Annotated in this window: 41 protein-coding genes and 4 tRNA genes (1 of these 45 only partly in view); 16 read left to right on the top strand and 29 right to left on the bottom strand. The window is 60.1% G+C overall.

Going from position 1 to position 50,347, the window contains the following annotated elements; translation table 11 throughout:
• From AAA021_RS03125 to AAA021_RS03095, 7 genes are all read right to left on the bottom strand, one after another.
• Positions 1–261: hypothetical protein (locus AAA021_RS03125; protein ID WP_349087931.1), on the bottom strand; the 261-nt coding region annotated here is incomplete at its 3' end.
• A 697-nt stretch (positions 262–958) separates the two neighbouring features.
• Positions 959–2,062 carry an ATP-binding protein gene (locus AAA021_RS03120; protein WP_349087930.1) on the bottom strand — a complete coding sequence of 368 codons (1,104 nt, stop codon included), beginning with the start codon at positions 2,060–2,062 and terminating at the stop codon, positions 959–961.
• A gap of 208 nt (positions 2,063–2,270) precedes the next feature.
• A complete protein-coding gene (locus tag AAA021_RS03115) occupies positions 2,271–4,757 on the bottom strand; it encodes a glycosyltransferase family 2 protein (protein WP_349087929.1) in 2,487 nt (828 codons plus the stop codon).
• Positions 4,758–5,825, bottom strand: a complete 1,068-nt coding sequence (locus tag AAA021_RS03110; RefSeq protein ID WP_349087928.1) for a glycosyltransferase — start codon at positions 5,823–5,825, stop codon at positions 4,758–4,760.
• A 12-nt stretch (positions 5,826–5,837) separates the two neighbouring features.
• Positions 5,838–6,956 (bottom strand): glycosyltransferase family 2 protein, encoded by a 1,119-nt coding sequence (locus AAA021_RS03105; protein WP_349087927.1) that lies wholly within the window; start codon positions 6,954–6,956, stop codon positions 5,838–5,840.
• Positions 6,957–7,030: 74 nt separating this feature from the next.
• Complete coding sequence (locus tag AAA021_RS03100; RefSeq protein ID WP_349087925.1) at positions 7,031–8,071, bottom strand: glycosyltransferase; 1,041 nt, start codon at positions 8,069–8,071, stop codon at positions 7,031–7,033.
• Positions 8,072–8,077: 6 nt separating this feature from the next.
• Complete coding sequence (locus tag AAA021_RS03095; RefSeq protein ID WP_349087923.1) at positions 8,078–9,181, bottom strand: glycosyltransferase; 1,104 nt, start codon at positions 9,179–9,181, stop codon at positions 8,078–8,080.
• Between the two features lie 257 nt (positions 9,182–9,438).
• On the opposite strand from AAA021_RS03095, the gene AAA021_RS03090 reads away from it, so the two are divergent.
• On the top strand, positions 9,439–10,458 hold the full coding sequence (locus AAA021_RS03090) for a glycosyltransferase (RefSeq protein ID WP_161145066.1): 1,020 nt from the start codon (positions 9,439–9,441) through the stop codon (positions 10,456–10,458).
• A 24-nt stretch (positions 10,459–10,482) separates the two neighbouring features.
• Here AAA021_RS03090 and AAA021_RS03085 read toward each other — a convergent pair whose 3' ends face one another.
• From AAA021_RS03085 to AAA021_RS03065, 5 genes are all read right to left on the bottom strand, one after another.
• Positions 10,483–12,279 carry an AAA family ATPase gene (locus AAA021_RS03085; protein WP_349087921.1) on the bottom strand — a complete coding sequence of 599 codons (1,797 nt, stop codon included), beginning with the start codon at positions 12,277–12,279 and terminating at the stop codon, positions 10,483–10,485.
• Between the two features lie 202 nt (positions 12,280–12,481).
• A complete protein-coding gene (locus AAA021_RS03080; RefSeq protein WP_349087920.1) occupies positions 12,482–14,260 on the bottom strand; it encodes a hypothetical protein in 1,779 nt (592 codons plus the stop codon).
• Positions 14,261–14,388: 128 nt separating this feature from the next.
• Entirely contained in the window at positions 14,389–14,808 is a 420-nt protein-coding gene (locus AAA021_RS03075; protein WP_117746665.1) for an HI0074 family nucleotidyltransferase substrate-binding subunit, read from the bottom strand.
• Positions 14,795–15,082, bottom strand: a complete 288-nt coding sequence (locus tag AAA021_RS03070; RefSeq protein ID WP_055286556.1) for a nucleotidyltransferase domain-containing protein — start codon at positions 15,080–15,082, stop codon at positions 14,795–14,797. The genes AAA021_RS03075 and AAA021_RS03070 overlap by 14 nt, the downstream gene beginning before the upstream one ends.
• A gap of 8 nt (positions 15,083–15,090) precedes the next feature.
• Complete coding sequence (locus AAA021_RS03065) at positions 15,091–15,522, bottom strand: Rrf2 family transcriptional regulator (protein WP_349087917.1); 432 nt, start codon at positions 15,520–15,522, stop codon at positions 15,091–15,093.
• Positions 15,523–15,745: 223 nt separating this feature from the next.
• On the opposite strand from AAA021_RS03065, the gene sufC reads away from it, so the two are divergent.
• The 5 genes from sufC to sufU are packed head-to-tail and all read left to right on the top strand — an operon-like array spanning position 15,746 to position 20,991.
• Complete coding sequence (gene sufC / locus AAA021_RS03060) at positions 15,746–16,546, top strand: Fe-S cluster assembly ATPase SufC (RefSeq protein WP_349087916.1); 801 nt, start codon at positions 15,746–15,748, stop codon at positions 16,544–16,546.
• Between the two features lie 12 nt (positions 16,547–16,558).
• Positions 16,559–17,971 (top strand): Fe-S cluster assembly protein SufB, encoded by a 1,413-nt coding sequence (gene sufB, locus AAA021_RS03055; protein WP_117854891.1) that lies wholly within the window; start codon positions 16,559–16,561, stop codon positions 17,969–17,971.
• A complete protein-coding gene (locus AAA021_RS03050) occupies positions 17,971–19,242 on the top strand; it encodes a SufD family Fe-S cluster assembly protein (RefSeq protein ID WP_349087914.1) in 1,272 nt (423 codons plus the stop codon). The genes sufB and AAA021_RS03050 overlap by 1 nt, the downstream gene beginning before the upstream one ends.
• Positions 19,239–20,564: a SufS family cysteine desulfurase gene (locus tag AAA021_RS03045; protein ID WP_349087912.1), complete on the top strand. Its 1,326-nt coding sequence runs from the start codon at positions 19,239–19,241 to the stop codon at positions 20,562–20,564. Before AAA021_RS03050 ends, AAA021_RS03045 begins: the two co-directional genes overlap by 4 nt.
• The gene (gene sufU, locus AAA021_RS03040; RefSeq protein ID WP_349087911.1) at positions 20,557–20,991 is read left to right on the top strand and encodes a Fe-S cluster assembly sulfur transfer protein SufU; all 435 of its coding nucleotides are present in this window, start codon (positions 20,557–20,559) and stop codon (positions 20,989–20,991) included. Before AAA021_RS03045 ends, sufU begins: the two co-directional genes overlap by 8 nt.
• Positions 20,992–21,650: 659 nt before the next feature.
• Here the strand turns inward: sufU and AAA021_RS03035 are convergent.
• Positions 21,651–22,463, bottom strand: coding sequence for a transposase (locus AAA021_RS03035; RefSeq protein ID WP_349087909.1), 813 nt, complete (start codon positions 22,461–22,463; stop codon positions 21,651–21,653).
• Positions 22,464–22,866: 403 nt separating this feature from the next.
• On the opposite strand from AAA021_RS03035, the gene AAA021_RS03030 reads away from it, so the two are divergent.
• The 3 genes from AAA021_RS03030 (at position 22,867) to AAA021_RS03020 (ending at position 26,407) form a co-directional block, all read left to right on the top strand.
• On the top strand, positions 22,867–23,601 hold the full coding sequence (locus tag AAA021_RS03030) for a nitrogen-fixing protein NifU (RefSeq protein ID WP_006235554.1): 735 nt from the start codon (positions 22,867–22,869) through the stop codon (positions 23,599–23,601).
• An 18-nt stretch (positions 23,602–23,619) separates the two neighbouring features.
• Entirely contained in the window at positions 23,620–24,624 is a 1,005-nt protein-coding gene (locus AAA021_RS03025) for a GGGtGRT protein (RefSeq protein ID WP_349087908.1), read from the top strand.
• A gap of 256 nt (positions 24,625–24,880) precedes the next feature.
• Positions 24,881–26,407: an FAD-binding protein gene (locus AAA021_RS03020; RefSeq protein ID WP_349087906.1), complete on the top strand. Its 1,527-nt coding sequence runs from the start codon at positions 24,881–24,883 to the stop codon at positions 26,405–26,407.
• Between the two features lie 214 nt (positions 26,408–26,621).
• Here AAA021_RS03020 and AAA021_RS03015 read toward each other — a convergent pair.
• The 3 genes from AAA021_RS03015 to AAA021_RS03005 all read right to left on the bottom strand — a co-directional run bounded on the left by AAA021_RS03015 (position 26,622) and on the right by AAA021_RS03005 (position 26,915).
• A tRNA-Lys gene (locus AAA021_RS03015) sits at positions 26,622–26,697 on the bottom strand.
• Between the two features lie 43 nt (positions 26,698–26,740).
• Positions 26,741–26,816 (bottom strand) — tRNA-Lys (locus AAA021_RS03010).
• Between the two features lie 22 nt (positions 26,817–26,838).
• Positions 26,839–26,915 (bottom strand) — tRNA-His (locus tag AAA021_RS03005).
• A gap of 166 nt (positions 26,916–27,081) precedes the next feature.
• Between AAA021_RS03005 and AAA021_RS03000 the strand changes: the two genes are divergently transcribed.
• Together AAA021_RS03000 and AAA021_RS02995 are read left to right on the top strand one after the other, a co-directional pair.
• Positions 27,082–28,263: an aminotransferase class I/II-fold pyridoxal phosphate-dependent enzyme gene (locus tag AAA021_RS03000; RefSeq protein WP_349087905.1), complete on the top strand. Its 1,182-nt coding sequence runs from the start codon at positions 27,082–27,084 to the stop codon at positions 28,261–28,263.
• A gap of 140 nt (positions 28,264–28,403) precedes the next feature.
• Complete coding sequence (locus AAA021_RS02995; protein ID WP_349087904.1) at positions 28,404–29,366, top strand: ROK family protein; 963 nt, start codon at positions 28,404–28,406, stop codon at positions 29,364–29,366.
• Between the two features lie 42 nt (positions 29,367–29,408).
• On the opposite strand, the gene AAA021_RS02990 is transcribed toward AAA021_RS02995, so the two are convergent.
• The 4 genes from AAA021_RS02990 to argS form a co-directional block, all read right to left on the bottom strand.
• Positions 29,409–29,858, bottom strand: a complete 450-nt coding sequence (locus AAA021_RS02990; RefSeq protein WP_349087903.1) for a VanZ family protein — start codon at positions 29,856–29,858, stop codon at positions 29,409–29,411.
• Positions 29,859–29,865: 7 nt separating this feature from the next.
• Positions 29,866–31,266, bottom strand: coding sequence for a hypothetical protein (locus AAA021_RS02985; RefSeq protein ID WP_349087902.1), 1,401 nt, complete (start codon positions 31,264–31,266; stop codon positions 29,866–29,868).
• 311 nt (positions 31,267–31,577) lie between these two features.
• On the bottom strand, positions 31,578–34,133 hold the full coding sequence (gene rho / locus AAA021_RS02980; RefSeq protein WP_349087901.1) for a transcription termination factor Rho: 2,556 nt from the start codon (positions 34,131–34,133) through the stop codon (positions 31,578–31,580).
• A gap of 528 nt (positions 34,134–34,661) precedes the next feature.
• Positions 34,662–36,515 (bottom strand): arginine--tRNA ligase, encoded by a 1,854-nt coding sequence (gene argS, locus AAA021_RS02975; RefSeq protein WP_055286535.1) that lies wholly within the window; start codon positions 36,513–36,515, stop codon positions 34,662–34,664.
• A 342-nt stretch (positions 36,516–36,857) separates the two neighbouring features.
• On the opposite strand from argS, the gene AAA021_RS02970 reads away from it, so the two are divergent.
• Together AAA021_RS02970 and AAA021_RS02965 are read left to right on the top strand one after the other, a co-directional pair.
• Positions 36,858–37,343 (top strand): CarD family transcriptional regulator, encoded by a 486-nt coding sequence (locus AAA021_RS02970; protein WP_349087899.1) that lies wholly within the window; start codon positions 36,858–36,860, stop codon positions 37,341–37,343.
• A gap of 108 nt (positions 37,344–37,451) precedes the next feature.
• A complete protein-coding gene (locus AAA021_RS02965) occupies positions 37,452–38,051 on the top strand; it encodes an HD domain-containing protein (protein WP_161145052.1) in 600 nt (199 codons plus the stop codon).
• Positions 38,052–38,121: 70 nt separating this feature from the next.
• Here AAA021_RS02965 and AAA021_RS02960 read toward each other — a convergent pair whose 3' ends face one another.
• Complete coding sequence (locus tag AAA021_RS02960) at positions 38,122–39,408, bottom strand: glutamate-5-semialdehyde dehydrogenase (RefSeq protein ID WP_349087898.1); 1,287 nt, start codon at positions 39,406–39,408, stop codon at positions 38,122–38,124.
• A 112-nt stretch (positions 39,409–39,520) separates the two neighbouring features.
• Between AAA021_RS02960 and AAA021_RS02955 the strand changes: the two genes are divergently transcribed.
• Positions 39,521–40,939, top strand: a complete 1,419-nt coding sequence (locus tag AAA021_RS02955) for an alpha/beta fold hydrolase (protein ID WP_349087897.1) — start codon at positions 39,521–39,523, stop codon at positions 40,937–40,939.
• A gap of 198 nt (positions 40,940–41,137) precedes the next feature.
• Here the strand turns inward: AAA021_RS02955 and proB are convergent, their stop codons facing one another.
• The 5 genes from proB to AAA021_RS02930 form a co-directional block, all read right to left on the bottom strand.
• Entirely contained in the window at positions 41,138–42,265 is a 1,128-nt protein-coding gene (gene proB, locus AAA021_RS02950) for a glutamate 5-kinase (protein ID WP_349075169.1), read from the bottom strand.
• A gap of 80 nt (positions 42,266–42,345) precedes the next feature.
• Positions 42,346–43,851, bottom strand: a complete 1,506-nt coding sequence (locus AAA021_RS02945; protein WP_349087895.1) for a nicotinate phosphoribosyltransferase — start codon at positions 43,849–43,851, stop codon at positions 42,346–42,348.
• 84 nt (positions 43,852–43,935) lie between these two features.
• The gene (locus AAA021_RS02940; protein WP_349087894.1) at positions 43,936–44,394 is read right to left on the bottom strand and encodes a hypothetical protein; all 459 of its coding nucleotides are present in this window, start codon (positions 44,392–44,394) and stop codon (positions 43,936–43,938) included.
• Between the two features lie 63 nt (positions 44,395–44,457).
• Positions 44,458–44,530, bottom strand: a tRNA-Ala gene (locus AAA021_RS02935).
• Positions 44,531–44,680: 150 nt separating this feature from the next.
• Positions 44,681–45,619 (bottom strand): radical SAM protein, encoded by a 939-nt coding sequence (locus AAA021_RS02930; RefSeq protein ID WP_349087893.1) that lies wholly within the window; start codon positions 45,617–45,619, stop codon positions 44,681–44,683.
• A 525-nt stretch (positions 45,620–46,144) separates the two neighbouring features.
• On the opposite strand from AAA021_RS02930, the gene AAA021_RS02925 reads away from it, so the two are divergent.
• Together AAA021_RS02925 and trpS are read left to right on the top strand one after the other, a co-directional pair.
• On the top strand, positions 46,145–47,344 hold the full coding sequence (locus AAA021_RS02925) for an MraY family glycosyltransferase (RefSeq protein WP_349087892.1): 1,200 nt from the start codon (positions 46,145–46,147) through the stop codon (positions 47,342–47,344).
• A gap of 170 nt (positions 47,345–47,514) precedes the next feature.
• Entirely contained in the window at positions 47,515–48,564 is a 1,050-nt protein-coding gene (gene trpS, locus AAA021_RS02920) for a tryptophan--tRNA ligase (protein ID WP_349087891.1), read from the top strand.
• A gap of 393 nt (positions 48,565–48,957) precedes the next feature.
• On the opposite strand, the gene AAA021_RS02915 is transcribed toward trpS, so the two are convergent.
• The 3 genes from AAA021_RS02915 to AAA021_RS02905 form a co-directional block, all read right to left on the bottom strand.
• Positions 48,958–49,278, bottom strand: a complete 321-nt coding sequence (locus AAA021_RS02915; protein WP_217107928.1) for an MGMT family protein — start codon at positions 49,276–49,278, stop codon at positions 48,958–48,960.
• An 80-nt stretch (positions 49,279–49,358) separates the two neighbouring features.
• A complete protein-coding gene (locus AAA021_RS02910) occupies positions 49,359–50,213 on the bottom strand; it encodes a DegV family protein (protein WP_349087890.1) in 855 nt (284 codons plus the stop codon).
• A gap of 119 nt (positions 50,214–50,332) precedes the next feature.
• Positions 50,333–50,347: the end of a MarR family transcriptional regulator gene (locus AAA021_RS02905; RefSeq protein ID WP_035137250.1), read on the bottom strand. The gene runs 435 nt beyond the window's last position; the window shows 15 of its 450 coding nt (coding positions 436–450); its start codon lies beyond the right edge, outside the window; the stop codon is at positions 50,333–50,335.

The following is a 50,347-nucleotide window of genomic DNA, read 5'->3' as shown; positions in this document are numbered from 1 at the left end:
GGTGGCGTAGGTGCCGTTGGAGAAGGCCTCCGCAACGGCGTAGCGCTCGGCGCCCTCGACGGGCTCCCAGGTCAGGGTGACCTCGCCGTCGCCGGTCGCCTCCGCCCTGGGGGCGGGCGCCGACGGGCCAGCAGAGACGGTGCATGAAATTGATTCAGCCTGCGACAGCGCGGCATCTGCTGGGCTAGCAGCAATAGCCGTGGAGCATACACACAGAGACAGCGCGACCGCAAGAGATAAAGTAATTGAAAGACGCTTCATACAATCCTCCACAATTAATAACTGTCTTTATGTTATCGGAAGCCGGCATTTAATCAGTGCTCGCTCGGGCCAATGGACGATATTTACGCCAGACGGCGTTCGTGCAAAGCTAATTCAATAGCGATGCCATTCCCAGAATCACAAATCATCAAACTCACTCTCGCTGCTAAGATTGGCATCCCTTCACGGATCGCCCGTCAAGGAAGAACTCCGGCCAGCGCTGCATGAACAGCGCCTGCTCGCGCTTCCAGCGGCGCAGTTTTTCCTCGTTGGCCTCTTCCCTGCCGCGCGAGGTGAACTCGCAGTGGTACAGCTCGGCATAGGGCGTAAAGATGGCGCAGTACCCCGCCCCCCCACACGCGCAGGCAGAAGTCTACGTCGTTAAACCCGACGGCGGATTCCTCGTTATAGCCTCCGACCTGCTCAAATAAGTCGTGTCGGACCATCTGGCAGGCGCCCGTTACGGCACTGAAGTTACCGGGGCGCACAGCGCGGGCAAGAAAGCCCTCACTCTCCGTGAATGGTATCTTTGCTGTGGCAAATTAAAACACGCAATGCTATAGATAGACGAAATCTGATTGGCAGGCGATAAGGAGCGCCACATCTTATTATCACGGGGATTATCGCCCCAGAAAAACCCGATGTGGCAATCGACGCTGGCGGCAGTTTTAAAGATGGTGACGTCGCCTCTCTCGATTTAGAACCGTTCGAGAATCTCCTCGGCATTCTCTCGCAGATAGATATCTAGGTCCGGCACGGCAAACTGCACGTAGCCCCTCTGTGGTGCCTGAATAACCTCTCTTTGTAGCAATTTGGCCCTAATAGAGCTGATCTCATTAGTCTTTTTGCCCATGCGCTTAGCAATCTCGGCTGATTTAGACTGTTGTTTATCCTCGCACATGGCCAAAAGGTATTTGATATCGTTGAGCCCCAGTCCAGAAATCGCGGGCTCGTGAACAACATCGTGAAAACGAGCTTCTGCCAGCGCAATGCCTTCGGTAACGTCGCGCTCGCTCACGATGGCACTTTTGGCACGATGCAAGTTGGCGCGCTGCCAAATGGAGTAACCGACCAGTTGCACCAGATAGGCATAGCCCTTAGTGGCCTTAGCGGCTCTCGACAGAAGATCGTCCTCTATGGTCAAGCCAGTCGCGACAAAGCTGTCGCCCATAGAGAGCGCCACCTCCACCTGGTTGATAGGCGCCAGGTCTTCGGGGAGGGCACGACGCAAGAACGTAAGCGCCTTGCCGTTAATAAGATCCATAACACCAGCGGGTAAACCGGCAAAGGCAAGTGCGATATCTACTCTTTCCCCTATCAAAAGCTGAACCGTAGACGCAATGTCGCGCATATCGTCAATCGGGGCGTCCTGAACTTCATCGATGGCAATAAAAAGACCCTTGGATGACTTCGCTGCCGAACTCAGCAACTTTCTAAGGCTCGGTTCTTTGGGCGCAACGTCAACTTTCGCGGAAACAAAGCCGGCGTTTACGCCGACCGAAGCATTGGCCGCAAGGGAAGAATCAGCAACCTGATCCCTCAAGTCCAGCAATAGGTTAGGGCCAGCAGAAACAATAGCGGTCTTCCAACCAAGCTCTCGCGCACGATCCCTAAGGTCGCAGAGCAAAACAGTTTTTCCGGAGCCCCTCGGTCCAGCAATGCGCATGAGCCTCGCAGGTGCACCAATTCCCGCATTCAAACTCTCGGTAAACTCAAGAGCGATATCATCGCGACCAATTATGCGCGGAGGCTCAGCGCCGGCAGTGGGACGAAACGGGTTATGGAATGCTGTGACGCTCACCTGTTCTCCTTTCTGGGGGTCTATTGACAGTCAATCATTGCTTAAGTATTTATCGTAGACTATATCGGATAGTATCGAGTTATATAAGACTGTATAAACTTATCGCGGAAGTATCAAACTTTCGTAATTTGTCTTAGCAGGTAGTCCAACGTTGCTTCTTCCAAGCTCATAGCGAAAGAAAGTTAAGGACTTCCTAAAAACCATTGCCTTAGACAGAGAAATACTCGCTCTCAGCGGATAAGTTCGGCCCCAGCCACGGATCGCCCGTCAAGAAGAACTCCGGCCAGCGCTGCATGAACAGCGCCTGCTCGCGTTTCCATCTGCGCAGCTTTTCCTCGTTGGCCTCTTCCCTGCCGCGCGAGGTGAACTCGTAGTGATACAGCTCAGCATAGGGCGTAAAGACGGTGCGGTAGCCAGCCTCCCACACGCGCAGGCAAAAGTCTGCGTCGTTAAAGCCGACGGCGAATTCCTCGTTGTAGCCTCCGACTTGCTCAAATACGTCGCGTCGGACCATCTGACAGGCACCCGTTACGGCACTAAAGTTGCCCGGTCGTACGGCACGGGCAAGATAGCCTTCGCGCTTTGCCGAGAAATCCTGGTTGGCATGGGCAAGTGCGCCACGCACGCCAACCAATATGCCAGCGTGTTGCACCAGATGGTCGGCAAAGTAGAGCTTAGCACCCACCACGCCCGCATCGGGGCGTTGCAGATAACCCATCATCTCTTCGATAAAGTCGGCGCTTATGACCTCGGTATCGTTGTTCAGCAGCAACAGGTAGTCGCCCTTGGCATGCTCCACACCAAAATTGATGATCTGAGAGTAATTGAACTCCCCCGGCCAGTACACAACGCGTGCGGCACCCTTGCCGCCAGATGCAGCCGCCACGCGCTCCGGCAGGGTTTCGTAATACGCAAAGGTCTCCGGATCTTCGCTGTTGTTCTCCACCAAGACAATCTCGTAATTGGTATACGTGGCCTTCTGGGCGATCGACATCACACAGGCATCGAGCGTCTCAATGTGATCCTTGGTGGGAATCACAATACTCACCAGCGACGCAGGCTCCGGCAGCGCATAACGCATGCGATAGACAAACGGCGTCTCGGTCTCCTCGACCGTTCCGCGAACGCCCAGCGACTCAAAGTGGCGCTGCAGCGCCAAACGACCGGCTTCAATGGCATACGGCTTGCTATCTGCAGAGCCATCGGCGGTGGAACCGGGGTGCACACGCCAGTGATACAACACGTGGGCAATATGCTCAAAGCGTGCGCCCGATGCAAGGCAGCGAAGCGTCAGATCATAATCCTGGGCGCCAGCGACGTCTTCCGGCGACATGCCAATGCGATCGATAAGTGCCTTCTCCACCATCAGAAAATGCGTCACGCAGTTATGGCTATAGAGCAGGTCGACGTTGAGTTTGGTCTTAAAGACCGGTTGACCCCACTCCCCCGTTTTCTGGAACATGTCCTCGTCACAGAACAGGACCTGCGGACGCTCACCCTCTGCCGCCTTGTTCAACGCGGCGACATAGTGGAACAACGCGTCCGGTTCCAGAATGTCGTCATGGTCCAAGAACGCGATGTAGTCGCCCGTCGCTTGCTCGATACCTGCGTTGGTGTTGACCACAATGCCGCCGTTGCCGGGAAGCTCGATGCGACGGACGCGCTCGTCGTTGGCACCTGCCGCAAGGGTGGCCACCGCGTCCCATTCGGGCGAGGCGTCCATAAGCAGCAATTCCCAGTTGTCATAGCTCTGGGATAGCACAGAGTCCAACAACTCACGCAGGCAAACCCGATCGGTCTTATAGCACGGCACCACAATGCTCACGAGCGGCCTATAGGCAAATGCCGCCGAAGCGACACGCTGGCGTGCCAAATCACCCGGCTTTGCGCGATGCTGCTCAAACCAACGTCGATAAGCGGCGTCGTCCGCGCGTGCATCCTTCATGCGATTCCAACTGTCATCGACCATGCCGTTGTACAAACGACCATCCATGGCGCAAAACCCGCTCTGGATTTGGCCCGTGGGATCAGCCGCAATCGCGACAAAATCGCGTATATCCTGAGGCATCTCCACGCTTAGATACGTTTTATTGACACGACATCCGTTTTGCTGGAGAACATCGACCTGCGACTCAAACACATGCACGGTGGCCTCAATCGCGTTCATATGCGTATCGAAGATCTGGAGCTCAGGGGCGCACTGGGGATCTCCCGCCCACTTGACCTCATAGCGCCAGACGGCGCCCTCATCTGCCGGTAAATAACGAACGGCATCGATCTCGTAGCGACCGCAGCACTCGCCGCGTTGCGCATCGCGAACGAGCGCACACATCGCAGGCTTTGCTTTGTAGTTAATCTTAGATTCCAGCTTGGCAATACGACTATCAAGGCGAATAGAGCCCAGCCTTTTGCCGCCGGACGCAAATGAGACGTCAATTGTTGAGCCGTCCATAAACGGAAGCACCAAGACAACGAGCTCGCGCTCATAATCGGCAACGGAGGGACAAAGCGCGAGCACGCGGCCATGATCGACCGACAGTGCCAAAGACGGCACGCAAGCGTCATTGGTCGTCGCGTGAGCAAAGGATTGGGAACCATCCTGCTCAATAAGCCCCGCGATATCCTGGCCGACAAAGCGAAGCAACACAAACAGGCGGCCCTGACTGCGGCAAAGCGCCAAACGCTTGATACTCATCTACACCTCTCGCTTTCCCAGAGCATTCGCGGCCATGCGCTTGCACGCGCCCAGGCGCCCAAACCTCAAGACGTCGTAATCGAACATGAGCTTTTTGCACGAACGAGCAGCAGGCACCTTACCGACAAGTGCCGCACGCACCATAGCGGCAACAGAAGGAGTACATCGTGCGAGCGCAGCATCACTGCCCACGGCAGAACCGTCAAGCGCCGCGGCGACGGCAGCAAACACCTTGCCGCAGCCCGAACTCAGCAACCTGAGCGCATCGTACAGCACCAGATCACACAGGAAGTACGCCAGGTCATCGGCATGCTGGGCATCGAGCCCATCACGGCGCCAATCGGCCAGCACCGCGGAGTAAATCTTCACGTGTTCCAGCAAGCGCGTCTCGTCGTCATAGCGCATGGTGTCCATGAGCGAGCCCTTGCGCGCCACGCGGTAGTCATACAGCTTGTTCGAGATAAGCGCAGTCTTGCGCGAACGACCGTACACGGCAAAATCGAAGACCTGGTCCTCGCCATACTTAACGGTTTCGTCGAACACGATCCCGTTGCCCAGCAAGAAGTCACGCTTGCAGGCGGTGCGCCATGCAAAGGGGCGAGATGCTTCCTTAAACAGCAGGTCGGAGCTATAGCCCTCAAACGACGCATCGCGCGGGCTCAGCACATAGTTAAGCCACGGATACCCCGCCTCCAACGGATACGGGTTTGCGCCAAAGGTCAAAACGTCGCAATCCTCACGCTCAAAGGCATCAACGATTACGCGGCACGCATCAGACGTAAACCGGTCGTCGGAATCCAAAAACGCAACGACAGGCGCCGTGGACGCAGCGATTCCCGCATTGCGGGCGCTCGACAAACCACCGTTGGGTTTATCAACCAGCGTAAAGCGCGCATCCTTTTCGCAATAGGCAGCTGCAATATCGCGCGAACCATCCGGCGAGCCATCGTTAACCAGCACACCTTCCCAATCGGGCATATCCTGCGCGAGTAGGGAGTCCAGGCACCATGCCAGGCACTCCTCCACCTTGTAGATGGGAACGACGACGGAAATCTTAGGGGTAGCCATAATCACGCGCTCCTACTGTGCCGCCAGCACGTCATCGGGATGCGGGTTATCGCCGTAGGTGCGCTGATACGTCAGCACGCGCCAAACCAGCAGCAGGCCACCGATCTTAAAGTAATGCTTAAACGTGTTGAGCTTGCCCGGCTTCTTAAAGTCAAAGCGCGAATCGATATAGGCGCGGGGCGACTTGATCATTAGGCGCAAGTCGGTCTCGCCGCGCGGATCAAACAGCGACAGGTCAAAGCGACCGGCATCCCAATCGGCCTTGAGCTCGGGAGATGCCTTCTCCCAAAACTGCTCGCGCAGCTCATCGACCAGGCGCTCATCATTCCAACGGTACGTATCGACCTTCATGCGCATTAAAATGCCCTGGAGCTGAGCCTTGAGCTCGGGACGCTCGTCCAAAAAACGTTGCATCTCGGCATATTCGTCACACACGCAAAACACCTTGTTGGGCGAATTAACAGAGCTCTTCTCGTTATCCTGGCGATAGCACAAAATGGGGTCCGTAATAAACGCGGCACGCTCGGCGCAAGCCCAAACCTTAAAGTTAAAGCCTGCGTCCTGATACGATGCACCCGGCGTGGGAAGGAACCGGATCTGGTTGGCGTTGAGAAACTCGCGCCGATAGATGGCCGACCAAATGGAAGGTTTGCGGTAGAAGATACCCGGGCGATCGACGGGACGATACGCGGCGCCCGTCATATACTCGTCGATGATCCCAAACAGTTCACGGCGCTCGCTGGGCGTGGACCAATACAGATAGAAATCGCCTTTGACCACATCGGCATGCTCGGCATCTGCCTTGGCAACCAGCTTTTGAAGCGAGTCCTCAAACATAAAGTCATCGGACTCCAAAATGCCCACGTACTCGCCACGCGCCATCTCCAGGCCGCGGTTCATCGAATCGCCGTAGCCGCTGTTGGCCTTGTCGATCATCTTTACACGGGGGTCGTGCTCCATGTACTCGCGGATGATATCCGGCGAGCTATCGGTGGAGCCGTCGTTGATGCAGATGATCTCGATGTCATTGAGCGTCTGCGCCACGGCGGAATCGAGGCACTCGCGCAGATAGCGCTCGACATTGCAAATGGGAACAAGCAGCGAAACTTTAGGGGTATCAGAGTTCTGCAAGAGAACCTCCTGTTGAATAGCGTGTAACAGGGTTATTTTAGCAGCCGAGTTGCGGCGGGCGGCAGCGCTTGGAATTATAGAAAGCGCTCCAGGCAGGCTTTGAGACCGCGAGTCGAAAGATAGAACAGCGTGGCGTCTGCCATCGAAACGCCCGAGGTCGCCGCAACGAGCTTGTGGGCAACACGGCGAACGGCACCCTTAGCAGGCATATCCGCCCACTCCGTTCCCAAAAACGTCGTGAGGTCCACGTTGACGCGAGCCGCCACGCGATGGAAGTCATCGGCATCCAAGCGCGCCAGATCGAACACAATTAGGTCCAAAAACCAAGTTATCAGCTCGCCGGGACACAGGTCCAAAAGACCATAGGCCGCCCAGTCTTCCAAGACCTCCTCGAGCATCTTCATGTGGGCGTCAAGCTTTTTGGCGCGCGCCTCGGCACTGTTGAACTCGTGCGTCGCCGATTCGCTCTCCATCACGTAGTGGTAGAACTTGTCAGGCATGACGACGGTCCTGCGGGCAAGCGCATAAGCCGCAAATTGGAAGACGACGTCCTCGCCCAAAGCCAAACCGGGGGCGAAGCGAATACCTTCGCGATTGAGCAGCTCGCGCGAAAAAGCCGCGCGGCATGCATAGGGCTGTGCGTTTGCGTGGAACAGCAACTGGGGATCTCGTGCGCCAAAGGTGCCCGCTTTGGGGCTCATGAGTTGTTGGACGCGTTTAGGTGCGGCGTCGGACGGCTCGCAAACGCCACCGAATACGGCGGCCTCGGCATCCGCAGACTCCATGGCATGCAGCACGCGCTCGACCGTCTGGGCATCGATGTAATCGTCGGCGTCCACAAAAAAGACGGTCTCGCCCTCGGCAGCATCGATACCGGCATTTCGAGCGCACGAGACGCCCGCGTTTTCCTGGTCAATCACCAGTACACGATCGTCGGCCTGCGCGATCTGGCGCAACGCGTTCAACGAATCATCAGTCGAACCGTCGTTGACGCAGACAACCTGAATCGAGCGCTCGGACTGGGCCAACAGCGAATCGAGGCATCGCTGAATCGAGCGCGCAGAGTTGTAAACGGGGACGACAATGGTAGCTTTAGGACACGAGGCCTCTCCCATGCCGACCTACCCCCTCAGCGATTCGATGAGGAAGGCAGCAACCACGCCTGGGCCTCCAACCGAGGCGTAATACTTAGCACGCCCCAAGGCACCATCCGTCGCAAAACTCGGGTGCTCGTCAACCCAGCCCTCAGGATCTTTGAGGATGGCAGCGAGATTCGCGCGCTTCCACGGCTTAAAGTCGTCAAGCGAAAACTCCCCCGCGTCCAAGGCCGCCTGAAATTCCTTGGCCATCTGCACCAGGAACTCCTTATAGAACTTAGGCGCCAGCCGCACGTAGTTCCACATATAGGAATCGTACTTAATGAGCTGATTGAACTTGAGCATGCGCGCGACGTCATCACTTGCATGATCACGGGCATAATCCTCTCGAATCCAACGCTCAATCTCGGCATACTCGGTATTGACGCAAAAGACCTTAGCCGAAGAATTGACCGAGGAATTCTCGTTGTCCTGGCGATACGACAACACGGCATCATGCAGGTAAACAGCCTTATCGGCACACGCGATCACCTTAAAGGCAAATGACGTGTCCTGAAAGGATGCCCCCGGAGTCGGCAGGAACGTAATGCCGTTGTGCTCAAGAAAATCGCGACGGTACACGGCCGACCAAATCGACGGCTTTTGCTTAAAGAACTGCGTCGTATCGCTCGGGTGCACTGGCTTGCCGCAGTCCTTGGCTTTAAACATCTCGTGCAGCGAACGGCGCTCCTCGGGCTTAGACCAGTAGAAATCAAAGTTCGCCTTCGCAAAGTCGGCATTATTGCTATCGGCGGCCGAGACAAGCTTTTCGAGTGCGTCGGGCGCCATAAAGTCATCGGACTCCAAGATGCCAATGTACTTGCCGCGCGCCATCTCCAGGCCGCGGTTCATCGAGTCGCCGTAGCCGCTGTTGGCCTTGTCGATCATCTTGACGCGCCCATCGCGCTCCATATACTCGCGGATAATCGCCGGCGAGTTGTCGGTCGACCCGTCGTTAATGCAGATGATCTCAATATCCTTGAGCGTCTGCGCCAGGGCGGAATCGAGGCACTCGCGCAGGTAGCGCTGAACATTGTAAATGGGAATAAGCAGCGACAGAACAGGGCTGCCAGAGGCGTTAGTAGACAAATGTGCTCCTTAGGAAATACCTGTCGTTTCATGGTATCAAAGGGCCAGCGCGCCGGCGGGCGTTTATATAATCTATGGAGCCTCTTGCGGGCAAAGCAGCCCCCACGTCATGCGGCGGGCCCATGGCAGGTTCCTGCGTTTTATTCAAAGCTTGCCGCCAAGGTGCGCCGAGCCTTTACAATAGGACAGTCCCAAGGACGTATTCGATAGCTTCCGCGCAGCACTCGCCCGCCGCGCGTGAAAGGATATATTGCCCCATGCCTTCAACCCTTCCCGCTCCCATCGATAAGCTCGCCATTGTCGTCGTTACGTACAAGCGCCAGGAACTCCTGGCCAACTTGTTCGACTCCATGACCGAGCTTACGGCAGCGCCCTGGCGCATCGTGATCGTCGATAACGAGAATTCGCGTGAGACCGAGGCCATGTGCACCGCATTCAACGAGCGCCTGGCCAACCTGTGGGGCACCGACATCGAACAGCCCGACGCGAAGGGCGGCACCGACCGCGTCATCTACGCACCACAGCTCGAAAACGGCGGCGGTGCAGGTGGCTTCTCCGCCGGCACCAAATGCGCCTACGACCTGGGCGCCCAGTGGTTCTGGGTGATGGACGACGACGTGCTCGTCATCCCCGAAGGCATCGAGCGTCTTGCCAAGTGGACCGACCGCTACGATGTCATCCAGGGTTCGCGCCTGGACTTTGACGGCGGCGCCTTCTTTTGGCAGTACCAGCTCATCCTTTCGCTTGGTATCCCCAACCCCATCGCTAAGTGGGACCTGGGCCCCAAGGGCTACCGCGCCATGAACCAGTTGTGCTTTGAAGGCGGCCTGTTCTCGCGCCGCGTGGTCGACAAGATCGGCCTGCCGGATGCGCGATTCTTCATCTACGGCGACGATGCCTGCTACGGCTACGTGGCCAGCCAGCACTTCCCCGCCGCCGTTGTTGCCGACGTGGTGCTCAAGCGTGCCCGCGCTGTCTCTAACTGGGATATCGCCGGCAAGCGCCAGCTCAACTCTACGAGCGACACCAACCGCTACTACATCATGCGCAACCGCGGTTATCTGGCCCGCTACATGCAGATTTACGGCGACTATCACCCCGCGCTGTTCCGTCTGGGCAACGTCGCGACCTTCTGCAAGGAGTTCATTCGCCTGGCTGCCGTTGACAAGTGCTTTAAGACCGGTATTCCGGCGCTGCGCCGAGGCATGAAGGACGCCCGCAAGATCGTCAAGGATCCCAACTGGAAGCCCATGCCGCCCATGAAGGACACCGAGTAACGGAAGCCGGAAACACCTCGGCGCTTAAAGCCGCTGGCACACCGTAGCCACATGCTGCCCATCAAAACCGAACCCCCAGCGCATGCGACCCACGCCGGGGCGCGGCACACGGATTTCGTCGATGCCGTCGCGCTCTATGTCGAGCAGCGCCTGCACGGCCAGCAATTCCAGGCCCAGCGCATCCACACCGGGGTCATACATCATGTTGATCGTTATCAGCGGACGTTCATCGAGCATACCGATCGTATCGGCTATGTCGAACACGGCGCCCGTAGGAAAAACCTGGATGTCGCAGCGACCCGCGCCACACTTTCGCCTCGAGGCAGGATTGGCATAGCCCGGCAAGCCAAAGCAGAGCCCCTGCAAGAGCAGATGATATGGCAGTGGCGCATCTGGGTCGGTCGCACCGATTCCCGCATCTCCTAAGATGCGGCTTAGCGCCCGCCTCACGGTATCCTCGTTCCCATGGCACAGCCCGTCGCGAAACGCATCGACGTCTCGAATGTCTTCTGCAGCGCACTCAAACCACTCAATAATCACTAGACGCAAGGTCTGGCGAAGCTCGTTATTGGGCAATCGCAAAGCACGGAGGCGATCGCCATGCTCCGGCTCCTCAGTCATATCCGTCGTGAGAAAACCGGACAGATACAGCGCTGTCCACATGCCATCGTCAGGCGAGACATCTGGCTCTGCAGTGCCCAAACAAAGCGGGACCTCAGCGCACCCATGGGCCTCGAGCAAATCAAACAAGACCGAAAGGCGGTCGAGATTCCACCCGGCAACTACCCTACTCAGACAATCGGCATATCCATACAGATCGGCACGCACAGGCGCCGTGCAGCCTCGGCCCAGAAAACCGATCACACGCTCTGGACTCGAGCAATAGGCCCTGCCAAACCGATATCCCTCGAGCCATTCACGCGCATCATCCAGGTATTCCTCGCGCCCAGTATGATTCAATAGAGCCTCGACCTCGGCATCCAAAAAACCGAAACATCGGTCACACCACGCCGACAGCGGCGTCGTCAGACAATACGAGCAGCCGCGCGAAGAAAGCGCCACTTCGGCAGGACTGGGACGCTCCCCCATCAGACACGTCAGCCGCAACGAATCACGCGCAGTGGCAATGGCGTCGAACAACACACGGTCAAGTAGTTCTGCCGGATCGGCGTCGGAAGCGTCCCTCGCGCTCGCACGGCGAGACCACGCCGCATCGTACCCATCAACGAGCAATACAACCTGCTCATCGCAGGCAATCTCCAGCAGCTCTATGAGCACACCGAGCACCGAGTCAACCTCGTCCGCGCTCGCCACGCCACGCGCGACACGTTCGATGTGACGCACCTTATCTCGAGCTAAATCCGGAGCCTCCAAGAGCGCCAACAAGCGAGCGCACTCGCCCGAAAGGGCATCGCGCACGACGCCGGCAACAGCGGGGCCACACCTCGCAGCGCCAGAAAAGTCCAGCGATATCACCGGATAGCAAGCATACTCATCCCGATAGCGCCCGCCGTTCGCATCCCAAATCTGAGCATCGGCAAACGAGATCCGACCGGCGCGACCGACCGCCGGACGCTCCAGAAAAGCCCTGAGCATCGACAAGTTCATGCTCTTGCCAAAACCCTCGGGTCGACAGCACACCACAACGGACGCGTCGCAGTCCAACACATCAGCAATAAACATGGTCTTGTCAACCAGCATGCAGCAACCAAGGGCCTCCGCATAGTCGTGCATGCCAATGGGCAAAACCGCATCGTCGGCACAGCCGATCAAGCGCACGCCAAAGCCAGCAGCACAATCAACATTTGCCTGTTCAGACACCAAAACGTTCCCCCTAAATCGCAGCACGATGCCAATTGTAATGACCGCATCGCATGTACCGATGACGCCGCGCAAACATATCGGGCAACGGTAGCAACAAGAGGTGTGAGGGGGCACAACTAATCGTTGCACAACAAAACGGGGCCCGACGCATTCGCACCGGACCCCGTCCCAACTCTTTAGTTATCTAGCAACCAAGAGGCTACTCCTCCGAGCCGTCCTCCCCAGAAGCTTTCTTCTGCTGATCGAGCTTATGCTTACCACTTACGATAGACGTAGCGCCCAGTGTGGCCAAGCTTGCACTGGCAAGGCTCGCCATAACGATAAGGTCGCCCGTCTTGGGCATGTTACCGCCAGATGACTTGGTCGTTGTAGTCGTCGTGGTTGTAGTGGTCACCGTCTTGGAGTCATTTTGCTCTTGGACCTGGTTGTCAGCACCGCTCTTGTCGTCGTCTTCGGGCTGTTTCTTTTCGCCCTCGGTCTTGCTCTCGTCCTTCTTCTGAACGGATTTGTCGTCCTTCTCCTCAGAGCTAGAACCCTTATCAGATTCGGTCTTCTCGGAAGCCTTGTCCTTGGAGTCGCCCTTTGCGGCCTCGGTCTTTTCCGTGGAAACCTGATCAGAATTGTCCTTGTTCTGGGTCGAGCCATTATTGACGCCAGCCATCAGCGAAGAGCCCAGCGTAGAACCAAGCTGCACGGAGAAAGAAGGCTTCTTGTCCGGCGAAGCAACGGGAGCGTCCGGCGCCTTATTCGAGTCGTCCTTGGAAGCGTCGGAATCAGGGGTTGCGTCAGAGCCGGAGCCGTTGTTAGAGCCGGTGTCAACGGACGAATCGCTCGAGCCGGTGGATGAGTTAGAGGTGCCAGCGTCGGTCGAACCAGAAGCGTCGCTGTCCGTATTGCCGGCAGAGCTTGAAGACGAATCGCCCGCAGCAGAGCCGTTCGAATCGGAGCCGTTCGAGGTAGAGCCGTCGTTGGTAGTGCCACCAGCAGAGCCATTACCGTCAGCATCGGTCGAGGGCGCATCCATCCTGTCATCGTTGGCATCGTCACTCGAGTCGTCATTCGAATCAGGTGTCGGCGAGGGCGCCGGCGTAGGCTCGGGCTGCACGGGCGTCGCAGCGGCTGCCTCGTCCTCAGCGATATAAACCAAGCAGTCCTTTAGCTCGTTGCGGTAGCGGTTCTTCCAGCCCTCATGATACTGGGGCTGGCTCGAATACTTGGTCGCCACGTTATTGACCACGCTGTTGGAGAGCGCCGTCACAAACTCGCGGTCGGACATATCGTTGGAAAGATTCGCCCAGCGGAAGAAGTCTCTGCAGCCACCGGTACCGCACATGTTGGTGATGCTCCACACCATGCCCTTGACGCAATCGGCGCGGCCCGAAATATCAATGGCCAGGCCGCTCTTGAGCCACGCCTCGGTCACCGCATAGTACGAGTTGTACGCATAGGCATCTTGAAGTGCTGAGAACTCAACAGGATCGGTGTTGTACGCACCTTGAAAGGCATCCTGAGCGATATGGCCCAACTCGGTGAGCTGACCGTTCTCGTACATGGCATTGCTCGTGTTGGAAATCTCGCTGCCGCGATCAATCGCATCCTTGAGCATGCAGTATTTTTCGGGGTTGTAGTTGTAGGCCTGCTTCATAAACGGGATGAGCGACCAACGACGGTCGAACTGGTAATAGCCCAGCGCGTTATAACCGTCGCCATACGAAAAGCCCTGGTTGTAATTACCATGGCTCTCGTACTTGGTAAAGTACTTCATCTCGGGAGTCACGTTGACAAACGAAACGCCCTGGACCGACCTCAGCACGCCCGAGAAAGACTGCTGGGTGTAGAGACCTTTGTCGATATCGGTGGCATCCGAGGCAACGCCCGGCGTGGGCTCCTCGGCAGCGGCGGGTGCCGGCGCGGAAACGGCGCCAAACGAAAGCGCCAGCGTCAGGCCCGCGACAATAGCAGAATGCTTGGGCTGCATAAGATCCTCCCTGCATTGGTATAGTTAAAGTGCAGTTTGCAAAGATAGAAATAAGTATTGCAGCTCGCCCGTTGTTGCACAACAACCCCTCGGTAAACGGCAACAACCCTCCGCGAAATCTTAAGGAATTAGACAAACTGGTCGTCGGGCGCCAACAGAAGCTCGCCGTAACGTTTCGTCAGCCCGTCTCTCAACTGACAGAAAGCGGGAATATAGACGTTCAAGATGCGCTGAATCAAATCTTGAGCGAGCTTGTTGTCGTAGATATGGACGTTCGTATTGCGGTCTCTGAGCATATCCAGCCAGGCTGCCTCATCAATAAAGTCGTAGAATCGGTAGGACTCCTTCAAGATGGCACGAGGAGACCCCGACGCGGCAAGCGTGGCGCCCTCATACTCGAGCAGACGCTTAAGGAGCTTCCAGCTCAGTTCAAATTGAAGATTGAACTTATTAATCAATCCACTCTGAACAAAATCATTGTTGAGATCCTGATTGGGCGCATCCTCAAGATTCGCCAAGGCGCTAACAAAGTTCTCATATTTTTTCATACAGAATCACACCATCCTTGGCAATCTCATCGAGCAATTGCTGCGATAGGGACTCGTCGAGATTGACGACATCTACATCTAAAAGAGTATCAAGATGTTCCTCGATCAAATATGAGAAACGGCCGAAATCCCGGCAACCTGCTACGGCGATGTCAATATCGCTCTTGGGCAAGTTGTCGCCTCGAGCACGAGAACCAAACAACACGACCTTCTCGGCGTCACATTCCCGAGCAAAAACTTCGATTTGCTTGTACACCTTGTCGAGAGATGCCATTTGCACCCCTACAGCTTAATGTCAAAGTTGATCTCGGGGACGGCGGCTAGGTCGGCCAGCGTCACGCCGTCAACGTACTTTTCGATGACCTCGTCCAGGCCGCGCCAGAACTTGACCGTTGAACACAGATCACTACGGGTGCAGCTGTTGTCGATGCCGTCGCACGCCACCGGAGCCGTGCTGCCCTCGACGGCGCGCAGGATGTCACCCGCACGTACCTCGGAGGGATCCTTGGCCATCATGTAGCCGCCGCCCTTGCCGCGCACGCTCTTAAGCAAGCCCGCCTTCATAAGCGGACGGACCAGCTGTTCCAGATACTTTTGCGAGATATGCTCGCGGTCGGCAACCTCGCGCAGGGCAATCTTGCCCTCGGCGTCGCCCAGCGCCGCGATATAGATCATCAGCCGGAGGGCATAGCGGCCCTTGGAAGAAATGAGCATACCTACCCTCCCATCGTTGCTGGGACAAAATACAAGGAGTGTTTGTCCCAAATCTTATGCACGCGGGGCAAACAAACCTGATTATTATGTCCCACATCTAGAAAAGTCGAGTGGATTAGTCGGGTTTTCCCTTGACTAACGCCGAACCCATAGTAACTTTATTCCGAGAAGATTCCTAGGGTTTAGTACACCTATGAGTACACCATATACAGAGAGGGACAGCATGAGCGCAAATCCGCTGCTTTCCATCGAAGGTCTGACCGCCTCCGTGGACGAAAAGACCATCCTCCACAACGTCAACCTCAACGTCGCCGCCGGCGAGACCCACGTGCTGATGGGACCCAACGGCGCCGGCAAATCCACCCTGGGCCACCTAGTCATGGGCGACCCCGTCTACACGGTCAACGACGGCCGTATCGTCTTTGACGGCCAGGACATCACCAAGCTCACCACCGACAAGCGCTCGCGCGCCGGCCTGTTCCTGAGCTTCCAGGCACCGGTCGAGATCCCCGGCGTGCCGCTGTCGAGCTTTTTGCGCGCCAGCATCGCCGGCCGCCCCGGCCTGGAGATGAAGGGTAAGGAGTTCCGCCGCCGCGTCAAGGAGCTCGCGGCCGAGCTCAACATGGATACCGCCTACCTCAACCGCGAGCTGGGCGTGGGCTTCTCGGGCGGCGAGAAGAAGAAGGTCGAAATGCTCCAACTTCTGCTGCTGCAGCCCAAGCTCGCTATCCTGGACGAGACCGACTCCGGCCTGGACGTCGACGCCCTTTCCACCGTCAGCCACGGCATGGACGCCTACCGCAGGAGCTGCGACGGCTCCATGCTCATCATCACGCACAACACGCGCATCCTGGAGCACCTGGATGTCGACCGCGTCCACGTTATGGTCAAGGGCCACATCGTGCGCGAGGACGACGCCTCGCTCATCCCCTGGATCGACAAGAACGGTTTTGAGACCTTCGAGCGCGAGGCCGCCGAGCAGCGCGCCCAGGCCGAGGCCGCCGCTGCCGAGCAGCAGGCGTAAAGGGGCGACGCAATGACCAAGAACCGCACCGAGGTCGCGGACATCGACCGCAGCCTCTACGACTTCACCTATGGCGAGGAGGGATTCGAGCGCCTCGACGCCGGCATCACGCCCGACATCGTGCGCGAGATCAGCGCCAAGAAAGACGAGCCGCAGTGGATGCTCGACCTGCGCTTAAAGTCCCTCGAGATCTTCAACCGTTTTCCCGACCCGACGTGGGGCCCCTCCATCGAGGGCCTGGACATGGACAACATCGTCACCTACGTCAAGCCCAACACCGACCAAAAGCACGACTGGGAGTCGGTGCCCGACGACATCAAGAACACCTTTGAGCGCCTGGGCATCCCCGAGGCCGAGCGCAGCTACCTGGCAGGCGTCGGCGCGCAGTACGACTCCGAACTCGTCTACCACAACATGCAGGACACCGCGTCCAAGATGGGCATCGTCTACTCCGGCATCGAGGAGGCCCTGCACGATCCGCAGTGGGAGCCGCTCATCCACGAGAAGTTTATGACGCTCATCCCGCCCACCGACCACAAGTTTGCGGCCCTGCACGGCGCCGTGTGGTCGGGCGGCTCTTTTGTCTACGTGCCCAAGGGCACCAAGCTCGATTTTCCGCTGCAGAGCTACTTCCGCCTCAACGCCAAGGGCGCCGGCCAGTTTGAGCACACGCTCATCATTGTCGAAGACGACGCCGACCTGCACTTTATCGAGGGCTGCTCCGCGCCCAAGTACAACGTGGCCAACCTCCACGCCGGCGCCGTCGAACTCTTTGTGGGCAAGCGTGCGCACCTGCGCTACTCGACCATCGAAAACTGGTCCAAGAACATGTACAACCTCAACACCAAGCGTGCGCGCGTGGACGAGGACGGCGACATCGAGTGGATCAGCGGCTCCTTCGGCAGCCACGTGGGCTACCTCTACCCCATGAGCGTGCTCAACGGACGCCGCGCCCGCTCGAGCTTTACCGGCATTACCTTTGCCGGCGCCGGCCAGAACCTAGATACCGGCTGCAAGGTCGTGCTCAACGCGCCCGATACCTCGGCAACCGTCGAGACCAAGGGCATCTCCAAGAGCGGCGGCATCCAGACCTTCCGCAGCTCCATCGTGGCCACGCCCAAGGCCGAGGGTTCCAAGGCAACCGTGAGCTGCCAGTCGCTCATGCTCGACGACCAGAGCCGCTCCGACACCATCCCCGCCATGGACATCCGCGCCAAGAACGTCGACATCGGCCACGAGGCCACCATCGGCCGCATCGGCGACGATAAGGTGTTCTACCTGATGAGCCGCGGTATCTCGGAGGAAGAAGCCCGTACCATGATCGTCAACGGCTTTGCCAACCCGGTCTCCAAGGAGCTGCCGCTGGAGTACGCCGTCGAGATGAACAACCTGATCAAGCTCGAGATGGAAGGAGCGATCGGATAATGAAACAGACCACGAACACCGCTGCTACCACCCTTGAGCAGGTCAATGCGATGCCGGCTGCCACATGGGGCTGGCTGAAGATGAACCAGACCAAGCTCGAGCTCTCTGACGAGCTTGCCGCCGCTCCCGCCGAGACCGTTAAGGTTGAGGGCTTGGACGAGCAGTTTGCTGGCGTGGCAGACGCGTTCGACGCCGCCATGGACGCCATGGCCGAGCGCTTCCCCGAGCGCCGCGCCTCCGCCCCTGGCGATGCCGCCGACCGCGCCCGCATCACGCCCGAGACCGAGCTCGACGTGCCCGCCACCTCCGTCTACCAGGCCGGTGCTATTAAGCTGGAGGAGGAGCTCTCCCCCGCTGAGGCCTTCGAGACTGGCATGGGCGAGGCTGCCTACACCTACCTGGCCGACCACGCCACCAAGCGCGTCGTCATCGATGTGCCCGCATACAAGCACGCCACGGTTACCGTGCGTGTGAGCGGTGTCGATGCCGCCGCGGCCATCGCCGCCATCGACGTCGTCGTCCGTCCCCAGTCGACGCTCGACCTGCAGATCGCCCTGGACTCCCCCGTTGCCGGCGAGGGAGTCGTGGGATCCGTGCTGTGCGTGTGCGCCCACGAGTACGCCACCGTCAACGTGGCCTGCACGCAGACGCTCGACGATTGCTGGATCGCACTCGACGACACCGGCCTGTTCCTGGACGAGGGCGCGCGCGTCAACGTGCAACACACCGTCCTGGGTGCCGGTGCCAGCGCCACCGGCCTTGCCGGCGACCTGCTGGGCGATACCGCCAAGGTCACCATCGATACTGACTACCTGGGCGCCCGCGAGCAGGTGCGCGACTTTAACTACGAGCTGCGCCACCGCGGTCGCAAGACCGAGTGCGAGATCGACGCCAACGGCGTACTGACCGGCACGTCCAAGAAGGTCTACCGCGGCACCATCGACCTCGTGCACGGCTGCAAGGGTGCCGTCGGCACCGAGCGCGAAACCGTGCTGTTGGCCAACAAGGGCGTCGACAACAAGACCGTCCCCGTCATTCTCTGCGACGAGGACGACGTTGCCGGCAACCACGGCGCCACCATCGGTCACGTCCGCGACGAGCAACTGTTCTACCTCGCCTGCCGAGGCCTTGACCAAAACGCCGCCGAGGACCTGTTCATCCGCGCCAAGCTGGAGGACGCCGCGCTTTCCGCGACCGACGAGCGCACCCGCGCCGCCGTCGTCCGCCTGGGCAACAACCTGATCGACAACTTTGAAGAGGAGCTCGCATGATCGACACCGAGCACGTTAAATGCGACACCTGTACCGCACCGGAGCCTATGGAGCTCGACGCCAGCGACGAGGCCTCGCGCGGCTGGCCTACCGTCGACATCGAGACCAATCCCTACAAGGCACAATTCCCGCTTTTCCAGCAGCACCCCGAGATCGCCTTCCTCGATAGCGCCGCCACCGCGCAGCGCCCCGCCTGCGTGCTTGACGCCGAACGCGACTTCTACCAGCGCATGAACGCCAACCCCCTGCGCGGCCTGTACTCGCTGTCCGTCGAGGCAACCGACGCCATCGCGAAGGTCCGCCAGCAGATCGCCGACCTCATCGGCGCCTCACAGGCCAACGAGGTCGTCTTCACCCGCAACACGAGCGAGTCGCTCAACCTGGTCGCCAAGAGCTTTGCGCCCACAGTGCTCAAACCGGGCGACGAGGTCGTCATCACCATCATGGAGCACCACTCCAACCTGATTCCGTGGCAGCAGGTCTGCCGCGAGACCGGCGCCAAGCTCGTCTACCTCTACCCCACCAAGACCGGTCAACTCACCACCGAGGAGGTTCTGTCCAAGGTGGGCCCCAAGACCAAGATTCTGGCCGTGGGTCAGGTTTCTAACGTGCTGGGCGTCGAGAACCCGGTCAAGAACCTCGGCAAGCTCGTCCACAAGTACGGCGGCTATCTGGTCGTCGACGGCGCGCAGTCGCTGCCGCACATGCCGGTCGATGTGGCCGACCTGGGAGCCGACTTCTTTGCCTTTAGCGCGCACAAGGCCATGGGCCCCATGGGCATCGGCGTGCTGTGGGGCAAGATGGACCTGCTCAACGCCATGCCGCCCATGCTCACCGGCGGCGAGATGATCGATTCGGTCACCGAGCAGGACGCCGTCTGGGCGCCCGTTCCCGAGAAATTCGAGGCCGGCACGCAGGACGCCGCCGGCATCTTCGCCACGGGCGCCGCCCTTGATTACCTGGTCAACACGGTGGGTTACGAGAACATCCAGGCCCGCGAGCAGGCACTCGTCCACTACCTGATGGGCGAGCTCATGCAGCTTGACTTTGTCCAGATCATCGGCTCCATCTATTGGGACAACCACCACGGAGTTGTGAGCTTTAACGTCAAGGGCATCCACCCGCACGACGTCGCGAGCATCATGGACATGGACGGCGTCTGCATCCGCGCCGGCCACCACTGCGCGCAGCCGCTGCTTACCTGGCTGGGTGTCGAAAACCTTGCCTGCTGCCGCGCCAGCGTGGCCTTCTACAACGACAAGGCCGATATCGACAAGTTCATCGCCGGCCTGCATCACGTTTGGAGCACGTTCAATGGGTAATCTGTACACCTCCACCACATTTATGGAGCACAACTCGCACCCCGACTATAAGTACGAGATGGATGCTCCCACGCACGAGCACGACGGCATCAACCCCAGCTGCGGCGACGAGCTCACCTTGCAGCTGCGTGTCGAGAAGGGCGTGATCGAGGAGGCCTCCTTTACCGGTCATGGCTGCGCCATCAGCCAGGCCAGCGCCGACATCATGGCCGACCTCATCACCGGCGAGACCGTCGAGGAAGCTCACCGCTTGGCAGAGCTCTTCCTCGCCATGATCCGCGGCGAGAAGCTCTCCGAGGACGACCTGGAAGACCTGGACGAAGCCGCCCAGCTCCAGGACATCTCGCACATGCCCGCCCGCGTCAAATGCGCCGAGCTCGCCTGGCGCACCCTCGACGGCATGCTCGAGGGGCAAACAAACCAGTAGCTTATGCCCCGAATCCAAGGGTTTTGATTGCCGAGCCGCCCGATACGGGCGGCTCTGTTTTTACCTAATGAGCGCGGTGGCACAAAGTCCGCGCGTCCGGCGCCCCGTCTGACATTTGCCACACAGCCAGACGCGAACACGGGCGTTTTCCACAGCACCAAAGGCCTGCGACAGGGCCCCGGGCCCGCCAAGCAATGCGCCAAGCCCCGTTCTGCGAAGCTCCGACTCGCTTCGTGCCTGCCGCAGACGGGTCCCATAGGGAGCGGCGTGCATTTTTGCGAGTATTCAGCACGCCAAGCTGTGTGTATACGCATCGAAAGCGTTAATCAACATCTTCAGGCGCATATATATTGTGTTTAGAACAAGCATCGCGGTCTGACGGGACGCAGACACGTGCTTCGGGGGCGCAACGGCAGGGATCAATAGCTTCGGGGTCCGCATGTTGCAAGATTGCGTCGGTGCCGACAGCACCACGATGCTGAAAACTCCGTTTTTTGCACGGCGCAGACGGGGGTAGGCACGGGCAAACCCGGACTGAGCCGTTATTTTATGCAAGATGGCGATTGTTCTATGCATATTAAGAAGTGCAGTTACCTCACCAAGCTTTTGAACGCTGGTTGCGGCGTATGGACGACCCCAGCTGCGGTGAAAAGGCGACCTTACATCACGTTTCCGCCAGCCCGCATCGCCGTTCGCGCGCGGGCGCGCACGATACGAGAGACGGTACTTTTGCCAATCCCGGTATACCGCTCAATCTGGCGCACCGTAAAGCCGGCATTGTTCAATCCAACAATAACAGTATCGCGCTGCGCCGGCGGTGCAGTTTTAACCCCGTTGAGCGGAACCCCGAGACTCTTCGCCAACTTGCCGGCAAAGGCATTGCGTTCCCACTCTGTCTCTTTCATATCGCACAGCGCTGGCTTGCTGCCGTCGGGCGTCGAAAGCGAATAGGCAATAAAGCCCTCGGCAGAACCAAAAAGCTCAAGCACGCAAGAAGGATCAGAAAATCCCCTCGCGACATCAGCCGCGTCACCGTCGTAAGCGCACAAATGCTCCGCAAAGCTACTCCAGGGATAACGCTCGATTAGGCTAACGCCCGCCTCCTGCGGATCGCCGTGTACGGAGCGAATAGCCTCCATCACCTGCCAGTCGGTATCGAGCGAGCGCCGGTCAAAACGGTTCTGGAACAGATGGCCTGTGCGCCTCGTGCGTTTATTGAACCGCCGCGCGTACGTCAAAAGCAGCCGGTGCATCGCCGCGCTCATCCTGTCCTCGTAATCTGCAAGCACCAAATGCACGTGATTGCCCATAAGGCACCAAGCGATAACCGTCACACCCTCCTCGCGGCAGCACTCGCGCATCAGCTCCAAAAACTCCCACCGGTCCTCATCGCCCTCAAAGATGAGCTGCTTGCCCGTACCGCGGGCACAGACATGGTAAAAGCCGGTAACCGTTCTCCAAACGCGCTGCATGGCGCTCCCTTCGCCGGGATCTGTTTGCCATCCAATACAGCACGATTGAAGCGTGCCATCAAAACATTCACGCAAAACAATACACTCGCGCGGCCAAAGGCAGTAATCAGGCAGCGAACGGCATCGTTGCAACAGGTCAACCCCCGCAATGCTTACAAGAGCTGACCAATAGCTTGCCCAAGACGGACCCCCTCTACGGAAGTTCACGACCACAGAACATAGAGTTAAACCGTTTCAATTAAAACTTCCGGACTTCTCGCTACGAAAACTGAGCCGTTCGCCGAATATTCCGTGCATTTCGCGGTATTATAGGGGCTGCATGTCATGTCCCTTTCGAAGGGTCGCCCGGCAATCGCCAGCCACGGCCCCCAGACGGGACGCCAACACGATAGAGAGGAGAGGCATGCAGTACTCACAGGAAGTGGAGAACATGTGCCCCGTTGCCAAGGGTGCATACCACGGCCCCGCACCCATCCCCGAGGAGGGCAAGTGGGTCCAGGCTAAGGAGATTTCCGACATCTCCGGTCTTACGCACGGTGTGGGTTGGTGCGCACCTCAGCAGGGCGCCTGCAAGCTCACGCTGAACGTCAAGGACGGCATCATCGAGGAGGCCCTCGTTGAGACCATCGGCTGCTCGGGCATGACCCACTCTGCCGCCATGGCTTCCGAGATCCTTCCCGGTAAGACCATCCTCGAGGCCCTCAACACCGACCTCGTCTGCGACGCCATCAACGTTGCTATGCGCGAGATCTTCCTGCAGATCGTTTACGGCCGCAGCCAGACCGCGTTCTCCGAGGGCGGCCTGCCCGTGGGCGCCTCCCTCGACGACCTCGGCAAGGGCCTTCGCTCTCAGGTCGGCACCATGTTCGGCACCAAGGCCAAGGGCGCTCGTTACCTCGAGCTCGCTCAGGGCTACGTCACCCGCATGGCTCTCAACGACAAGAACGAGATCATCGCATTCGAGTTCCTGAACCTCGGCAAGTTCACCGACGCCGTCAAGGCCGGCAAGACCCCCGAGGAGGCCATCGCTGGCGCTATGGGCCACTATGGTCAGTGGGAGAACGCTGCCAAGTACATCGACCCGCGCACCGACGAGGAGACTCACTCCGTCGCCAGCGTGTTTCCGGTTCACGAGTAGAAAGGGAGGGAAATAACTATGACTGTTACGTTCGAAGGTTACGAGCGCCGCGCTGACAAGATCAACAAGTGCCTCGCCGACAACGGCATCGCCTCCCTCGAGGAAGCTCTGCAGATCTGCACCGACAAGGGCTTCAACCCGCGTGAGATCGTCAACAACACCCAGTCCATCGCCTTCCAGAACGCTGAGTGGGCCTACACCCTCGGCTGCGCTCTCGCTGTCAAGCGCGAGGCCAAGACCGCTTCTGAGGCTGCCGCCATCATCGGCGAGGGCATCCAGGCCTTCACCGTTCCCGGCTCCGTCGCCGAGGACCGCAAGGTCGGTCTGGGCCACGGCAACCTGGGCGCCATGCTGCTCTCCGACGACACCGAGTGCTTCGCCTTCCTGGCCGGCCACGAGTCCTTCGCTGCCGCTGAGGGTGCTATCGGCCTGGCTCTGAACGCCAACAAGGCTCGCAAGAAGCCGCTGCGCGTCATCCTCAACGGTCTGGGCAAGGACGCTGCTCAGATCATCGCCCGCATCAACGGCTTCACCTATGTGAAGACCCAGTTCGACTACTACACGGGCGAGCTCAAGGTCGTCGAGACCATCCCCTACTCCGATGGTCCCCGCGCTGCCGTTAACTGCTACGGCTCCGACGACGTCCGCGAGGGCGTTGCCATCATGTGGCACGAGAACGTCGACATCTCGATCACCGGTAACTCCACCAACCCCACGCGCTTCCAGCACCCCGTCGCTGGCACCTACAAGAAGGAGCGCCTCGAGGCTGGCAAGAAGTACTTCTCCGTCGCTTCTGGTGGCGGCACTGGCCGTACCCTGCACCCGGACAACATGGGCGCCGGCCCTGCCTCTTACGGCATGACCGACACCATGGGCCGTATGCACTCCGACGCCCAGTTCGCCGGTTCTTCCTCCGTGCCTGCGCACGTCGACATGATGGGTCTCATCGGCATGGGCAACAACCCCATGGTCGGTGCCACCGTCGCCTGCGCTGTCGCCGTCGAGGAGGCCCTCAAGGCCTAATCGCGCCCGCGCGATGCTCATATAGTTGAGCTTTGGAGCCGCTACCTTTCGAGGTAGCGGCTCTTTTTGTTTGCGCTGGCGCAGGGTAGCTAATGCCGGTATATCAGCTGGGGCGAAATACGAGATGTGAAGAGATGGAGCGTCAGAGCGTCCATGACGCCCACCTGCCATATTTACCCTTTACCGATTTGCCGGGTCTTTGCGGCCCCATTGCCGATCACCCGTGCGACAATGCGCCGGACGAGAAAGGAATCCGATGGAATCGACTGATGTACTGGTAATTGGATCTGGCATTGCGGGCCTTTGTGCCGCCATCGAAGCGGCACGCACGGACGCAACCGTCGCTGTGGCAAGCGCCGGCAAGACTATGAGTGGATCGAGCTTCTTCCCCGGAACCTGGGGCCTGGGGCTTATCGGACCCGTTAACCAAGACGACGAACAAGACCTCATCGACACCATCCAGACCGTCGGTGGCGGCGTCGCCGACCCCGAGCTTGTCCAGACGTTTGTCCACGGCATTCCCCAGGCAATTGAATGGCTCGAGCAAGACCTGGGCGTTGAGCTCCAGCGTCCGCAAAGCGCTGAGAGCGCTCAGCAAAAGCAGTTTATCCCCTGCTTTGACCACAAGACGCGCATGTGGCGCGGCCTCACCCGCAAGCCGCTTGAGGACGCTCTGACGACCCGGATCGAGTCGCTCGGTATTCGCCTGCTCCCCCGCCATGAGCTTATCGACCTTGTTGAGGACACGAACGGCAGAATCATCGGAACCGTGCTCTACGACCTCACCGAAGATCGAATCGTGCCCTTTGCTGCCAAGGCCACGATCATCGCAGCCGGTGGCACAGGCGGCCTGTTCGAGCGCAGCCTTACGTCGGCTGATGTGCTCAGCTCCTCGCAGGCCATCGCACTGGCGCACGGCGCATCGCTTACCAATATAGAGTTCATGCAAATGATGCCCGGCTTCATCGAGCCCAAGCGCAACCTGGTCTTCAACGAGAAAACCTGGCGCTATGTCAAGTTCGACCAGCCGGCAGATATTGCCGATGACAAGCTAGACGACCTGCTCGAGCAACGCTCTGGATATGGTCCCTTCACGTCACGCTTAGCCTCCCGGGCTATCGATCTCGTCATCGATCAGGCTGGTGCCGAAGGCCTGGCACTCCACTACGACTTCCCCCGCGAGGATGTCCCAGAGTTTGTGCAGACCTTTGCCACCTGGCTGCAAGACGAGCACGGCATCGCCCCGACTGACGAGATGCGCGTTGCGATGTATGCCCACGCCGCTAACGGAGGCATCAAGATCGATAAGACCGCGCACACGGGCGTTGAGGGCCTCTACGCTTGCGGCGAGGCGACAGGCGGCATGCACGGCGCCGACCGCATTGGTGGCTTGTCAAGCGCCAACGGCATCGTATTCGGACGCATCGCGGGCGCATCGGCAGCCCTTGCAGCGCAGAAAGAGCCTGAGGCGGCCCTGAAGGCGGATATCACCCTCCCCCAGTACGGCATTGCCACAACAGACGCCGAACACCTGACACGCAGCCTTAAACACACGATGAGCACCTATTGCATGATCAACCGCACCGAGACGGGCCTATCCGAGGCACTACACGAGCTTGAGGGCTTGAAGACAGAGGCAACGACCTTGAGCACACAGAAAGCCCAGGACAGCGAAGTCGCAGCCCTCGCCCGCCTGCAATCGCAGATTCAACTAGCACAGGAAATGGTCAAAGCCATGCGTAAGCGAACCGAAAGTCTCGGATCGCACTATCGAGCAGACTAAATCGATTCTCACTTTGAGTTTGATCACAACTTCTCAACATGCATCGAGCCCCGTGAGCATAATTCTCATAAGGAGAGCACGTTTATGGGGCTTTAGCCGTGTTTCCCTAAGGGAATCACGGTGCAGATTACTCAGCTCCGCGCCCTTTCGGGTTCGACCCCATGCAAGGTCAACAAAAAAACGACCAGCCGAAGCCAGTCGCTTTACAATGCTTTGGTGGGCCGTCAGGGGGTCGAACCCTGGACCTTGGGATTAAGAGTCCCCTGCTCTACCAACTGAGCTAACGACCCAAAGCTAAAGTCCGTTGTGACGGACTTTAGAGGAGATATCGTGTGGTGGGCCGTCAGGGGGTCGAACCCTGGACCTTGGGATTAAGAGTCCCCTGCTCTACCAACTGAGCTAACGACCCGATATCAACACGAAGCAAGAACTGGGGTGGGTAAAGGGACTCGAACCCTCGACCTACGGGACCACAACCCGTCGCTCTAGCCAACTGAGCTACACCCACCGTGTCCTGTGCGCTTCGCGCTCGACTATTATTGCAAGGAACGCCACGCGATGCAAGCCCCAATTTTCAAGAATTTTGAAAAGAGTTTTTCGAGACCATTTCGAGCAAATCCCACCGGTTTCATAGGAGTAAACTTGCCCCACTGCAAATCCTCGAAAGGACCGTCATGAAAGAACTCTCCAACCGCACGGCAAGATTTACCGATTCGGTCATCCGCCGCATGACACGCATCTCCAATAAGTACGGCGCTGTCAATCTCTCGCAGGGCTTCCCTGACTTCGATCCCCCGGCGCAGCTGCTCAACAGCCTGAGCACCATCGCCGCCGATCCCAAGCCGCTCTATCACCAGTACTCCATCACCTGGGGCTCCCAGGCCATGCGCGAGGCGCTCGCCGCCAAACAGGAGCACTTTATGGGCATGCCGGTGAACCCCAACGAGAATATCGTAGTCACCTGCGGCTCTACCGAGGCCATGATGGCCGCCATGATGACGGTCACCAACCCCGGCGACAAGGTCGTCATCTTCTCGCCGTTCTACGAGAACTACGGCGCCGACACGATCCTTTCGGGTGCCGAGCCCATCTACGTGCCGCTCAACCCGCCCACATTCGACTTTGACCGCGAGACACTCGAGGCGGCCTTCCGCGACAACGACCCCAAGGCCATCGTCCTGTGCAACCCTTCCAACCCCTGCGGCAAGGTCTTTACACGCGATGAGCTCACCTTTATCGCCGACCTCTGCAAAAAGTACGACACCTACTGCATCACCGACGAGGTCTACGAGCACATCGTCTACGCGCCCCACGAGCACGTCTATATGGCCACGCTGCCCGGCATGTTTGAGCGCACCATCAGCTGCAGCTCGCTGTCCAAGACCTACTCCATCACCGGCTGGCGTCTGGGCTACACTATCGCCCCTGCCGAAATCACCGAGCGCATCAAAAAGGTCCACGACTTCCTCACCGTGGGCGCCGCCGCTCCCCTGCAGGAAGCCGTCGTCACCGCCCTCAATTTCGACGACAGCTATTACGATGAGGTCCTCGACCTCTATACCGCCAAACGCGACCTGTTCTGTCAGGGACTCGACAGCATCGGTCTTGAGCATAACGTGCCGCAGGGCGCCTACTACGTCATGATGGACATCTCTGAGTTTGGCTATGACAGCGACCTCGAGTTCTGTGAAGACCTCGCGTCTAAAGTGGGTGTGGGCGCCGTGCCCGGCTCGAGCTTCTTCCGCGAGCCCGTCAACCATCTGATTCGTTTCCACTTTGCCAAGCGAGACGAGACGCTTAACGCGGCGCTGGAGAACCTCAAGTCGCTACGTGATAAAATCAAGCCGCGCGGGTAAGGACGGCCCGGCAACTAAAGCAACCAAAGAAGCCTCGCACCGCCCGCTGCGTTGCGAGGCTTCTTTCTATAGCGCTTTCTTAAATGGTTAGAGCTCTATACTTTAGTCACGGAGCAACTCGTCCCAGAGAGAGGAATACTATGGCAGAGCAGCAGCTTATCGGAGCGCTCGAGGCCGGTGGCACCAAGATGGTCTGCGCCACGGGCTATGCGGACGGTACGGTCCTAGAGCGCGAGCAGATCGCGACCACGACCCCGCAGGAGACCGTTGAGGCCGTCAACGCATGGTTTGCCGACAAGGGCATCTCCGCGCTGGGCATCGGCGCATTTGGCCCCACCGCAGTCAACCCCGCTTCGCCCCAATACGGCAAGATCTTGGAGACGCCCAAAACGGCATGGCGCTACTTTGACCTGCTGGGCACTATCCAAAACGAGCTCAATATCCCCTGCGGCTACGATACCGACGTCAACGTCGCCTGCCTGGGCGAGGTCACCTTTGGTTGCGCCAAGGGCCTCACCGACGTGGTCTACCTGACCATCGGTACCGGCGTGGGCGCCGGCGTGCTCTCGGGTGGTAAGCTCGTGCACGGCATGATGCATCCCGAGGCCGGCCACATCCTGGTCACGCGCGACCCGCGCGACACCATTGGCGAGCACAGCGCCTGCCCCTTCCACGACAACTGCCTAGAGGGCCTCATCGCCGGCCCCGGCGTTAAAAAGCGCTGGGATGGCAAGAGCGCCGGAGACATGGCCGATGACCCGGAGGCCATGGACCTGCTCGCCGGCTATCTGGCACAGGCACTCATGACCTACACGCTGTGCTACGCGCCGCAAAAGATTATCATCGGCGGCGGCGTGGCCGACCACACCCCCATCGTGCCGCTCGCACGCAAGAAGTGCGCCGAGATGCTCAACGGCTATATCGTCACGCCCGAGGTCAACGACATCGATAACTACATCGTCAACAACAGCCTCGAGGGCAAGCAGGGCATCATGGGCTGCCTGGCCCTGGGCGCACAGGCGCTTCAGCAGCAGACGCACCCACAGGGCGTGGCGCGCTCGGCAAATCCAACCTACGGAACGACGCCACCACGCCCCATATAAGCCCTCAAATAAAAAAGGCCGCCTAGGACCAAACAATACGTCCTAGGCGGCTTTTTTTTCGTACATCAGCGACCGTAAGAGATATCGGAGCACAACGCCCGTTGCCGCTCCACAGCAGTCGATCATCACATCGGTGATCATGCCGGCGCGTCCCGGCACAAAGAGCTGAATCGTCTCGTCGATGGAGGGAATCAGCAGCAGGAACACCGCCGTGGGCAGCAGCACGTCAAAGGTGCGCCGGCCCTCAAAATCAAAGGCGTGCGTTGCCAGAATGCCAAGCACCATATACTCGGTAAAATGTGCACACTTGCGAACAACAAAGTTGGTCACCCATTCATATGGAAGTCCCACGCCGTGCAGGAAACCGCGGATAGTTTCCATGACCGTTAGGCTCAGCGAGCCCGACCCCGAGCCGGGAACCAGCGAATTGCCCCAGATCAAGAGCGCCATCAGGCAGGTTACAACCGCCCATTTTCGATTGATCTTAACCATGCAGAAGTTATGCCTCCGCGCGGAGCGGCGCGAAGCTGGCGGTACCGCCCTCGATTACGCTCAGATAGGCACGACCCGTACGCTTGGCGGTAGAGGACTGCAGGCGCTCGATCTCTTCCTCGAGGATCTGATTGACGCGCTCGTGACGACGATTTTCCATAATGCCGGCGGCAATAGCCTCGGCTCGCTCGATGCTCTCGCGCGAGATACGGGCGGTATCCTCGGGGAACACAGCGCTGTGACGGCCGACATAGGCGGGGGCAGCAGGCTGAGGGGCAGCGACGGGAGTGGGGACTGCAACAGGAGCAGGCTCGTCAATCTCATCCAGAATCGCGGTGGCGGCGGCCCACATGTCCTCGTGGCCCGAGTAATCGGCCATGGGAACATCAACCTCGAGCGAGGCGTCCGGAAGGTCGCCGGTGTCGATGCGATCTTGGGCATCAATCGATGCGGTGATGGCTGCAGGCTCATCGAGGTCATCGAGATCGATGTCCACGGCACCGGAGATGATAGGCATGCTGGCGAGGTTTGCATTGTACGGCGCAGCCTCAGCCGCCTGCTGCTGGGCAGGAGCGCCCCAAAGCGAGCTTTCGGCGGCACGGCGGGCGGCAACGGCCTCCTCGTCCGCAGTCATGGCTTCATCAACGTACGAATTGTCGGCAGAAGCGTTCGCGTCCGCCGAGGTAGCGTTGTAGGCGTTATTGGCTGCCGCGTTGGCAACGAGTGCCACGAAAGCCGCCGTGCTGCCCGCAGGGGCGGCCTGGGAACCAGACACGGCGCGTGCCGCGGCGGCGATGTCGTCGCGATTGAAGGAGCCGGTCTGCCCGCCGTTGGTGAGCTCGTCGATGGCGACTTGATAGACGTCGCGCGAGTGTGCAGGGTCGCAGCTCACCGGCGAATCGTCGTCGAGCATACTGTCGATCATGGACCAAGCCTCGGCCTCGTCCATAGCATCTGCGGCTCGAGCGATGGTAGGAACACCATCATCGGCATGACGGCGCTGGAACGCACCGGTCAGGCCGGAAAGGAATGCCGAGGTAGACTGCTCCGACTGAGTCTGAGAAGCAGAAGCCGCAGTGTAAGGAGTCGCATCCTGCTGCTGGGCTGGAATCGAGGCGGTCTTGAACTCGCTTTGATGTTGATTGAGATTGGCGGCACCGCCCATGGCATCGGGCTGGAACAGACGCTCTTCACGCTGCGCACGGTACTCGGAGATACCCAGCGAAGCGGCATAGATACCCACGCCCGCCACCGCGCCCACGGCGAAGGGAACCGCACCCGCCACGACCGTCTCATTCACCGACGAAAACGGCAGCGTCGCGGCATACATAACCACGGGAGCGGCAAGGCCGATCCCGCACGAAAGTCCGGCAAGGACTGCTCGTTGTGTTGCATCAGAAGAAGCCATGAGCTCTCCCCATCTTCCAGCACCCAAATCGCATCATTCAGTTGGCTGCGCGAGAGAAGATGAAGCGGGGCTATGCCCCAAAGCAACGGTATATGGTTCGTTTCATCTGCGTTTTCCGTCGCGAAGCTTAAAAGCTATTATGCGAAACCGCCCAGTCTATTGCAAGCGACGATGTCGGATTGAAACGGGAAACCTGCTGCTTGCCAGTCTTATGGTCAAAAAAGCGCGGAGCGGCTATATAGAAAAGGGCCGAGGCTCAAAGCCCCGACCCTTTATTGCATTGATGACTATCGCTGCGTGTAGATGACAACCTAGAACGTCTGCTCGTAGTCGCTGTGTTTTTTGGCCGAACGCACCAGGAACTCCTGGTTGGTGTTGGTGCCCTTAAGACCCTTGATAAACGACGCAGCTGCGCGCTCGGTGTTGTTCATGCCGGCAAGAATGCGACGCAGGCCAAAGACAAACGGACGCATCTGCTCGTCAACCAACAGGTCCTCGTTACGCGTACCGGAGGCAACGGGGTCGATAGCCGGGAAGATGCGGCGGTCGGCCAGGTCGCGGTCGAGCTTGAGCTCCATGTTGCCGGTGCCCTTGAACTCCTCAAAGATGACCTCGTCCATCTTGGAGCCGGTGTCGATGAGGGCAGAGGCCAGGATGGTGAGCGAGCCACCGTTCTCGATATTGCGGGCTGCGCCCAGGAAGCGCTTGGGCGGATACAGTGCCGCCGAATCGACGCCGCCTGAAAGGATGCGGCCTGAGGCGGGCGCCGCCAAGTTGTAGGCGCGGGCAAGACGCGTGATGGAGTCGAGCACCACCACGACATCGCCGCCCAGCTCCACGATGCGCTTGGCGCGCTCGATGACGAGCTCTGCCACACGAGTGTGGTTGTCGGCGGGCATATCGAAGGTCGACGCCACAACCTCGCCCTTGATGGAACGCCGCATATCGGTAACCTCTTCGGGGCGCTCGTCGACGAGCAGGCAGATGAGGTGCACCTCGGGGTTGTTAATCGAGATAGACTGGCAGATCTTCTTGAGGATTGTGGTCTTGCCGGCCTTGGGCGGGGACACGATCAAGCCACGCTGACCCTTGCCGATCGGCGACACGATGTCGATGGCGCGACCGGTAATGGAGTCCTTGCCATGCTCCATGCGCAGCGGCTCGTTGGGATAGACCGGGGTGAGGTCACCGAACTTGGGGCGGTTGCGAATCTGCTCGGGGTCTAGACCGTTGACGGTCGTGATTTTGGCGAGGCCGGCGCGCTTGTCGCCGCCGCGCGAAGGACGAAGCGAGCCCTCGATGACGTCGCCCGTGCGCAGACGCGCGGAGCGGATGAGGTAGGCGGGCACGAAGGCGTCGTCGTTGGACTTCATGTAGCCATGGGCATGGATGATACCGGAGCTGTCCGGACGAATCTGCAGGATGCCCTTGATGTCGCGGAAGCCCTCGGCCTTCGCGGCGGTGACGTAGATCTCCTCGACGAGCTCGGCTTTCTTCTTGCCGGTCGTCTCAATCTCGAACTCCTTGGCCTTCTCGCGCAGCTCGGCGACCTTCATGGCCGCGAGCTCCTCGCGCGAAAGCGTGGGCTCGGTGGGAGCGGCATTACGCTCCTTGTTGCGCTGCTTGCGATCGCGCTGGCGGTTGCGGCGGTCGTTGTTGCGCTCGTCCTTGCGCTCGTTGCGCTCGTCGTTGCGCTTGTGCTGGCGACGGTTGGGGCGAGCGCCGTCTTCGGCCTCGGCGGGCGCGGCGCCATCGGTTGCGGCGGCATCGGCGTTAGCCGCAGTATCATCGCTGGCCTCGGCCTTGGAATCGCCCTGCAGCTCGGCCTCGGCCCGCTGCTCGGACGCCTTGGCCTTAGCGGACTTCTTACGACCGCGCTTGGGCTTCTCGGACGCAGACTGTTCGACGTCTTGGGGCTCGGCGGCATCAGTCGATGCATCGGCGGTCGTCTCGGCGGAATCCTCGGACGCACCCTTCTTGGCAGTCTTGGCCTTGGACGTGCGCTTAGCAGCAGTACGATGGCTGCGACCAGGACGGACGTCGGCGGGCTCGACATCGGCGGGAGCGGCCTCGGAAGTCGTAGCATCCTGGACGGGTGCATCGGCAGCGGTTGCAGACTCGGCGGTCGCCGCAGCATCCCGAGCGGCTGCAGCTGCGGCTGCGGCCTTCTCTGCCTCGACGAAGGCCTTGGGCTTGCGACCGCGACGGTGCGGGCGCAAAGCCGGATCGACAACGGGAACTTCGCTGGCCTCGACAGGCGCAGCGGACTCAGCAGGCGATGCGCCCTCCCCTGCCGCGGAACGAACCGAAGCCTCGGTGAGCTCGAGGGTTACCTGATCGGCAACCTGCTCGGCCTTAGCAGCCGTGCGACGGCGTGTGCGCGGTGCCGGCTTCTCGGTCGGCTGGTCGGCGGCAGGTGTCTCGGGCGCAGACGGAGCTGCAAGCTCGGTCAGAGCCGCGGCCTCGCGCTCGGCAGCACGACGGCGGGCGCGCACCACCTGAGCCTCGCTAATCTGCGCCAACGCACGCGCCTGCGCGACCTCATCGGAAATCGGCTCCGAGGAGTCAGCTGCAACGGTGCGCTTGACGCGCGTCGTGCGCGTGGTACGGCGCTTGGGCTTGGTGACCTCCTCGCCGTCAGCAGCAGACTTGGCCGTGCGGCGCGTACGCTTGGGCTTTGCCGGAGCAGCCTCCTCACCAGTTGCAGGCACGGCCTTCTCAGCCGCTGAAGGCGTAGGCGTCGAAGCAGCCTTGGGCGTCTCAGGAGCCGAGGCTTGCGCGGGCGCCGCGACCTGGTCCAACGCAACCGGTGCAGCGAGAGCGGCTTGCGTCGTCGTTATTTCGTTTTCTTGCTGTTGATCAGACACAGTGTTTGCTCAACTTTCTTTTCAAGCCCTGTGATCACATGCTCCCTGCATAAACCTTCAGGGCGGCTAAACAGTCTAGCTCCGTCAAATACCGACGGACATCATTGATCTGTATCGAGATATTTGCGTCATATACGCAGCGTTAGTGTAACACAACCGCAACCACCTGCAACTTAGTCATTGAAGACGTTCTTAAACGACTAGTCAAAAGGGACAATCTTTGGTTTAACACCCACAAATCTGACTGCCTCCGCCAAAACTGTGGCGGTTTACTACGATGAATCGCTCAACCGCGATCACTCCGAAACTTGTTGAACTAAAACCGCAGGTAGATGCCTTGCACTTTTTTGCGAAAAGCCGGCGTAGTTGGAATTTCTCATTTCATCGTAGTAAACCGGCATAGTTTCGTATTTCCAGCAGTTCCAAATTCGTCAATACGTCGGCGTTTGCAAAAAGCCCGACCTCCGTGGGAGATCGGGCTTTCAAGGCTTAGTTAAACCAAGTCTGTACGGTCAAATGACCCGTAGCTTACATCTGCTCGGGCGCGGAAACGCCAACGAGGGTGAGCACCAGGGCGAGCGTCACACGGACGGCATCGCAAGCGGCCAGACGGGCACGCGAAAGCTCGGGGTCGACGGGACGGCCCTCGCTCGGCAGCACCTGACAGGCAGCGTAGAAGCTGTGGAAGTCGCCGGCGAGTTCCTCAGCAAAGTGCGTCAGACGGAACGGGGCGCGGTCGCGAGCGCAGCTGGCGATGAGGTCGGTGAGCTCGTTGAGCTTGCGCGAAAGGGCGAGCTCGGTCGGGTCGGTCAGCAGCGAGTAATCGACGTTCTCACCGATGGCCTTGGCGGCGACGGCCTTCATGCCCATCTCGTCAGCCTGCTCGGGCGTAACGTCAGCGGCACGGCGCAGGATGGAGCACACGCGGGCGTGAGCGTACTGCACGTAGTACACCGGGTTGGAGTTGTCGCGCTTCTTGACGGCCTCAATATCGAAGTCGACCATCTGGTTGGAGCTCTTGGAGATGAGGGTGTAACGGGCAGCGTCGGAGCCGACCTCGTCGACGAGCTCCTGCAGGGTCACCATGGTGCCCTTACGCTTGGACATACGGACGGGCTTGCCGTTGCGCAGCAGGTTGACGAGCTGGCCCAGCAGAACCTCAAACTTGCCGGGGTAACCCAAGGCATCGCAGACGCAGCGGACGCGCTCGATGTAGCCGTGGTGGTCGGCGCCCCAGATGTCGATGACGTGGTCGACGCGCTGGAACTTATCCCAGTGATAGGCAACGTCGGAGGCGAAGTAGGTGTACTCGCCGTCGGACTTGATCAGAACGCGGTCCTTGTCATCGCCCAGGTCGGTGGAGCGGAACCACAGGGCGCCGTCCTTGGTGTAGAGATAGCCCATCTTGTCGAGCTTCTCAAAAGCGCGGTCGACGGCGGAGGTGCCGGCGGTCTCGCCCTCGGTGTCCTTCACATACAGCGAGCGCTCGGAGAACCAACGATCGAAGTCGCAGTTAACGGCATGGCAAAGGTCGCGCATGTTGTCGACCATCTTTACATAGCCGCGCTCGCGGAAGCTCTCCATGCGCTCCTGCGGATCGGCGTTGACCCACTTATCGCCGTCGGTGCGCCAGAACTCGGCGGCCTCGTCGATGATGTAGTCGCCGCCGTAGGAGTCCTTGCCCAGGGTCTCGGCAAAGTTGTCCTGATACGGATGGGTCTCGGGATGCTCGTCGTTCTCGTCGGCAACAAAGGCGTCGCGGTCGGCGATCAGCAGCTTGTGAGCCTCGTCGATATCCACGCCCTGCTTGGCGATGATGTCGGCAAGCTGCATATAGCGCGTGCTGATGGAGTTGCCGAAGGTGTTCATCTGAGAGCCGTGGTCGTTGATGTAGAACTCACGCTGGATGTCGTAACCGGCGTGATCCATAACGCGGCAGAGCGAGTCGCCCAGCGCGGCCCAGCGGCCGTGGCCGATGTGCATGGGGCCGACGGGGTTGGCGGAAACGAACTCGACCTGGGTCTTCAGGCCACCACCGACGTTGGACTTAGCGAAGTCCATACCCTTCTCGCGAGCCTCGCCAAAGATGGCATTCTTGACGGCAACGGAGAGGTAGAAGTTGATGAAGCCGGGGCCTGCGATCTCGACCTTCTCGATCGCGGGGTCCTCGGGCATATGGGCAACGATGGCCTCGGCGATCTTGCGCGGGGCGCAGTGGGCCAGCTTGGCGGACTTCAGGGCCATGGTAGAGGTCCACTCGCCATGAGAAGTGTCAGCCGGTCGCTCGATAGCGCAATCGTCAAGTTCAAATGCGGAAAGGTCGCCGGCCTCCTGGGCCGCAGCAAGCGCAGCGCGTACCAGCTCTTCAATCTTCTCGGGCATAGATCCTCCTTGTGTTAAAGCCCCCGAGCTCTTGGTCACTCGTAGGGCAAAAGCCAGAGTTTGTAGCACTCTATCACAAGCGACGGGCACTGTCGCAGGGTAAAGCTAATAGATATTGCATATGCACAAAAATGACTACAGCTTGTATGGAGTCACTCAAAGATGCCGGTCTGCCTGCAGATTATGCAGGCGTTGAAAATGCATAAAGGTGTGAATGAGCTGCGTCTGTTATCGAATACTCTTACCTATCAGAGTTGTGTGTTTTTCCTGCATAAAGTACGGGTTTGCGCACGTCAGCGTGTTATTCTAGACATACGTAAATTCGTATAAGTTGGAGGTAGCATGTTCTCAATCGGTCAACACGTCATTCATCCGGGCCAGGGAGTCTGCACCGTCGTCGGTTTTAGGGACGACACACCGCAGCCCATGCTGCTGCTCGAGACCAAGCAGGGACATGCGCAGACGATCCTCATGTACCCCGTGGCGCAGGCCGACCGTCTGCACGCCGTCATCTCTCAGCAAGATGCCGAGCACCTGCTGAGCCACTATGACGAGCTGGAGTGCGACACCTTTACCGAGCGCAACAGCTCGCTTGAGGAGACACACTTTAAGCAGCAGCTCAAGCTGGGCGCGCCCGAGACGGTCCGCGTGGCAAAGACCATGATGCACCGCATTCGCCAGGCCGAGGAAGCTGATAAAAAACCCAGCTCCTACTACATGCGCGTACTCAAGGAGGCCAAACGCCGCTCCATCGAGGAGTTCGCCGTGGCCCTTGGCGTCACCGAGGAGGCCGCCGAAGCCCGCCTAGCCCAAGCCGCCCTCAACTAACCCATCCGCGCCAAAAACCACCACAAAGGGAACAGGCACCTTTGTGGTGGTTTTCTTGTTCTAGTAGTATTCATTCTTATCGATACCCACGAGCACAAGGAGTCTCTTATGGCAGAGCCGCTTACCGCCGGAATCACCCGCGACCGCGCGTTCGAACTGCTCAATGAGCACAACAAGGACCCGTTCCATATCACCCATGGCGAGACGGTCGAGGGCACTATGCGCTACTTTGCGCGCGAGTTCGACCCCGAGAACGAGGAGTTTTGGGGCATCGTCGGTCTGCTGCACGACCTGGATTGGGAGGAGCATGAGGACGACCCCATTAACCACACCATCTATGCTGCCGAGATTCTTGAGGGCGAAGGTGCGTCTCCCGAGCTCATTCGCGCCATCCAGACGCACACGTCGGACTTCAACACCTCACTACCCAAGCCCGAGCTGCAGATGGAAAAGATCCTGTTTGCCTGCGATGAGCTCACCGGCCTGATCGGCGCTGCCGTCATCATGCGCCCGAGCAAGAGCGTTATGGACTTTACGACTAAGTCACTCAAGAAGAAGTTCAAGGACAAACGCTTTGCCGCCGGCTGCTCGCGCGACGTGATTTCGCAGGGCGCCGAGATGTTGGGCTGGGAGCTCCCCGAGCTCTTTGACCGCACCATCGCGGCCATGCAGTCCTTCGCCCCCGACCGAGATACCTTCCAGGCCTAACCGTCAACGCCACCTAAAACCACCACAAAGGGGACAGGCACCTTTGTGGTGGTTTTTGTTTGCGCGGGCGTTAGGGACGGACCTGGCCGGTGCCGCGGAGCTTGTATTTGTAGGTGGTGAGGGCCTCGGCGGCAAAGGGGCCACGGGCGTGGAGCTTTTGGGTCGAGATGCCGATCTCGGCGCCCAGGCCAAACTCGCCGCCGTCGGTGAAGCGCGTGCTGGCGTTGGCGTACACGGCCGAGGCATCGACCGCATCCAGGAAGCGCTCGCAAGCATCCGTGTCCTCGGCAACGATGGCCTCGGAGTGCATCGTGCCGTAGCGGTTGATGTGTGCGATGGCCTCGTCCTCGTTTGCCACGACCTTCACGCTCATCTCGAGCGCCAGGTACTCGCGACCCCAGTCCTCCTCAGTCGCGGCGACGTAGTCATCGCCCTCCACAAGCCCGGCATCGGCGCATGCGGCGCAGGTTGCCTCGTCGCTGTGAATCAGCACGCCGTGGTCATGCAGCACGGTCACGACCGCGGGCAAAAACGCATCGGCCACAGCACGGTCGACCAGCAGCGACTCGGCGGCATTGCACACGCCTACGCGCTGGGTCTTGGCATTAACGATAATGTTGAGCGCCTTATCAAAGTCGGCGGATTCATGCACGTAGATGTGGCAGTTGCCCGTGCCCGTCTCGATCACCGGCACAAGCGACTCGCGCACGCAGCGCTGGATCAGGCCTGCACCGCCGCGCGGAATGAGTACGTCGACAATACCGCGGAGCTTCATGAGCTCGCCGGTGGCCTCGCGGTCGGTGGACTCGATCATCGACACGGCCTCGCGCGGGAAGCCCTTGGCCTCGAGCGCATCGGCCAGCAGCTCGGCGATCATGGCACACGAGTGATAGGCCAGCGAGCCGCCGCGCAGAATGCAGGCGTTGCCGGTACGGATGCAGATGCCTGCGGCGTCGGCCGTCACGTTGGGGCGCGCCTCGTAGACCATAGCGACCAGGCCCAGCGGCACACTCACGCGGGTCAGGTCCACGCCGCTTGCAAGCACGCGGTGGTCGAGCACGCGGCCCACGGGATCGGGCAGCTCGGCGAGCTTTTCCAGGCCGGCGGCCATGCCCTCGACGCGCTCGGGCGTCAGCAGCAGGCGATCGAGCAGTCCGGCCGAGGTACCCGCATCGCGCGCGGCGGACATATCGAGCTCGTTGGCGGCAACGATGGAATCGACGCCATCGTGCAGCGCCGCGGCCATGGCGCGCACGGCCTCCTGACGCTGCTCATCGCTCGCCGTGGCAAGCGAGGCCGACGCTGCCTTGGCGGCAACGGCAAGATCGTGGACGTACGTGGCTATATCGACCGACATGGGCGGCCCTTTCTCCTAGAAGTTTGCAACAATGGTAGCCGATTTGCGCATGGCCTCGCCCGCGGCGGTAGAATTGGTCAACCCGAAACACCGCAACGAACGGAAGACTCACATGGCCCTCATCACTTCGTACCACGTCCCCGGCCTTTACGTCGAGGACCACAGCATCGACGTCCCCCTTGACTGGCGCGGCCTGGAGCCGATGCTCCTGGCCGTCGGCAGCACCATGCGCCGCGGCGCCATGCCGGCACCAATCGCCGGCGCGCCCGAGAGCATCAAGCTCTTCTACCGCGTGGTTTGCGCGCCCGACCGCATCAACGACGATCTGCCGCTGCTCCTGTTTTTGCAGGGCGGCCCCGGCGGCGAGAGCCCGCGTCCGCTGTCGCCCACAAGCGACGGCTGGATCGAGGAGGCCGTCAAGCACTTCCGCGTGGTCCTTCCCGACCAGCGCGGCACCGGACGCAGTTGCTGCGTGGACGGGCGCACGATTGCCGCACTGGGCGAGCGCGCGACGGCGGCCGGCTCCGATGCCGCACGCTCGCAGGCTGACTTCCTCAAGCGCCACCTCGCCAGCTCCATCGTGCGCGATTTTGAGTACCTGCGCCTGGTGGGCTTTGGCGGCAAGCCCTGGGTCACACTCGGGCAGAGCTACGGCGGCTTTTTGACGTTGAGCTATCTGTCGCTCTTCCCCGAAGGCGTGGCGGCGAGCTTTACCTGCGGCGGCATTCCACACGTGCCAGCGAGCGCAAGCGAGGTCTACGCGCACACCTTCCCGCGCATGGCGGCCAAGACTCAGCAGTATTACGACCGCTACCCCGCCGACGTCGAGCGCGTGGCGGCACTGGCCGATGCGCTCGAGGCCCAGAAGCCCGTGCTGCCCGACGGCTCACCGATGACGGTCGAGCGCCTACAGCTCATGGGCAGCGACTTTGGCATGAAGCCGAGCTTTGAGCGCATGCATTGGATTATCGATCACGCGTTTGTTACTGGCGACGGTACGCCTAGCTGCGGCTCCTCGGTATCCGACAGCTTTTTGATGCGCGCCTTCGAGCGCACCAACACGCGTACAAACCCGCTGTACTGGACGCTGCAGGAGTTTATCTACGCCGACGGCGACACCATGCTCATTCGCTGGGCCGCAGCAGAGGAGAAGGCCCATCGTGCCGAGTTCGACACACTCGCGCGCCCGCTCATGTTTACCGGCGAGGCCATGTTCCCGTGGATGTTTGAGCAGATGCCCGAGCTTATGCCGTTTAAGCCCGCCATGGACCTGCTGATGGAAGACACCAGCTGGGACAAGATCTACGACCCGCAGCGCCTAGCCTGCAACGAGGTGCCACTCCAGGCCGCGGTGTATTTCGACGACATGTACGTCGATTCGGGCCTGCAGCTCGATACGCTCAGCCGCGTGGGCAACTCGCATGCCTGGGTGACCAACGAGTTCGAGCACGACGGTCTGCACGGCAGCGTGGTGTTCAAGCACCTCTTCGACGAAGCCCTCAACCGCGGAGACCTGCGCCGGATCTTCTAGCAAAGGAGTGTCCCCACCTGCCGGCACATAAGGAACGTCCCCAAGTGCCGAGAACAGCAACATTGCAGGAAGAGGACGGAAAGCGAAAACGCCCCTAAGCGAGCAAGGTGACGTGAAAGAGGAGGGCATTGACCTTTTGGTCATGCCCGACGATTGAACGTCAGATTGCCGCTTAGGGGCGTTTGCAGCGTCAATTGGTTAAGCGAAGACGATTAGGTTATCCCTGTGTATCGCCGGCTTCTCGGCCAGGTTAGCGAGCAGGCGGTTGCTGGCAATCTGATCTTGGCGGCGACCGGCAGCAAGTTCCAGCACGTCCGAATCGGCCTCGGCGATACCGCGGGCGACAACCATGCCGCTCGGATCGCATACATCGAGCACATCGCCCTCGGCAAACTGGCCATCAACCTCGCGAATACCCACCGCAAGCAAGGAAGAACCACGGCTGACCAGCGCCTTCGCGGCACCGTCGTCAACCGTTACCGAGCCATGTGCCTTGTCACCCAGCGCGATCCACAGCTTGCGGGGTGCGATGTCCAGGCGCTCCGCCGGCGGATCGAACAGCGTGCCCACGCTCTCGCCGCGGGCGAGGCGCACGAGCGCATCGGGCTCCTCGCCCGAGCAAATCACGCTCTGAATGCCCGCCGTCATGAGAATGCGGCTCGCGCGAATCTTGGTGATCATGCCGCCCGTGCCCACCGATGTGGAAGAATCACCCGCCGAGGCGATGATCTTGGCATCGATCTTATGCACGACCGGGACAAACTCGGCCGTCGGATCCTCATGCGGATTGGCGGTGTAGAGGCCGTCGATGTCCGAAAGCGTCACGCACAGATCGGCAGAAACCAGGCAGCTCACGAGCGCCGCCAGCGTGTCGTTGTCGCCAAACTTGATCTCGTCGACGGTAACGGTGTCGTTCTCGTTGACAACCGGCACCACGCCCAGCTCCACCAGACGAAGCAGGGCGTCGCGCGCGTGCAGGTAGGACGTGCGACGGGCCGTATCGTGGCGCGTGAGCAGCACGAGCGAAGTGAGCAGTTCGCGCGCATGGAACTCCTCGTCGTAGGCCGACGAGATGATGCACTGACCAGCCGAGGCGCAGGCCTGCAGGCTCGGCAGGTCACCGACCGGCTTGCGGTCGAAGCCCAACACGGGATAGCCACAGGCAATAGCGCCCGAGCTCACCACGACCAGACGCCAGCCGAGCTTGCGCAGCGCTGCGGCCTGATCGGCAAGTCCGCCGATAAAGGCGCGGTTGACCTTGCCATCGGCGCCCACCACCGTGGACGAACCAATCTTTACCACCATCGTTTTATAAGAAGTCGTCATACGTCAAACCAATCAACTGTTCAGCGAACGGGCGAACGGGCAAGCGAGAAAATGATCCGTTATCTTCCGTCGCATGCTGATCATTTTGCCCAGGGGAAGGCCGAAGCCGCGGCCATGTTCTTGCGCACGAGCTCGTCGCGCACCTGAGCCAGGCCCTGCTCCATGCCCACCACATAGGTCTGCGGGTACAGGAAGCGCTTGAAAGCTGCGTCCAGATGATCGAGCGCCCAAGCACAGCGCTCGCGCGCGTCCTGGATGCTCTCACGCGGAGCCACCGCACTGCCATCGCGCACGATCGGCACCAGCAGCTCGCGATACTCAAGTTCGGACACGTCGGTCACCAGGGCGGCATCATTCACGGCCACGAGGGTATTGCCGCGCGCGGCGCCCTCCCCCGCCAGATGGTCCTCGTCGTAGATCATGTCGCAGACTGGGCCGCCAAAGCCGTCGTAATAACGGCGCACGCGTTGCACACCCGGGATCGTGCGCTTATAGGGCTGCTCGGAGAGCTTGACCACCGGCGTCCATGGATCTGTCTCGCTCGCACGGCGGGCGGAAAGCTTGTACACGCCACCCAGCGCCGGCTGGTCATAGCAGGTCGCGAGCTTGGTACCCACGCCAAAACTGTCGATGGGCGCGCCCTGGTCGAGCAGCGACTGAATCGTGTACTCATCCAGATCGTTAGAAACCGAGATCCCCACATAGGGCAGGCCCTCGGCATCAAAACGGCCGCGCACATACTTGGAGAGCTTGGCGAGGTCGCCGGAGTCGATGCGAATGGCCGACAGGCGCTCGCCCACCGCTTCCATCTCCTTGGCAACCGTAATGGCATGTTCACAGCCCTCGCGCACGTCATAGGTGTCGATGAGCAGCGTACAATTCTTGGGGCTCGACTTGGCAAAGGCGCGGAAGGCCTCGAGCTCGGAATCGAAGCTCATCACCCAGCTGTGCGCATGCGTGCCAAAGACGGGAATACCGTAACGGCGGCCGGCGAGTACATTGGACGTAGAGGAGCAGCCGGCAACGTAGCTCGCGCGCGCGACGGCTAGGCCGCCATCGGGACCCTGGGCGCGACGCAGGCCAAACTCCGCCACAGGGCGACCGTCGGCGGCGAGCACCACGCGCGCCGTCTTGGTGGCGACAAGCGTCTGGAACCCGACGATGTTGAGCAGCGCCGTCTCGAGCAGCTGGCACTCCAGCGCGGGGCCGGTGACGCGCACCATGGGCTCGCGCGGAAAGACGAGCTCGCCCTCGGGCACGGCGTCGATGTTTACATGCGCACGAAAATCGCGCAGGTAGTCGAGGAATCCAGACTTGAACATCGCACCGCCGGCAGGGGCCTGGAGCGAGGCGAGGTAGTCGATGTCCTCGGGCGTAAAGCGCAGATTCTCGACCAGCTCGGGCAGCTCGGCGGTGCCGCACATGACGGCATAGGCGCTGCCAAAGGGATGGTCGCGGTAAAACGCGGTAAAACAACCCTGCTCATTGGCCTTGCCGCTCTCCCACAGGCCCTGGGCCATAGTGAGCTCGTACAGATCGGTGAGCATTGCGATGTCGGTGGGATGAGAGATGTCGGTCAAAGCCATGGGGCGACCTTTCGGATGTGTGGTGCAGAATTTGAGGGTTGGACGAGAGCAGAGCATGCGGACATGACGCCCGATGCAAATCGGTTAGAGCAGGCCCATGCTGGTCAGGATCGTGTAGCCCATAAAGATGACAAACGCGATGAGGGCAAGGACAATGATGATTTTTTGAGCCGGCGCCATGCCGGGGATCTCGTTCTCGCCCATAGGTTCCTTGGAGGTAACCATGCGCTGGGCAAAGGTCATCTCGTCACGGCTCGGCTTGGGCTCGACGGACTTGGGACGAGCGGCCTTTTTAGGCTGAGGTTTGGGCGCGGCAGGTGCAGGCTTCGCAGCAGCGGGCTTGGGTGCGGGCGCGGGCACCGATGCGGATACGGCGTTCGCGGCGGCCTCCTCGGCCTTCGTACGCTCGGCACGCAGGGCAGCCAGCTCCTCGCGCTCGCGACGGGCCTCTTCCTGGGCCTCGCGACGAGCCTTCTCGGCGCGGAGCTCCTCCAACTCGGCGCGCTCCTCGGCAGACAGTGGTTGGGACTCAAGCTCGGCCATGGTGTAGCCCTTTCTTTTAAAAAAGCCGCCGACACAATGTCAGCGGCTTATCAAATCCAAGGGTGGAGACGAAGGGAGTCGAACCCTCGGCCTCTGCCATGCGACGGCAGCGCTCTCCCAACTGAGCTACGTCCCCAGGACAAGTCGATATTTTACCTACGGCTCGCCAACTGTCAACGCCCAATAACCAGTCTTTTTGGGGCGCGGCTATTTTGGCAACTTTTCGAACAGGCGATGCTCTCGATGATTTTTTATCCCCGTCCCAGAAAATTCATCGACGAACGCACTACTTTGCACTGGTGAGAACACCGGTGGTGTCGAAGGCCGGGGTGAAGCTCTCGTCTACCGCGCCGCCCTCTTGCCAGAACATCGTCGTAAAGCCCAGGTCGTCGGCATGGTCGAGCACCCGCTCGTACTCCTCGCGCGTCACGGCGCGCGCCAGATCGCCGCCCTGCTCTCGCATGAGCACATTGGGCGTGTATTGGTTCATGACCGAGATCGGCACGTCGCCCACCGTCTGCCACACTAGGTCCAGTACGCGACACGAATCGTCCGCATGCCCCGGAAGCACCAGGTGGCGCACGATGATGCCGCGCTTCATGAGCCCGCCCTCATCCACCAACTCTCCCCCGCGGCGCTCGATCTCGCGCGCCATCTGGGCCAGACCCGACACGGCCACGCGCGGGTAGTCCTTAATATGAGAAAGCGACTGCGCAAGCCCGGCATCGGCATATTTAAAGTCGGTGAGCCACACATCGACCAGGTCGCCCAGCGCCGCCACGGCACTCGCACGCTCGTAACCACTCGTGTTGTAGACGATCGGGATGACCAGCCCGCGCATCCGTGCCGCGGCAATCGCGGCAGGCAACAGGTGCGCATAGTGCGTCGCCGTCACCAAATTGATGTTGTTGGCACCCTGGTCCTGCAGTTCCAGCATAATCTCGACCAGGCGCTCAGGCGAAATCTCAAGGCCAAAATTGCCGGTCGAGATCTCGTGGTTCTGGCAGTAGATACATTTAAGCGAGCAACCGCTAAAGAAGATCGTGCCCGAACCGGCCTCGCCCGAGATAGGCGGCTCCTCCCACATATGAAGCGCCGCGCGGGCCACCCTGAGCGTGTCGTTAGCACCGCATACGCCGCGCGCGCCCTCATCGCGCGCCGCACCGCAACGGCGCGGACACAAATGGCAGGCGGGCGAAAAAAGTTCGGTCAACGACGTCGGCATAAAAACATGCTCCAAAACAACGATTCAGCAGCTCAAACGTAAAGGGCCAGACCGCGTAGACGGCTCCGTCCCTAAGGCGCCGTAATCGTCCGACACGATTTTTGTAATGTCAAGACTGGAATCGATAAAGTGCCGCTTTATGATGTAGGTATTCCGCCCCCCGCGGAGCAACTGGGTGAACCGTCGCGTTTATTTAGGGAGCCCACACAGTCGTACCTAGTACAGGTATCCTTCGTTGTTAAGGACGCTGGAACAGTCGATGAGGGCACCCACCTGTTTTAGGTGGGTTCATTTTCGTAACGTGGGGGGTGGTTTTCTTTTGCCGAAAATCACCATACAGTCCATATGGATCCCCGCCGGCATCCCGACAAGCCATCGACAACATCCCAATATCTGGTAAGCGCGTGATTATCGCTGCGTGCAATTACATGCACCCCCCTTGGTCGAGTATTATGGTTCGGCTATGCCCTTTGCGCATGGCGTTCTTCTGACCTTTTCCTTCGACGCTTGGCGGTTTTTAGATTCATGGCTTCATCCCCGAGCTACATACCGTACCTATGCGTGGCAGCGGCGGCTTTTATCACGACCTTCCTCGCGGTGCCCCTGGTCAAGCGCTTGGCAATTAAGCTCGATGCCGTCGACTATCCTTCTAAGCGCCGCATCAACACCAAGCCCATCCCGCGTTTGGGCGGAACGGCGGTGTTTTTGGGCCTGGTCGTTGCCTGCATTGTGCAAATCCTAGGCACCTGGTACCTAGGCTGGCCACCCGCCCTGGTACCGCACCCGCGCCTTCACATTAGCTATCCCATGCTGGCGCTCTCCTTTACCGTCATCTTTGCGACCGGCGCTATCGACGACGTCTTCCAGCTCACGCCCAAGCAAAAGCTGGCCGGACAAGTCCTCGCCGCGCTTATCGCCTGCATGGGCGGCCTAAAAATCGGCGTCATCGTCAACCCGTTTGCTCCCGGCGAGATCATGCTCGGATGGCTCGCCTACCCCATTACCGTGATCTATCTGGTGGCATTCACTAACATCATTAACCTCATCGACGGCCTCGACGGCTTGGCCACGGGCATCTGCGGCATCGCGTCGTTCACCATGTTTTCGATGGCCGTTCTCTCGGGCCGCATCGACGCCGCCGCGCTCTCCATTGCGCTCTTTGGCGCCTGTCTGGCCTTTTTGCGCTACAACTTCAACCCCGCAAGCATCTTCTTGGGCGACTCGGGGTCGCTGCTTCTGGGCTTTGCGCTGGGCTCCATCTCGCTGCTCAACGTGAGCCGCACCGCCGCACTCACCTCGCTTATCATTCCGCTCATCGTTGCCGGCGTGCCCATCATCGACACGTTCAGCGCCATCGTGCGCCGCAAGCGCGCCCACATTAGTATCGGGCAGGCCGACAAGGGCCACATCCACCACCGCCTGATCCAAGAAGGCTACAACCAAAAACAGGCCGTGCTGCTCATCTATGCCTGGTGCATCATGCTTTCGGCCGGCGCCGCCGCGATTAACCAGGTCGAAGTGCCCATGCGTGTGCTCATCTTTACCGTGCTCGCCATTGGCTCGGCGGCCTTCGCCAAGCACCTGCACCTGTTTGAACCCGTACTACGCCACCATTACAACAAGCGCACGCACGAGGACGAACTGGTCACCCCCGACGACCCCGCTTTTAAGCAGGAGGAGCAGGCAGCCGAGGAGCGCAAAGAAGAGCGCCACCACAAGCTCTAGGGCAAGCTGCCGAGGATGCGCCAAGGCACCGTTAGCCAAGCGCGGCCGCGCCGCACCCATCGCACATGCCGCAGCACGCGCGTCCCTCTCCCGCCCCTCGCCTACTTACGCACCGCCCCTCCAATAAACGCGCTATCATCTTGACCCATGAACATACGTAAGGAGCAATCATGCCAAACGAGAACAGCTACGAAGTCGCGCTGCAAAAGAGCAACGCCATTCGCGAGGGCCTGGCCAAGACGCCCGAGAAGTTCACCATGCTCACCGGCGACCGCCCCACCGGCCGTCTGCACCTGGGCCACTACTTCGGTACCCTCAAGGGCCGTGTTGAGCTGCAGGACATGGGCGCCAAGACCAACGTGCTCATCGCCGACTACCAGGTCATCACTGACCGCGACACCACCGAGCACATCCAGGACAACGTGTACAACATGGTCATGGACTACCTTGCCTGCGGCATCGACCCCGACAAGACCATGATCTACGCGCACTCCGCCGTGCCCGCCGCCAACCAGCTCATGCTGCCGTTCCTGTCGCTGGTGTCCGAGGCCGAGCTGGCGCGCAACCCCACGGTCAAGGCCGAGATGGAGGCCTCGGGCCACGAGCTTACCGGCCTCCTGCTCACCTACCCGGTGCACCAGGCCTGCGACATCCTGTTCTGCAAGGGCAACGTGGTGCCGGTCGGTCGCGACCAGCTGCCGCACATCGAGCTCACCCGCACCATCGCCCGCCGCTTTAACAACCGCTACGGCAAGGTGTTCCCCGAGGTCGAGGCGCTGCTGTCCGAGACCCCGCTGCTGCCCGGCCTGGACGGCCGCAAGATGAGCAAGAGCTACGGCAACGCCATCAATATCTCGATGACCGCCGAGGAGACGGCCAAACGCATCAAGAAGAGCCAGACCGACTCCGAGCGCATGATCACGTTCGATCCCGAGAACCGCCCCGGCGTGTCTGGCCTGCTTTCGACAGCCGCCATCTGCACCGGTCGCTCCGAGGTCGAGATTGCCGAGGAGATCGGCATGGGCGGCTCCGGCCAGCTCAAGAAGTACGTGACCGAGGCCGTCAACGAGTACTTCGCACCGATCCGCGAGCGTCGCCAGCGCTACGAGAACGATCTGGACTATGTGAAGGACGTCCTGCACGAGGGCAACCGTCGCGCCAACGAGATCGCCGATCAGACCCTGGCAGAGGTTCAGGACGCCATGGGCATGGTGTACTAGACCGATCTGCTGGCTTGAGCTTTCGATTGCTTTAGGGCGGGCGCTACGGCGTCCGCCTTTTTTGATGCCCGACCTGTTCGGCTCCGCCCATCGCACTCCCCCGACAAACAGGAACAGGCCCGCCGGCAGTTAGTTGCCAGCGGGCCTGTTCCCGAAGTACACCGTTGAATCGCACAGAGGGGAGGAATGCGAATCAAACTCAACAGGGCAGGCTTTTTCATCGCCTATTGCCTGCTCCGTTGCTGAATACAATATAGTTCACCGTGGTTTACTTTCTAGCGTCAATATGCTCCGCCACACCTTCTCCATAAGTTAGCCCAGGTAAACCTGCAACGGAAAACCACCGCAAAGGGGACAGGCACCTTTGTGGTGGTTTTGACCACGGCAGAGCTGTTAGAGTCCGGCAGGCCAACGACAGACGGCCAGGTCGACGTGCATGTCGTCCTTAAACGCCACACCCTCCCCTAGCAAAAGCTCACGTTGAGCATCGGGACCGCCAAAAGCAAAACCCTCGCATATGCGCCCGTCGGCAAACACCACGCGGTGACAGGGAATCTCGCCGGGGCGCGGATTGCTATGCAGGGCATACCCCACATACCGCGCACTTCGTGGTCGACCGGCAAGCAGCGCCACCTGACCATACGTGGCGACCATCCCCTCGGGGATCTGCTCGACCACCTCGTACACCCGTTCAAAAAAGCCCTCAGACGCCATTGCTCGCTCCCTTCCACCCTGAAAAGCATAAACCACCGCAAAGGAGACAGGCACCTTTGTGGTGGTTTATGACAGGTCGGTTAGTTGGCGGGCTGGAAGAAGGCTACGGCTACGGCGCCAGGGCCTACGTGGGTACCGATGGTGGCGCCGATGGTGTGAACGGGCAACTCGCCCTCGGTGTGGCCAGCCCAAAGTGCCGCGCTGTCCTCGATATACTTCTTGAGCACCGCATCCGAAAGGCCCGTATAGCCGAGCGCCAGCGGCATGGAAAAGTCGATGCCGCCTGACTTTTCGACCTTTTGGTTCAGCAGATTGCGGCCGTTCTTGGAACCGCGCGCCTTACCCAGCTGCACGATCAGACCGTCCTCGACAGCCACCACGGGCTTTACGTTGAGCAGCGTACCCACGGCGCCGGCCGCAGCAGACAGACGACCGCCGCGCACCAGGTACTCTAGCGTCTCGAGCAGGCCGATGACGACCACGCGGTCACGGACGGCCTCGACGGCCGCCGCGATCTGAGCTGCACTACGGCCCTCGTCCACCAAGCGCAGCGCATACTCGACCAGGACGCGCTCACCCAGGGTGACGTTATTGCTATCCACCACGTACACGTCGCCGCCCGGCGCCTCGGCAAGTGCGGTGCGGGCACTTTGGTTGGTGCCCGAAAGCTTAGCGCCCACGGTAATAATCACGGCTTCGTCGCCGGCCTCACGTGCTTCGGCAATCGCCTGCGAAAAGGCGTACGGGTTGACCTGACCGGTCTTGGGCAGCTCGTCGCGCTCGACCAGCATCTCGTAAAAGCGCTGGTGATCGATGTCGACGCCATCCATGTACACATCGGTGCCAAAGGTGACGGATAGCGGCAGGACGGATAGTGCCGGATGCTCCGCAGGCGACATATCGCTCGCGGAGTCGGTAATGATACGGACGGACATAGCGAATCCTTTCTTGCGCGGACCACGCGCAGGGAATTTTGACAGCAAGGCCCCGGCACGGTATACACGCTCAAACAGGACTATGCAGTTGTTAATTGGAAGCAAAAGCCTTGGCGGCCCTACAGCTCGCGCAG

The organism is Collinsella sp. CLA-JM-H32, from assembly GCF_040098165.1.
GTDB lineage: Bacteria > Actinomycetota > Coriobacteriia > Coriobacteriales > Coriobacteriaceae > Collinsella.
Note: the sequence above shows the minus strand (reverse complement) of the source record. Positions and strands in the feature narration are given on the sequence as shown.

What these genes read in the sequence shown, in the direction of transcription:
- AAA021_RS03030 (WP_006235554.1), top strand. Translation starts at nt 22,867, where the DNA reads ATGCAGTACTCACAGGAAGTGGAGAACATGTGCCCCGTTGCCAAGGGT.
- AAA021_RS03045 (WP_349087912.1), top strand. Translation starts at nt 19,239, where the DNA reads ATGATCGACACCGAGCACGTTAAATGCGACACCTGTACCGCACCGGAG.
- AAA021_RS03080 (WP_349087920.1), bottom strand. Translation starts at nt 14,260, where the DNA reads ATGCAGCCCAAGCATTCTGCTATTGTCGCGGGCCTGACGCTGGCGCTT.
- AAA021_RS03090 (WP_161145066.1), top strand. Translation starts at nt 9,439, where the DNA reads ATGCCTTCAACCCTTCCCGCTCCCATCGATAAGCTCGCCATTGTCGTC.
- sufU (WP_349087911.1), top strand. Translation starts at nt 20,557, where the DNA reads ATGGGTAATCTGTACACCTCCACCACATTTATGGAGCACAACTCGCAC.
- argS (WP_055286535.1), bottom strand. Translation starts at nt 36,515, where the DNA reads ATGCCCGAGAAGATTGAAGAGCTGGTACGCGCTGCGCTTGCTGCGGCC.
- AAA021_RS02955 (WP_349087897.1), top strand. Translation starts at nt 39,521, where the DNA reads ATGGCCCTCATCACTTCGTACCACGTCCCCGGCCTTTACGTCGAGGAC.
- AAA021_RS02930 (WP_349087893.1), bottom strand. Translation starts at nt 45,619, where the DNA reads ATGCCGACGTCGTTGACCGAACTTTTTTCGCCCGCCTGCCATTTGTGT.
- AAA021_RS03000 (WP_349087905.1), top strand. Translation starts at nt 27,082, where the DNA reads ATGAAAGAACTCTCCAACCGCACGGCAAGATTTACCGATTCGGTCATC.
- AAA021_RS03065 (WP_349087917.1), bottom strand. Translation starts at nt 15,522, where the DNA reads ATGCTCATTTCTTCCAAGGGCCGCTATGCCCTCCGGCTGATGATCTAT.
- sufC (WP_349087916.1), top strand. Translation starts at nt 15,746, where the DNA reads ATGAGCGCAAATCCGCTGCTTTCCATCGAAGGTCTGACCGCCTCCGTG.
- AAA021_RS03020 (WP_349087906.1), top strand. Translation starts at nt 24,881, where the DNA reads ATGGAATCGACTGATGTACTGGTAATTGGATCTGGCATTGCGGGCCTT.
- AAA021_RS02970 (WP_349087899.1), top strand. Translation starts at nt 36,858, where the DNA reads ATGTTCTCAATCGGTCAACACGTCATTCATCCGGGCCAGGGAGTCTGC.
- trpS (WP_349087891.1), top strand. Translation starts at nt 47,515, where the DNA reads ATGCCAAACGAGAACAGCTACGAAGTCGCGCTGCAAAAGAGCAACGCC.
- AAA021_RS02960 (WP_349087898.1), bottom strand. Translation starts at nt 39,408, where the DNA reads ATGTCGGTCGATATAGCCACGTACGTCCACGATCTTGCCGTTGCCGCC.
- AAA021_RS03075 (WP_117746665.1), bottom strand. Translation starts at nt 14,808, where the DNA reads ATGAAAAAATATGAGAACTTTGTTAGCGCCTTGGCGAATCTTGAGGAT.
- AAA021_RS02995 (WP_349087904.1), top strand. Translation starts at nt 28,404, where the DNA reads ATGGCAGAGCAGCAGCTTATCGGAGCGCTCGAGGCCGGTGGCACCAAG.
- AAA021_RS03100 (WP_349087925.1), bottom strand. Translation starts at nt 8,071, where the DNA reads ATGGGAGAGGCCTCGTGTCCTAAAGCTACCATTGTCGTCCCCGTTTAC.
- AAA021_RS03115 (WP_349087929.1), bottom strand. Translation starts at nt 4,757, where the DNA reads ATGAGTATCAAGCGTTTGGCGCTTTGCCGCAGTCAGGGCCGCCTGTTT.
- AAA021_RS03025 (WP_349087908.1), top strand. Translation starts at nt 23,620, where the DNA reads ATGACTGTTACGTTCGAAGGTTACGAGCGCCGCGCTGACAAGATCAAC.
- AAA021_RS03110 (WP_349087928.1), bottom strand. Translation starts at nt 5,825, where the DNA reads ATGGCTACCCCTAAGATTTCCGTCGTCGTTCCCATCTACAAGGTGGAG.
- AAA021_RS03050 (WP_349087914.1), top strand. Translation starts at nt 17,971, where the DNA reads ATGAAACAGACCACGAACACCGCTGCTACCACCCTTGAGCAGGTCAAT.
- AAA021_RS03070 (WP_055286556.1), bottom strand. Translation starts at nt 15,082, where the DNA reads ATGGCATCTCTCGACAAGGTGTACAAGCAAATCGAAGTTTTTGCTCGG.
- proB (WP_349075169.1), bottom strand. Translation starts at nt 42,265, where the DNA reads ATGACGACTTCTTATAAAACGATGGTGGTAAAGATTGGTTCGTCCACG.
- AAA021_RS02910 (WP_349087890.1), bottom strand. Translation starts at nt 50,213, where the DNA reads ATGTCCGTCCGTATCATTACCGACTCCGCGAGCGATATGTCGCCTGCG.
- sufB (WP_117854891.1), top strand. Translation starts at nt 16,559, where the DNA reads ATGACCAAGAACCGCACCGAGGTCGCGGACATCGACCGCAGCCTCTAC.
- AAA021_RS02940 (WP_349087894.1), bottom strand. Translation starts at nt 44,394, where the DNA reads ATGGCCGAGCTTGAGTCCCAACCACTGTCTGCCGAGGAGCGCGCCGAG.
- AAA021_RS02965 (WP_161145052.1), top strand. Translation starts at nt 37,452, where the DNA reads ATGGCAGAGCCGCTTACCGCCGGAATCACCCGCGACCGCGCGTTCGAA.
- AAA021_RS02915 (WP_217107928.1), bottom strand. Translation starts at nt 49,278, where the DNA reads ATGGCGTCTGAGGGCTTTTTTGAACGGGTGTACGAGGTGGTCGAGCAG.
- AAA021_RS03035 (WP_349087909.1), bottom strand. Translation starts at nt 22,463, where the DNA reads ATGCAGCGCGTTTGGAGAACGGTTACCGGCTTTTACCATGTCTGTGCC.
- AAA021_RS02990 (WP_349087903.1), bottom strand. Translation starts at nt 29,858, where the DNA reads ATGGTTAAGATCAATCGAAAATGGGCGGTTGTAACCTGCCTGATGGCG.
- AAA021_RS02985 (WP_349087902.1), bottom strand. Translation starts at nt 31,266, where the DNA reads ATGGCTTCTTCTGATGCAACACAACGAGCAGTCCTTGCCGGACTTTCG.
- AAA021_RS02925 (WP_349087892.1), top strand. Translation starts at nt 46,145, where the DNA reads ATGGCTTCATCCCCGAGCTACATACCGTACCTATGCGTGGCAGCGGCG.
- AAA021_RS02945 (WP_349087895.1), bottom strand. Translation starts at nt 43,851, where the DNA reads ATGGCTTTGACCGACATCTCTCATCCCACCGACATCGCAATGCTCACC.